The organism is Rhodoferax sp., from assembly GCF_013297935.1.
Classification (GTDB): Bacteria; Pseudomonadota; Gammaproteobacteria; order Burkholderiales; family Burkholderiaceae_C; genus Allorhodoferax.
In genome coordinates this window covers 336,222-392,783 of sequence record NZ_JAAFIX010000001.1, presented here as the reverse complement: position 1 = coordinate 392,783, position 56,562 = coordinate 336,222, and the positions used below count along the sequence as shown (strand labels likewise).

Below are 56,562 nucleotides of genomic sequence, written 5' to 3'. Positions count from 1 at the left end.
GCCCTGAAAGAAGGTTCGCTGGTGGTGAACAGCAGCCAGGGCGGCGGCACCAAAGACACCTGGATTCTGGAAGAAGACGTGCCTGCAGCACCCCCCGCAACAGCCGCCACCCAGTCACAAACACAGTCAGCCTAAAGACGAGGAATCTTTTGTATGTTGTCACGCACCGCTGACCACCTGTTCTGGATGTCCCGCTACACCGAGCGGGCCGAAAACACCGCACGCATGCTGGATGTGAACTACCAGACATCGCTGCTCCCCCAATCCCAAGCCGTGGCCCAGCTTGGCTGGCAGGGCCTGCTGTCCATCAGCGAGCTGCTGTATTCCTACAAAGAACGGCATGGCGACATCCAGGCCCGCGAGGTCATGGACTTCATGGTCAAAGACGAGAGCAATCCGTCTTCCATCATGTCGTGCCTGAGCGCGGCCCGCGAGAACGCCCGCGCCGTGCGCGGGGCGCTGACCACCGAGGTGTGGGAAACGCAAAACACCACCTGGCTGGAGGTCAAACGCATCATCAAAAGCGGGGACTTTGAAAAAGACCCCTCGCAGTTTTTTGAGTGGGTGAAGTTCCGCTCCCACCTCTCGCGCGGGGTGACCGTGGGCACCATGCTGATGGACGAGTCCTTGCACTTCATGCGCCTGGGCACTTTCCTGGAGCGCTCAGACAACACCGCGCGTTTGGTGGATGTGAAGTTCCACGCCGTGCAGAGCGACTTTTTTGGTGCCGCCAGCGAGAAGGACCAAGAGTACGACTTCTACCACTGGAGCGCGATTTTGCGCAGCGTGTCGGCGTTCGAGATTTACCGCAAGGTCTACCGCGACGTCATCAAGCCTGAGCGCGTGGCGGAGCTGCTGATTCTCAAGTCTGATATGCCGCGCTCGTTGCATGCCAGTTTGAATGAAGTGGTCAGCAATCTGACCTTGGTCGCCAGCAACCCCGACAGCGAAACCCTGCGCCGCGCCGGCAAACTGCGCTCGGAGTTGCAATACGGTCGCATTGACGAAATTCTGGCCACCGGCCTGCACGCTTACCTGACCCAGTTCCTGGACCGGGTCAACGACCTCGGCGCGCACATCAGCCGCGAGTTTTTGGTGCCGGTGACCTGAAGCGCTGGCGACAAGCGATAGAAGAAACGGCCCGCGAGGGCCGTTTTTATTGTGGAGTCAGTCTGCCACCAACACGGGTGAGGGCGTTTTGGCGGTCGCTGAAACACGCCTTTGCCGTCAGAACTCAGCTTGTTGTCGGTGCCTGTCAGGATATTGGCATCGTCGTTACCAAAGCCAATCAACTGCCTGTCGCGCCTGCTCAGCGCATTGCCGCTACCGTTGTTAGCACGGTTGCAAGCCGTGAGGGTTTTGAAGGTGGTGTCGCCTGTCTCCATGTATTGGATGTTCAGCACACGGTCCAGCGCAAAGCTGGCATCACCCACGATGGGGGTGGGCGCAGTGATGTCGAGCTGGTTGCGCTTGGTGATGGCTTGGAGCAGGGTTGCGCGGTCGGTGTACCAGTTGTCGCTGTAGCCAGTTGTCCAGCTTGTGGCCAGGGACTTGGTGGGCAGGGTGAGGGTGAGCTTGCCGGCCAGTGCCTTCAAGATGCCGCGGGGTTCGGCGAAGAGGTCGGTGAGCCACCAGCGGCTACGCTGCTGTCGTCGCGATATTGATTCAGGACTTTGTAGCGGTTGGTGAAATCGGTGGCCTGGCCTTCAGAGAAGGCGCCCTTGGGGGATGCTTGGAGTACATCTCTAGTTTTCTTAAAGTCGCCGCTATCAGCGTACACAGCTGCTAAATTCAATTCCGCCTAGGCCGCCTGCGCAAGTTGTGCAAATTCTTTGAGTTCGGTCGTGGTCTTCATGTTCATCCTCTTGTGCTATTTCAAGATGAGTTTTACTAACTGATCGGTCGCCGATTCAGGGTAGTGCCACTGCTCTTTCGGTGCATTTGGCAAATCCTTCGGAGGACTGAGCTTTCGTTCTGGGCAACGCCATGTAGGTACAGCGTCCGGGTACCGAATGCCTGCCCACCAATGAACGATCTCCGAGTACTTGGCGTAGACCTTCCCTTGTTTTGAAAGAAGGGTCTCGGTCACAGTGCTTCGGTATGGCGTGTGAACTTCGTGAACGCTAATCTCGTACACAAGCGGGTCTAAATGTTCAATCACCCGTGCTTCCGAAACTACGAATTCCGGTTCCTTCCAAGGCGGGTGGGGCAACTTCTCGCCAGCACGAGGATTAGGGACAGATGAGTATTCGACATAGGGTTGCCCCCGCCCATCAGTGCCATCGTATTTGCCAGCAAGCGCCTCAACGGCTTGTAGGCGAGGATAAAAATCGGATTGCAGGCTTCTGCTCGCGTCTCGAAGTTGGACACCCAACAGCCGAATCCGATCCACCTTCTCCGGCTGAATCAGCACCTTGAGCCCGCCCTCTGCAGCACACATCTGCGCATGCTCGTTCTTGATGGCGTAGTAGTCCCAGCAATACCAAATGGCGGGCAGTGGCAACAAGGCCCACAACATGAAGCGCAGTTTCCACGTGTTGCACGTCCATGCAATCGCCACAAACGCCACGGGGTGCAGCGCAGCCAGCAAGTAGAAAAGTACCCAGCTCATGCTTCCGCCCTCCACTTGGAGTCTCTCATCGCTTGCGGTTTGATGCGAAACTGGCCACTAGCGCTCATGGAATATGCGCTAGCGGCTATAGTTTTTGTAGTATTCATCGTTCGTTCTTTCATAGATGTATGCATGGCATTCACTGCCATCACCGCTCCCTCAAACTCTCACTACCTATCTTCTGCACCGGAGACAGCAAGAACTCAATAATCCGCCGCTTCCCCGTCTTGATTTCGGCCGTCACATTCATCCCCGTGCCGATAGGTATCTGTTTCCCATCGATCAACATGTCCTTCTTGTTGAGCGCCAGGATGGCCGGGTAGAAGGCGCCTTTCTTCTCATCCGCTGCGATGGACATGACAGCGTCGGCCGATACGCAGTCCAGTTTGGTACTCATATCGTTCCCCGGTCCTTGAAATGAATGCACAAGATGCTTCTCTTTTGATAGCGGTCGACTTTACTTTTTTCATCTAGTAAGCGCATCCCCTATTCGGGTGAAATGAGTGTCCTGAATCTTTGCATAATGAGCACATCAAGGAGCCCGCATGCGCACTGCCGACATTGACCGCGAAATCGAAACGGCCCGGACGGAGGGGCCGCTCAAAGACATCGTTATTCAGCCTTGTCCGGCCTTGCTGTCTGATTTGCGTGTGGAGGTGAACCGCGAAGACCCCGAGCCCGCCACGATTGCCCGCATTGCCTCGCGCGATGTCGCAATGGCTGCCGCGCTCATCAAGGTGGCCAACAGCCCGATCTATGCCCGCTCCAGGCCTGCGGCTACAGTGGCCGAAGCCGTGGCGCTGCTGGGGATCTCGCAGACCGTGTCTATCCTGACCGGCTTTTTGTTGCGCGAGACGATTCGGGTCAAGTCGCCTCTGCTGGAGCATTTCTGGGAGACCTCGACCCGCCGCGCCTACGCCATGGGCTATATCGCCCGCCAGATGTATGGGGTGAACGCCGATATTGCCCACACCTGCGGCCTGTTTTGCAACGTGGGTATTCCGGTCATGCTGCAAGGTTTGAAGGGCTATGAGGCCACGCTGACCGACGCTTTGGCGCAGAGTGAAAAAACGGTGACTGAGATGGAAAATGCGGCCCACCGCACCGACCATGCGGTGGTCGGTGCCATTGTGGCCAAAACGTGGCGCCTGTCCCCCGATGTGGCCCACGCGGTGCGCCTCCACCACGACTTCACCGTCCTTAAAGATGACAACATTCCGGCCAAGGTTCGCACCCTCGTCGCAATGGCCTTGTTGGCGGAGCACTTAGTGGCTCAGCATGAGGGCGCTCCGGTGCAGCGGGAGTGGGAGCTGCACGGTACCGAGTGCTTGGCGCATCTGCATGTGAGCGAAGAAGAAATCGAGCACTGGCTCGACGCGCTGCACGAGCAGTTCATCGGCCCTGCCGGTTTTTAAGAACTCCGGGCCGTGGGCCCGGACCCGAGCTCAGGGAACCGGGGCAACACGCGCTTCGAGTTCGAGTGCCCGCACCTTGTCGGCAGCAGCGTCGGCTTCGGCCAAGGTGTCAAACGGGCCGACCTGCAGACGGGTGCGGTTGCCTCTGGGGAAGCGGATTTCTTTGCTCACCACAGGCAGCTCAGCGTCCATCAGCTTGACCATGGCGTTTCGGGCATTGTTGCTGTCGGCAAACAGCCCCACATTCACGACAAAGCGGCCGATCAAGGCTGCGGGCTCCGGTGCGGCAGCGCTGACCGGTGTCGCTGCCGGCACGGTCTGCCCCAAGGCCTGGGCAGCTGCGCGGGCTGCCGCAATGGCCGCCTCAGACCGCAGTGCCACGGGCGCCGGTCCGGCTGTCGGGGTGGGTTTGGCGACGGGTTTGCTGGCAGGCGGTGTAGGGGCAGCCGGTACAGGTGCGGGCGCTGGTATCGGTGCGGGCGCCGAGGCGGGTGATCGCGCAGCGGATGCGCTGGCCTTTGGCAGCACCGCCGCTGGTGCAGGTCCTGGCAGGGGCGCGGGTGCCGATGCTGCGGGAAGTGCCTTGGGGGGAGCCGCCGAGGCCGCTACTTGGGGCACTGGTGCTGAAGACGCTGCAGAAACCGCTGACGCGGCAGAGGCCGGGGCAGCTGCTGCGGAAGACGCCGCCGATGCGGCGGGCTTGGCTGCCGACGCGGCTTGCGCGGGGGCGGGTTGGGCAAGCGTGGCATCCACAGCACGGCCGCTGGCCACATTACGGGGCTCCTGCGGTGGGGTCACCGCAATGGGTGTACCCGCTGGCAGGGGCTCAAAGCCGGTAAACATGGCATACGACTGCGCGCAGATGGCGAGTGCCACGCCATTGCCCGCTGCAATCATGAGCATGCCCTTGCGGGTGCTGGCTTCGCGACTGAGCTGGGCGCAAGCGTCGGTGACCGTTTGATTTTTGACCAGGGCGTTTTGCACGCGCTGCCGGGTTGCCAGGTAATACAGTGCGTTGCCGCCCAGACCCGGCACCACAAATGCCAGGCCCACCAGCGCGGCCACTATGCCCCACTGGGTGCCTTCTGAAAACTGGAACACCAATTTGCCGAGCCCAAGCACCACAACGGCGAGCGCCACGATGCTCCCCACGTACACCAGTGCGGCGTGCCACAGCTGGCGGAACATCAACCAGTTGAGCGTGTTAGCGGCGGCTGCCCAGTTCCAGCTCAGGCCGGGGCGGTCGGCGGTGTCAAACCGTGTGAAGCGCGGCAGGTAATAGCCGTTGCTGATGTCCCCGATAGCGGCGCGGTACAGCGCGGTGGTCGAGTGTTCGTCCGTGTTGTCCAGTTCGGTGGTCGGGGCAGTGGCCATGGCTTATTTTGGCACGCTTGTTTGCGCTTGAATGGCTTGGGCCACCGCCTGGCCCAGGTCTATGACCGCCATGGCGTAGTAGCTGCTCCAGTTGTAGCGGGTGATGGCGTAGAAGTTTTCGGTGCCCGCCACATAGGTGGGCGCTTCGGCTCCGTTTTGCAGCTCCACAAGCGCCAGCGGCCCGGCGTGATTCAGGGCGGTGGGGTCGAGGATGACGCCTTTGTCTTGCATGGCCGCCGGGCTGAAGGTGGGCAGGATGTCGGGTGCCATGAGGGTGGGCATGTCCAAGCGCGCCATGTCGAATTGCACCGGATAGTGGGTCGCCATGCCGGGCTTCCATTTGAAGGCCTGGAAGTAGTTGGCCACGGAGCCAATGACATCTGCCTGGCTGTGGAAGAGGTCGACCCGGCTGTCGTTGTCAAAGTCGATACCGTATTTGACCCAGCTCGACGGCATGAACTGCGGCCAACCCATGGCACCGGCATAGCTGCCGCGCAAGGCCATGGGGTCGGTGCCGGTGCGGTGGGTGAGGCTGAGGTAGGACTCCAGCTCCGTCAAAAAATAGGCCTGCCGGTCGACTTTGCGCGGGTGTGCATCGGGGAAGTCGAGTGCCAATGTGGTCAGCGCATCCATCACCCGGTAGTTGCCGAGTTGTTGCCCGTAAATGGTCTCCACCCCGATGATGCCCACAATGATGCTGGCGGGTACGCCGGTTTGTGCTTCGACCCGTGCCAGGGTCTCCTGGTTCGCCAGCCAGAACTTCACCCCTGCGCGAATGCGAATAGGTTCCACAAAACGGCTGCGGTAAAGCGCCCAGTTTTTGGGGGTACCCACCGCGGGCGGAGTGATGGCACGAACCACCGAGGGCAGCATGCGGGCTTTGGCGAGGGTGGCGCGCACCCAGGCAGGGTCCAGATTGCGGCGCTGCGCGATGTCGTCTGCCAAGCGCATGAGGTCCGCGCGCTCTCCGTAGGGTGTGCCTTCGGTCGCTGCAGCAGCGGGCTTGGCCTTCGCTTTGGATTTAGCGTGTTTTTTGCTGGTAGCCCCGATAGAACTTGCGCAGGCTGCTATCAAAATGAGAGTAACAATGGTTTTGTGAAAAGGCACAGCAGAATCTTGCAATAGGTTTGGGCGGGTCAGCCGGCGCGTGCCGGTCGCATGCTGGCAGTGTAGCCAGTGCCAATGGGCGTGCAGGCACAATTCGGCCCTGTTGTGTTCTTGGGTGAGCTTTTGTGATGCGTCTTTCTTCTCGCGTGCGCTATGCCGTGGCCGGGCTCGCGGCGGCCCTGACGGTAGGGGCTTTGGCCGTCCCGTGGTACAGCTCCCGCCTCTTGAGCAGGGGCATGCAGGCATGGGCGGCTGAGCATGCGAAGGGCGAGCTGCGGGTGCGCAACCTGGCCCATGAGGCGGGGTGGCTCACTTCCACAGGTTCGCTGGATGTGGAGTGGCATAGCCCCTGTGCCGACGATGGCGCTGCCGGCCCGGTGGTGCACCTCACCTACCGGGCGCGCCATGTGCCGGATCTGCAAGGTTGGACCCGCCTGGACTGGTCCGCTTCGCCCGAAGGCGCGACTGCTGAGCGCCTGTTGCCCGGGCTCGCGGGTGGCAAGCTCACGGGCACCGGTTATGTGGGTTTTGAGGGCAACTTCAGCGCCGATATGCAGTTGCCCGAGTTGGCGCTGGTCGCGCACGGGCGGCGCGTGCAGGTGTCTCCCTCTTCGGGGCGCTTGGAGCTGGGGGCCACGTCGCTGCGCCTGGACTGGCTGTTTGAGCGCATGGCCTTGCGTGGGGCGGGCAGTCCCCTAGAGGCCCAACAAGTTTCGGTGGTGCTCGACCTGAAAAACCGAACGCAGGGTACCGGCAAGGCGACAGTAGATATAGAGAAGCTAAGCACTGCCGATGTGGCGCTGGAAGGACTGCGGGTCCGTAGCGAAACGATGGAACGCGCAGAGCGGCTGGACTCGCGGCTGACCCAGTCCCTGCGCCGGGTGCAGTTCCTGGGGCAACAACTCGACGATCTGGTGCTGGAGGCCGAAGTCAAGGGCCTGCACCTGGCCAGTGTTCAGGCGCTGGGCGCGTTGGCAGGCGATAGCTGCGGGCCGCAGCGCGCCAGTGCGTACAGGGATGTGCAGCTGCGTGCAGCGGTCAAGCAACTGTTGTTGGCCGGGTTCAGCGTGGGGATTCCCAAGCTGCAGGGACGCGGGCTGGAAGGCGCGCTGGACGGCCATGTGGTGCTGACCTTGGCACCCGCCACGGGCGACGCAGTCACGCTGGCCAGCCAGCTGTCAACCCAAGGGCAGATTCACCTCAAGGGCAATTTGATGCTCCCTGATCAAAAGGCGTTTGCACTGTCTACCGGTTACGTGAACGAGGTGCCGGGTGGCCTGGAGTCTGGCTTCGAATACGGTGGCGGTGCCCTCAAGGTGGGTGGCAAATCGCTCGATGGCTCCATGGTGCTTTTGGGCTTGCAAAAGCTCGATGGCTGGATCAACGCGTTTCTGGCGGGCGAGCGTTTTGAGTTGCCCGAGGAAGAGGTGCCTGCGGTGCCTCCGTCGGAGGCGCCACCGGGCGCTAGCGCTGCTACTGCGTCTTGAAGGCTCAGGGCCGCAGCCACTGCAGGCTAGTGAGCTCTTTGCGCAGAGTGCGCAGGTCGTGGGCGCTGCCTGTTTGCCGGGCGTAGCGCCAGCCCTCCAGGCGCAGCAGCCAGGCGGTGGCGTGGGCCGCGGCTTGGGGATTGGTTTGTAGCAAGGCCACGAGTGCCCGGGGTGTGCTGTCGTCGTGGACGGTAAAGCCTTGGGCGCGCATGCGCTGCCGGGCGTCCTGCAACAGACGCAGCCAGGGGTCTTGCCGGTGGCGTTGCCACCAGTTCCAACCGGCACCGGTCAGGCTGGCACTCACGATGAGGCCGATCAACACTGTGCTCAGGTCCTGCCAGTCGGGGGCGCTGAAGCCGATGTTGCGCAGCAGGTCCATTTGTTTAGCTTGGGTGTAGTTCAGTACCCACTGGTTCCACCGGTTGTTGGTGGCTTCCCACAAGGCGCGCAAATTGAGGCTGAACTGGGGGCTCACCGTGTTGAGTGCCTGGGCAAAGACGCTAGGCTCGGGCACAAGCCGCTGGAACGAGCCGGTGCGCCCCGGTGACACGGCAGAGGTGGGGTCCACCCGCACCCAGCCGCGTCCGGCCATCCAGACTTCTGCCCAGGCATGGGCATCACTCTGGCGCACAGTCCAGAAGCCATCGACCGGGTTGATCTGACCACCTTGGTAGCCGGTGACCACACGGGCCGGAACATCCAGTGCCCGCATGAGCAAGACAAAGCTGGAGGCTATGTGCTCACAAAAACCGGCCTTGCGGTCGAACCAGAATTCATCAGCAGTGTGGGTGCCGTAGACCCCGGGATCGAGGGTGTATTCGTAGCCACCGGTGCGCAGCTTGTCCATTACGGCGTTCACCAGCGCTTGGGCGCCGGCCGTGGCCAGACCGGGCTGGCGGCGCAAGTCGGCCGCAAGCTGCAAGGTGCGGGGGTTGAAGCCGGGCGGCAGGTCCACATAGTCCTGCAAACCCACGGCCAGACGGGCGGGGCCGTGGCGGAAGTCGGGGTAGCTGGTGGCCCGGTAGCGCACGAGGTCGGGCATGGGCTGATCCGTTTGCCACTGCAGGTCGGGGCCCATGCTGGGGCGGTAGCCTGCGATCTCAGGGGCTTGTGGCGTGGCATCCAGCACCATGAGCCAGGGCCGGTTGTTGGCGGCCAGGGTGACTTGGTAGCTATAGGCAGGGCCCTGCACCGCGACGTCGGCCTGCAGTTGCATGCGCTGGGGAAATGCGGAGCGCAAGGGGCGCCATTCCCGGCCGTCGAAGCTGGAGAACACCGGCCCGCGGAAATACATGTCGTTTTGTCGTGGGGGCGTGCCCTCGAACCGGATGCGCATGGCAATGCTGTCGTCCAGCGCGAGGCTGGCAATGGTGCCGACCTGCATTTGCCCGGACAGGCCGCTGCGCCCGCTCATGGCGTCGCCGGGTAAGCCCCAGAGGGGCGCGATGCGCGGAAACAGCATAAACAGGGCCGCCATGATGGGGGCCCCGGCCAACACCATCCAACCCGCAGTGCGCGCGGCTTGCAGCAAGGGGGGGCGGCCCACCGGCATGTGGCTGTTGACCAGCGCTGTCAGCAAGCCGAGCAAGGCCACCACCATGGCCGCAGCTGTCAGCAGGCTTTGTGAAAAGAAGAAGTTGCTGAGCATGGTGAAAAAGCCGAGGAAGAAGATGACGAAGGCGTCTCTCCGTGCCCGCATTTCCAGGGTTTTCAAGGCCAACAGCACCACGATGAAGGTGACGCCTGCATCCCGCCCCAGCAAGGTGCGGTAGCTCATCCAGGTGCCGGCGGTGGCCAGTGCCAGCAGCCCCAGCAGCCACCAGCGGGAGGGGAGCGGCCGGCTGCCCCAGGCCAGCACCCCGCGCCAGAGCAGCACGGCGCCGGCCATCAGGCTGCACCACCAGGGCAGCCGGTCGACTTGGGGCAGGATGACCCATGCGATCACCCCCAATAAAAACAAGGTGTCGCGGGTGTCGCGGGGGAGGTGGTTCAGGCGTTGGAGCATGGCGGGTGTCAGGCCAGGGCCAGTGCTTGCAAACAGTTTTTTTGATGGGCCGGGCCGCTGTCCGGCGGGATTTCGCGACCGGCCAGGCGCAGCCCGTAACGCAGCCCCCGGCTCTCGGCTTGCAGCACCCAGGCACAGAGCCTAGAGAGGGCCTGTTCGCGCGTGGCACTTGTTGCGCGCGCAGGCAGGGTCTGCTCGGTGGCGGCCAGGTCCAGCCACAGCTCCAGGCGCTGCGCTTGCTGTGCGTCGCGGCTGACCAGCTCGTCGCTTTTGGCGGCCTTTTTCCAAACCACGAGTTTCAGAGGGTCTCCGCGCCGGTAGGCCCGTACCCCGTCAAACTCACCGGTGGTGTGGCGTTGCGCAGTTTGCGCGCCACCGGAACGCGGCTCGCCCGGCGGCAGCGGCGGTGGCTGGAGCTCCGGTGCCGGGTAAATGAGCACCTGCGCGGCAGGCCGCCACACGCTCCAGACACGGAAGGTGCCCAGTGGAAAGCGTGTTTCAGCAGTCAGCGTGGGCAGGGGGTGCAGACCGCGGGTGCGGGCTACAAAACTGATGTGCACCTTGGCGCTGCCCAAGGGGTCGACGTTGGTCCAGCTCCAGCTCTCGCTGCCCAGGACGGCCAGACCGATGCCGTAGCGGGTGCGCTGGGAGGGATTGTTGAGTTGTATGCCAATAGGGGTATTAGCCCCCGCAAATTGTGCGTCAGGCGCTATCAAATGCATAGTGAGGCCGGTCAGTGTGCCGTGGCACACATGGATACCGATGATGGCCGCACCGGTCAGCATAAAGGTCAGCAGGTAGCCCAGGTTGAGCTGGTAGTTGATGCTGGCCACCAACAACACCAACAGGGTGAGCCCCAGCATCAGGCCGGGGCGGGTGGGCAGGATGTAGACGTTGCGCTGAGTCAGCTCGGCACTGTCTCTGCGCGGCATGCGCGACTCGAACCACGCCTGAAAGCGCCGCCGCACCCGCGCGACCGGATTCCAGTGCAAGGCCATCAGGGCAGCGGCACAGCCTGCAGCATGGCGCGCACCTGTTCCTCGGCGCCCCGACCGGCATCCCCCACCGGAATCAGCCGGTGTGCAATGGTTTGGGGCAGCACCGCCTGCACATCGTCCGGGGCCACATAGTCGCGCCCGCTGAGGAGCGCCTGGGCTTTGGCTGCGCGCACAAGGGCAATGCCGGCACGGGGCGATAAGCCCTGGAGAAACCAGCGCCCGCTGCGGGTGGCCGTGATCAGGTCCTGCACATAGTCCAGCAAGGGGTCTGCTGCATGCACGGCGAGTACGGCCTGTTGCAAGCGGTCCAGCTCGTCGCCGGTGAGCAAACTGGGCAGTTGGTCCACCATGTTGCGGCGGTCTTCACCCGCCAGCAAGGCCCGCTCTGCCGCCCGGTCCGGGTAACCCAGCGAGATGCGCATGAGGAAACGGTCCAGCTGGGACTCCGGCAGGGCGTAGGTGCCGAGTTGGTCCAGGGGGTTCTGGGTCGCGATAACAAAGAACGGCCGGGGCAGGGCACGGGTCTGGCCTTCGATAGTGACCTGTTTCTCCTCCATGGCCTCCAGCAGCGCGCTTTGGGTCTTGGGGCTGGCGCGGTTGATTTCATCGGCCAGCAGAACTTGGGCAAAGAGGGGGCCGGGGTGAAACACAAAGGCTTCTTTGCCGCGCTCGTACACCGACACGCCGCTCAGGTCGCTGGGCATCAGGTCGGAGGTGAATTGCACCCGCGAGAATTGCAAGCCGAAGGTGCGCGACAAGGCATGGGCAAGGGTGGTTTTGCCGACACCCGGCACATCGTCGATGAGCAGGTGACCACCCGCGAGCAGGCATGCCACGCAAGCGCTGATCTGATCGGGTTTGCCCACAATCACCGTGTTAAGCTGGTTCAGCAGGGATCTGAGTTTGTCTTGGATGTCCATGCCGAGACGTTACCCGAAAACCAAAAGACCAGAGACTGCAGGTGAAGAAGACCGGATACTTTACGCACCCCGATTGCCATTTGCACGACATGGGTGCAGGCCACCCTGAATGCCCCGAGCGCTTGGTGGCGATTCATGACCACTTGCTGGATACCGGTCTGGTGAATGACCTCGATGCGCGGCAAGCGCCGCTAGCCAGTGCCGCGGAGCTGTCTTTGGCGCACACCCCGCGCTACGTTGCCAAGGTGCAAGCACTGGCCGAGGGCTTGCGCCGTAGCGCGGAGGAGGGGCGGAGCGAACACGCTTGGTTGGACCCGGATACGGCCATGAATGCGCACACCTGGAATGCTGCTCTGCGCGCCACCGGCGCGGCGAGGGCGGCCACCGACGCGGTGATGGCCGGCGAGTTAGTGAACGCGTTTTGTGCGGTGCGCCCGCCCGGACACCATGCCTGTCACAGCGAGGGCATGGGGTTTTGTTTTTTTAACAGCGTGGTCGTGGCGGCCCGGCATGCCCTGGAGCACCATGGCTTGCGCCGGGTGGCCATTGTGGATTTCGATGTGCACCACGGCAATGGCACCGAAAACATCATTGAGGGAGACCAGCGCATTCTCATGCTGGGCTTCTACCAGCACCCTTTTTATCCCCAGGGCGGTGCGCGCTCGAACGCCAGCAATCTGCTCAACCTGCCGGTACCGGCTTGTACCGGCGGGGCTGCTGTGCGCGAGTTGGTGACACAGCACTGGCTGCCGCGCTTGCATGCTTATCAGCCGGAGATGGTGTTTATCAGCGCGGGGTTTGACGCCCACCGCGACGATGAGCTCGGGCAAATGGGCTTGCTGGAGGAGGACTACCACTGGATGACCGCGCAAATCCGTGGGGTGGCGGAGCAGTATGCACAAGGCCGCATCGTCTCCTGTCTGGAGGGCGGCTACCACCTCGGCGCCTTGGCCCGCAGTGTGGAAGCCCATATCCGGGCGCTCGCTGATTTGTAGTCTTTTTTCGGTATCCTCCGCAGCCCGGTCCCTTGCCGGACACTTCTTTTTTGAGATGGTTGACCACTATGAAACAAACCCCGGCACCCCAGCCGATTGATGACTTTGCCGGCTGGCTGAACGCATTCACCCAGACTTCCGTTCTGCTGGAGCTTGCGGCCTTGGGCTTGAGTGTTGCTGTCGCGTGGGGCTTGGTGGCTGCACTGCGCAAGGCCTTGGGCGATAACGATGGCAAGTCGATCTGGTTCGGCCGCCGGGTGGTGGACGGGGTCTTGTTCCCCTTGGTGTTGCTGTTTCTCGGTTATGCCGCACTAGAAATGCTGAGCCAGTTCGTCAATATCGCGGTGTTCCGCGTGGTGATTCCGGTGCTCATGTCTTTGGTGGTGATCCGGGTCGGTGTGAAGGTTTTGCAGGCGACCTTCTCCGATGCGCGGTGGATCAAGCCCTTGGAGCAAACCATTTCCTGGGTGGCCTGGCTGGCCATGGTTTTGTGGGTCAGTGGCTTATTGCCGGTGATTCTGAATGAGCTGGACCAGATTACCTGGAAGGTAGGCGGCACCACCCTGTCGGTGCGCAACATGATTGAGGGCATGGTGACAGCGGGTGCCGTGCTGATCATCACCCTCTGGATTTCGGCGGGTATTGAGTCGCGGCTCCTGCGTTCCGCGACCGGCGGCGAGCTTTCGCTGCGCAAAGCGGCCAGCAATGCGGTCCGCGCGGTTTTGATGTTCGTTGGTCTGCTCATGGCACTGTCGGCGGTGGGGATCGACTTGACGGCCTTGTCGGTGCTGGGGGGCGCGGTGGGCGTGGGTATCGGACTGGGCTTGCAGAAGCTGGCGGCCAACTATGTCTCCGGATTTGTGATCCTCACCGAGCGCAGCATGCGCATCGGCGATGTGGTGCGGGTGGACGGTTTTGAGGGGCAGATCACCCAGATCAATGCGCGCTACACGGTGGTGCGGAGCTTGTCGGGGCGGGAGTCGATTGTTCCGAACGAAATGCTGATTACCCAGCGCGTGGAAAACTTGTCCCTGGCCGACCCCCGAATCAATCAGACCCTGACGGTTTCTGTGGGCTACGACAGTGATGTCGACGAGGTCATGCGTCTTTTGACCGAGGCGGCGCTCAGTCAGCCGCGTGTTCTGCAAGACCCCGGCCCGGCGGCGCAGCTTGCCAACTTTGGCGCGGATGGCCTGGAATTCACCGTGACCTACTGGATCAATGACTTGGAAAACGGGCAGGGCAACTTGCGCTCGGAAATCAATCTGGCAATCCTGAAAACCCTTCGGGCCCATGGTGTGGACATTCCCTACCCCCAGCGTGTGGTCCACAACCGGTGATCGGCACCGCTTTTTCCGAGTCCTCGCACTAAAAGAAGCAGCGGCCCAAGCGTTGTGTCAGCCGGCAGGCCGCTATAATTCAAAAAAAGCACGGTCGTTCTATTTTGTGTTAATCTCCGCTCAATTCCTCTGGCTTGTCTCGGGGATGGTGGTACGGCATAGAATCGGATGATTGACGTGCACGTCAACTAAAACGACCAAATTTCTAACTATCTGGAGTCGCAGCAATGAAAGTCCTGGTACCCGTCAAACGTGTGGTGGACTACAACGTGAAGGTTCGCGTCAAGTCGGACAACACCGGTGTAGATATCGCCAATGTCAAGATGAGCATGAACCCCTTTGACGAGATCGCCGTGGAAGAAGCCGTGCGTCTCAAGGAAAAGGGCGTGGTCACTGAAGTGATTGCCGTGTCCTGCGGCGTGGCCCAGTGCCAGGAAACCTTGCGTACCGCCATGGCGATCGGTGCCGACCGCGGTATCTTGGTGGAAACCACCGAAGAGCTGCAGCCACTGGCCGTTGCCAAATTGCTCAAGGCGCTGGTCGACAAAGAGCAGCCCGGCCTCGTGATTCTGGGCAAGCAAGCGATTGATGACGATTGCAACCAGACCGGCCAAATGCTGGCAGCCTTGGCGGACCTGCCCCAAGCAACTTTCGCCTCCAAGGTGGAAGCGGTGGACGGCAAGGCCCACGTGACCCGTGAAGTGGACGGCGGGCTGGAAACCCTGGCCGTGACACTGCCCGCCATCATCACCACCGACCTGCGCCTGAACGAGCCCCGCTACGTGACCTTGCCCAACATCATGAAGGCCAAGAAGAAGCAGCTCGACACCTTCAAGCCTGAAGATCTGGGTGTGAATGTGGCTCCCCGCATCAAGACCCTGAGCGTGGCTGAACCGGCCAAGCGCAGCGCCGGTATCAAGGTGCCCGACGTGGCTACCCTGGTCGCCAAACTCAAGAACGACGCCAAAGTCATCTAAGGATTCACACCATGACCGCTCTTGCTTTATCTCTCGTTGTGGCCGAACACGACAACGCATCCATCAAGGGTGCCACCCTGAACACCGTGACTGCTGCCGCCCAAGCGGGTGGTGATGTGCATGTGCTGGTGGCTGGCAGCAATGCTGCCGCTGCCGCGGCCGCTGCTGCGCAGATTGCTGGTGTGTCTAAAGTGATTCACGCCGACAGCGCTGCTTTCGAGCACGGCTTGGCCGAAAACGTGGCAGCCCAAGTGCTCGCTATCGCCGGTGCTTACAGCCACATCGTGTTCCCGGCCACCGCCTCCGGCAAAAACATCGCACCCCGCGTGGCTGCCAAGCTGGACGTAGGCCAGGTATCCGACATCACCAAAGTGGTGAGCGCCGACACCTTCGAGCGCCCCATTTATGCCGGCAATGCCATTGCCACGGTGCAAGCCACTGACGCTGTGAAAGTGTTGACTGTGCGCACCACCGGTTTCGATCCTGCAGCTGCCACCGGTGGTAGCGCAGCGGTGGAAGCTGTGGCCGCTGTAGCGACTAGCGCCGCCGTGACCTTTGTGGGTTCCGAGATCGCCAAGAACGACCGCCCTGAGCTGACTGCTGCCAAGATCATCGTTTCCGGTGGTCGTGCTTTGGGCTCGTCTGAGAAGTTCACTGAAGTCATGACGCCCCTGGCTGACAAGCTGGGCGCGGCACTGGGCGCTTCCCGCGCCGCGGTGGACGCTGGCTACGCCCCCAACGACTGGCAAGTGGGCCAGACCGGCAAGATCGTGGCACCCCAGCTGTATGTGGCTTGCGGTATCAGCGGCGCGATCCAGCACTTGGCCGGCATGAAGGACTCCAAGGTCATTGTCGCCATCAACAAGGACCCCGAAGCCCCTATTTTCAGCGTGGCGGACTTCGGCTTGGAAGCCGACCTGTTCACCGCTGTGCCGGAACTGATCGCGGCACTCTGATGCCGGTTTGAAAATGGGGCATCGCTTGCGGTGCCCTTTTTTTTGGCCTACCCCGTTACCTACCTCGCTTGTACCCACAAATTCAGGAGACTCACCATGAGTTACGTCGCCCCCGTAAAAGACATGCTGTTCAATATTCAGCACCTTGCCAACATTGAGCAAATTGCCCAGCTCCCCGGCTTTGAAGATGCCGGTTTGGATACGGCGCAGGCCGTGTTGGAAGAGTCTGCCAAGTTCACTGAAGGCGTGCTCTCCCCGTTGAACTGGGAAGGCGACAAGAACCCCTCCAGCTGGAAAGATGGCGTGGTGACGTCTACCCCGGGTTTCAAGGAGGCTTTCAAACAGTTCACCGATGGTGGCTGGCAAGGCCTGCAGCACCCTACCGACTTCGGCGGCCAGGGCCTGCCCAAGACGATCGGTGCCGCCTGCGGTGAGATGGTGAACAGTGCCAACATGAGTTTTGCGCTGTGCCCCTTGTTGAGCGACGGCGCGATTGAAGCCCTGCTAACGGCCGGTTCCGACGAACTCAAGGCCACTTACCTCGAAAATCTAGTGAGCGGTAAGTGGACCGGGACCATGAACCTGACCGAGCCACAAGCCGGTAGCGACCTTGCCGCAGTGCGCAGCCGCGCTGAACCGCAGGCGGATGGTAGCTACAAGGTGTTTGGCACCAAAATCTACATCACCTGGGGTGAGCACGATATGGCCGAGAACATCGTCCATCTGGTACTCGCCCGTGTGACCGGTGCGCCCGAAGGTGTGAAGGGCATCAGCCTGTTTGTGGTGCCCAAATTCATGGTGAACCCGGATGGTTCTCTGGGTGCTCGCAACGACGTGCATTGTGTTTCGATCGAACACAAAATGGGAATCAAGGCCAGCCCCACCGCCGTGTTGCAGTACGGCGACCATGGCGGTGCCATCGGTTACCTGGTGGGCCAAGAGAACCGCGGCTTGGAGTACATGTTCATCATGATGAACGCCGCCCGCTACGGCGTCGGTGTGCAGGGCATTGCCATTGCGGAGCGCGCTTACCAAAAGGCGGTGCAGTTCTCCAAAGACCGCGTGCAGAGCCGTCCTGTGGATGGCTCCATGCCGGCTGCAGCCCCGATCATTCACCATCCTGATGTGCGCCGCATGCTGATGACCATGCGTGCCTACACCGAGGGTTGCCGTGCCTTGGCCAGCACAGCGGCCAGCGCCTACGACGCGGCCCACCACCACACCGACCCCGAAGCTCGCAAGCAAAACCAGGCGTTCTATGAATTCATGGTACCGCTGGTCAAGGGCTACAGCACCGAGATGAGTTTGGAAGTTACCTCCCTCGGCGTGCAAGTGCACGGTGGCATGGGCTTTATCGAAGAAACCGGTGCAGCCCAGTACTACCGCGACGCCAAGATCCTGACGATTTACGAAGGCACCACCGCCATTCAGGCCAATGACCTGGTGGGGCGCAAGACCTCGCGGGACGGTGGTCAGATCGCCAAAGCGATTGCCGCCCAAGTGGAAGCTACGGAAGCCGAGTTGATGGCCAGTGGATCAACCCATGCGCTGGCCGTTGCAAGCCGCTTGAAGTCGGCCCGCTTGGCGTTTGTCGATGTGGTGGAGTTCGTGGCGGGCAATACCAAAGCCAACCCGAACGCGGTGTTCGCCGGCAGCGTGCCGTACCTGATGCTCGCCGGCAACCTGATGGCGGGTTGGCAGTTGGGGCGCTCGCTGTTGGTGGCGCAACAAGAGATTGCGCAGGGCCATGACGTGCAGTTCATGGAAGCCAAGATCACGACTACGCGCTTTTACGCAGACCACATTCTGAGCAAGGCCTCGGGGCTGCGTGACAGCATTGTGGAAGGTGCAGAGAGCGTGACAGCGCTGCCACTCGACGCCTTTTAAATTCAGTCGCACCCGGTACGGGTGCTATTGAATTAGGAGCTACTCGCACAGATAGCGCGGGGGCTAAAGCCTGTTTTTGTCTTGAATGATAAAGGACGACTGATGTCTCGTTTACCTAGCCCTTTGGATAAGCTTCCATTCCCAGTGATTGGGTCGCCGCTCTTTATCATCAGCAACCCTAAATTGGTGATCGCCCAGTGCGTTGCGGGTGTGGTGGGGTCTATGCCCGCACTGAACGCCCGTCCTGCGGAACTGCTGGAAGAGTGGCTTCAAGAAATAACCGGTGCTTTGGCTGCGCACAATGCGGCCCACCCGGAGCGCCCCGCCGCGCCGTTTGCGATCAACCAGATCGTGCACAAAAGCAATGACCGCCTGGAGCACGACATGGCGCTTTGCGTCAAATACAAGGTGCCCATCATCATCACGTCTTTAGGCGCACGGGAAGATATCAATGCGGCGGCCCACAGCTATGGTGGAGTGGTGCTGCACGATGTGATCAATAACAAACACGCCCGCAAGGCCATTGAGAAAGGCGCTGATGGCCTGATTGCCGTGGCTGCGGGAGCGGGTGGCCACGCCGGGGTGAAAAGCCCCTTTGCATTGGTGCAGGAAATCCGGCAGTGGTTTGACGGGCCGTTGGCTTTGTCGGGCTCGATTGCCAATGGTGCTTCGGTTCTGGCTGCCCAAGCCATGGGGGCCGACTTCGCCTACATCGGTTCCGCCTTTATCGCGACCGAAGAGGCCCGTGCCGCGCAGGAATACAAGCAGGCCATTGTGGACAACAACTCCGACGACATTGTGTACAGCAATTTGTTCACAGGAGTGCATGGCAACTACCTCGCGCCGAGTATCCGCAGCGCTGGCCTGGACCCTGAAAACCTGCCGGAAAGCGACCCCAGCAAAATGAACTTTGGCGGTGCATCGGCCAAGGCCTGGAAAGACATTTGGGGTTGCGGTCAGGGCATCGGTGCTATCGATCAAATTCAACCCGCCGGAGCCTTCATCGCACGACTCAAACAGGAGTACGTCGACGCAAGAAATGCGCTGTTGACCCGCAATTACGCTTGAAGTTGCAGGTCGGGCGCGTTGTCTGCCATGAGCCGGTTGAGCGCGCGCTCCACAATCGGCGCCTGATCCAGCATTTGCAGTTCACCGTCACGTAGCATCTGGGCCACCTCGCGCTCGGAGAGTACAAAAGCGTCGAAGCCTTCACGGTTGGTGAACAAAAACCGGGTCCGCATCGGGCTGACCCAGCTGAGGCGGCAGCGGAAGGGCGCCAATTCAGGCTGCACTTTTTCGAACCACACGCCCCGGGTCAGTAACTGAGCGTTGGCATCAAAATCGTCCATCGCTTTGGGGTCTTGCTCGGCAAGGTTGCTGGCCCGTCGCTCATCGAGTGCTTGCATAGCCTGGTCGCCTGCAGTCTCTTCCAAGGCGGCTCCTTGCGTGTCCATGGGAATTGCGGCCTTCATCCGGATGGCCAGCATGTGGGTCGCAATCAGGCGACGCGTGAAGTTTCCGCGTTCTTCACCGTCCCACTCAATACCGTCCAGTTCGGCGTTAAGAGTGCGAACCAGGTCCGGCAAGATCCCCACCAATTCTTGCCGCTCTTGGGGCGTGGTTTTGGGCTGCGTACTCCAGATGAGCTGATCCATCGTGCTGACTACGCTGTTCCAATGGCCTGCGTGGGTGTCTTCTGTCATCCAGGCCAAGGCGATGACTTCACGCCATTGATGGGCCAGAAAAGGCTTGAGAAACGGGGCGAGCGGCAGGTGGGCCGGCAAGTTACTGATGCGGGCGTGGACCACCTCATCCGCATGGGCCAAGGCCGCGAATAACTGCTCCTGGTTGTTTTCACGCGCGGCAACCGGCTCGATGTGTTTGTCGGCCTGTTGTTCGCACTCGAACAGGAATTCTGTGAACTCAGCCAGAAGCAAAGTAAACAGCGTGAGGTCGTCATTGAACTCGTGCAGCACTCTTTGCACGGTTGACTCAATCCGGACATAGAGAGGATCGTGCTCGCCTTTTTCCGGCGTCCAGGTCACCGAGGCGGAGGCCAAGGTGTCGATCAGTTTCCGGGCGGGATGTTCTGCGCTGAGGAAAAAGTCGCGGTCCATCATGGCGGCCCGGAGTACCGGAATCTGGAGCTTGCCGATCACCACCTTCAGCTCGGCCGGAATGGCCATATCTGCAAAAACATAGTCGAACACTTCGGCCAAAGCATCTACGGTTCCACGGTCCAGTTCCTGGGCGTCCTGGAAAGCGGGCTGGTCCCGCAGGTGGCGCAAGACATTGGAGTGAACGCCCTCAGAGGCCTGGGCATCATCCGGCACCAGAGACTGAAAACTAGAGCCACGTCCGGCACCGGCCTGCATGGCGCCAAGGTACTGCAACAAGGCGGGATCGGCAGGAATCGACAGGCCCGCCTGGGAGCCCGACATGTCGTGACTTCCATCGGAAAATTCAAAGGTGTCCGCCTGCTCGTCTGAAGAGCGGCCCACCCCTAAACGCTGCAAAAATTGCCTAACCTGTTGAACCAACTGGGGTGCGGAGCCGGCCCACTGGGGCCAGGCCGCACGGCCGGCTGCTTGCGGTGGCTGCAGCTCCATGGTTCTACTGGCTGGGCCGCCGTTTTGTGTTGGCGCTGTCAGAGGCGCGGCAGCACTGTGGGGCTGGATGCTGGCCGGTCCGCTCAGGGGGGCGAAGTTGGAGCTGCCTTCGGGGGACTTCCGGATGCGGTGCACGGTCGTTGCGTGCACGCCAGCTTGCGTGAGTACACCCAGCAGATCCTTGTACAAGCCCTCTAGATTGACAAAATGTGCGGGCTCCAGGGCATCGATCAAGGATTCTGTGACTTGCGGATCCAGCTCGCTCTTTTCCCAGCCCAGCATGAAACCTTTGAGTAGCACCAGGGGCCGGAACGGATTCTGGGACAGTGACACAGACTCGTCGCCCACCAGTGCCGCCAGTTTGGTGGACAAGGGGGTCAGCAAAGGTTCAAACTGCAAATTAAAGCGCTGGGCAACCCGGTCCAGCAGCAGGATGCGGTGAACCTCATCGACGTCAATCAGGCTGAACGACATGCCTTCGAGGGTATCCATGTCACTGGCTTGCGGTGCCGACAGCTGAGACATGTGAGGCCAGACGGTGGTGACCTCTTCCTGCAGAGCAACTTGGAGTTGCTGACGGTAAGACTTTAGAAACCGGTCGGGCTGTCGGTCCAGCAGCATGGACGCCGCCCGTAAGTTCTGGCCTTGAAGCATCGGCACCTTCCCGTCGGCAAGATCCAACAAATGACCACGCAGGTGTTTGATGCAGGCGGTATCGCGCTCTTCAAAAAAGCCGAGTGTCTTTCCTATCATGGCGCGCACCAGGCGTTGAGCACGGGCCCGTGATTCGGGGGTGCTGTTGCCGGCAGTTAATGACTGAAAAGCGCTCATGGGCCAACGGGTTGAACAACCGGAAACTTGCGTTCCGTGTTGCGTAAAGATTGGGTTGCAGATGACCCTTAATGATCTCACGGCCCCGAGAAAACTGGCAGCGGCTAAAGACGCCTAGCTGACTGTAAACAGGCTTGCGAGCGGGGTTTCTGGTAACGAGTTGTAAGCCCGTGTCGCGTGGCGAAAATCGGTTACTGAATCGGAAAGATGAGGGGGGCATCGCCCTCCAGCCACGGGGCGTGGGCCTCCATGCAGTGGGTGAATGTTTCAGAGCTTTCGAAGGCCTGCAGCCACTGTGCCAGTGCAGGCCAGTTTTGGGCCGTAAACCATGCCTTATCCGTATGCGCGAATTGCCTGACAAAAGGTGCCAATGCGGTATCTGCCATGCCCCAATGGAGGCCATGCAGGAAGGGGCTATCGTTCAAGTGCTGGTCCAGCTGCGTGAGAAATACGGCCCCATGTGCCTGGTGGACCAAGCCGTCAGCAAGACCGAAGCGGTTCGGGTACTTGTACCGGTCCAGGAGCGGTTTGAAGTCCACATCACACTGGTGGATGAGCGCCGCAGTCTTTTGTTCAGCTTGCGGTGTGGTGGGCAGCCACCCCCATGGGTCTTGGCTGCGCAAGGCCCAATGCATGATGTCCAGGCTTTGCTCGATAACTTCACCATCCGGTAGCACTAACACCGGCACGGTGGCCTTGGGCGATGCCTCGATCAGCGCCGCAGGCTTGTTGCGCAAGACCACCTCACGCAACTGGACCCGTGTGCCACTGGCCAGAATAGCCAAGCGGGCGCGCATGGCATAAGGGCACCGGCGGAAGGTGTAGAGGACCGGAAGACTCAAGGTGCTCACTCCGGACCTGTCAGGTGGATTGCGGCTTGGCGAGGGTTGCGCCTATGTGCACTTGCTGGCGCTGCTTTGCGAGTTCCCACTGCCGTTGGCGCTCTCTTGCGTTGGCTTTTTGCTCGTCGCTGGTGTGTGCATGGCAGCGGGGGCAGCTCACGCCGGCTTCAAACAGAGGGGATTCGGTAGCCCCTGCTTGCAGAGGGTGGCGGCACGAGCGACAGAGCGTGTGTGGGCCGGGGGCGAGGCCATGGCCTACGGAAACGCGCTCATCGAACACAAAGCACTCGCCTTGCCAGAGGCTTTGGTCCTGTGGAATGGTTTCCAAGTATTTGAGAATGCCCCCCTCCAGGTGGTAAACCTCCTCAAAGCCTTGCTCACGCATGTAGGCGGTCGATTTTTCGCAGCGTATGCCGCCGGTGCAGAACATGGCGACCTTGGGCTTTTTGTCTGGCGAACCCGTAAGTCCTGACTGAGCCACCCATGCCGGTAGCTCCGCAAAACTTTTGATACGGGGGTCAATGGCGCCCTTGAAAGTGCCAAGCTCTACCTCGTAGTTATTGCGGGTATCGACCACAACGACATCCGGGTCCGAGATGAGTGCGTTCCAGTCTTGGGGTTTGACATAAATACCGGCCATTTTGGTGGGGCTGATGCCTGGCACCTGCAAGGTCACAATCTCTTTCTTCAACCTGACTTTCATGCGGTAGAACGGCGCCTTCTCGGAAAAAGACTCCTTGTGTTGCAGGTCGGCCAGCAGCGGGTCCGCACGAAGGTAAGCCAGGACGGCATGCACGTCCTCAGGCCGGCCTGCAATGGTGCTGTTAATGCCCTCTTCGGCTAGCAAAATCATGCCCTTGACCTGGCGGCTTTCACAAAACTCCAGAAGTGGTGCCTTGCGCGCGGCATAGTCAGGGAGGTCAACAAACTTGTAAAAGGCTGCGGTCAGGTAAACAGTATTCGGCATACCCCCCATTGTGCCCGTTGACACCGGTGCCGCAGGCTACGCGGGCCACGTGGAGCCGTGTTCGGGGACCACAGTCCGCCAGTGAAGCTCCCGGTCGATGCGGATGCGCAGCGCATCGGCAGCACTCGCCTCGCCGTGTACTACGTACACCTGGTCAGGGGCTTGGGGCGCTTGCCTCAGCCAATCCAGCAGTTGGCCGGAGTCCGCGTGGGCGGAAGCGGACTGCAGTTGCACGACCTCCGCTTGCACTTCAACATCTCTACCGTGAATCCGGACGGAGCGTGCGCCGGATGCCAAAGTTGCACCCCGTGTGCCGGGTGATTGGAAGCCTGTGAGCAGGATCATGTTGCGGTGGTTACCGGCATGATGCGCCAAGTGATGAAGTACTCTGCCGCCGGTTGCCATGCCGCTGGCGGACAGTATGACCATAGGCCCGTGGCGTGAAGCCAGGGCCTTCGATTCGTCGGTACTGCTGATCAAAGTGGCACTGTGAGTCAATGATTGAACTTCGTGCGGGCTGAGACGGTGGGCTCCAGGATGTTGCTGAAAAAGTTGAGTGGTGTGCACCGCCATCGGGCTGTCGAGGAATACCGGTAGCGCATGAGGAACGACACCACGCTCTTTGAGTTGCGCGATCGCCAACAAAAAGGCTTGGGCACGGCCCACGGCGAATACCGGTACCACCGCCACGCCACCGCGGGCGGCCAAGCGCTGCAGCGCAGGACCCAATTCGGACAGCAGGTTGTCTCTGGGGTGTTGCCGGTCGCCATAAGTGGACTCGATGAGGATGGTGTCCGCTCTGGAGGGCGCGTCCGGTGGGTTCATCAGGGTGTCGTCCGGCCTTCCGAGATCGCCGGAAAACAAGATCCTTCGGCCGCCGACTTCGAGCAGGATGCTGGACGCACCCAAAATGTGTCCTGCAGGTTGGAGCGTCGCTTTCCACCCCGGGAGTGGTGAGAACGTCTGTCTTTGCGGAACAGCTTTGAGAAGGGCCAGGCTGTCCAAGGCATTTTGACGTGTGTACAGGGGTAGGGCAGGTGTGTGCTTTGAGAATCCATGCCGGTTGGCAAACAAGGCGTCTTCTTCCTGGATGTGTCCGCTGTCCGGCAGCAAGATTTTGCAAAGATCTTTCGTGCCCGCTGAGCAGAACACAGGCCCTCGGAATCCATCCCTCGCCAGCAAAGGGAGGTAGCCACTGTGATCCAGGTGGGCGTGGGTCAGCAGAATGGCCTCCAGGTCGTCCGGCTGCAGGGGGCTCGCGGCCCAATTGCGCAGTCGCAAAGGTTTGTAACCCTGGAACAGTCCGCAATCGACCAGCAAGCTCTGCGTGCCGGCACGCACCCAATATTTGGATCCGGTAACTGTGCCTGCTCCGCCGAGAAAAGAAATGGTGACGGACATGACGCTCACTCCCCGGCGAGCCCAAGGTGTGCACCACCAAGCAAAAAAAGCCGCCGGGTCCTTTATAGACCCGAGCGGCTTTTAGTGGTGTTCAGGGCGAGCCCTGAGTTTGACTTGGATCAGCTAAAAAAGCTTTTCAACCGGTCGGTCCAGCTGTCACCGGTGGGTGAGTGTTTGCTGCCGCCTTTTTTAAACGACTCATCCAATTCCTTGAGCAGCTTGCGCTGGTGCTCGGTGAGTTTGACCGGCGTCTCTACCGTGATGTGGCAATACAGGTCACCGGGGTAGCTGGAGCGCACGCCTTTGATGCCTTTGCCGCGCAGTCGGAACTGCTTGCCGGTCTGGGTACCTTCGGGGATGTCGATCGCCGCCTTGCCGGCGAGTGTCGGCACGTCGATTTCGCCGCCCAGCGCAGCAGTCACAAAGCTGATGGGCACAGAGCAATGCAGATCATCGCCGTCGCGCTCAAAGATATCGTGCTTCTTCAGCCGGATTTCGATATACAGATCTCCGGGTGGCCCGCCGTTGGTACCGGGCTCACCATTGCCCGCGCTGCGGATGCGCATGCCGCCGTCGATACCCGCCGGAATTTTGACTTCCAGCGTTTTCTGACGCTTGATCTTGCCTTGACCGCTGCAGGCATTGCAGGGCTCGGGGATGACTTTGCCAGTACCGCGGCAAGTCGGGCAGGTCTGCTGAACACTGAAAAAGCCTTGCCGCATCTGCACGGTACCCGCGCCATTGCAGGTGCCGCAGGTTTTGACCTGGGTGCCCGGTTTAGCACCGGTGCCTTTGCAGGTGTCGCAGTTGTCCCAGCTGGGAATACGGATCTGCGCGTCTTTGCCGCGAGCCGCTTCTTCGAGGGTCACTTCCATCGCGTAGCTCAAGTCGCTGCCGCGGTAGACCTGACGTCCGCCGCGTGCGCCACCGCGCTGCTGGCCGAACATATCGCCAAAAATATCGCCGAAAGCTTCAGCAAAACCGCCATACCCCTCACCGCCGCCGCCACCCCGGTTAGGGTCAACGCCTGCGTGCCCGTACTGGTCGTAGGCGGCACGTTTCTGGGCGTCCGAGAGCATTTCGTAGGCTTCTTTGCCTTCTTTGAACTTCTCTTCGGCAGCTTTGGCGGCATCACCCTGATTGCGGTCAGGGTGGTGCTTCATCGCCAGTTTGCGATAGGCCTTTTTAATTTCTTCTTCTGAGGCGGTCTTGCTGACGCCCAGAATTTCGTAATAGTCACGTTTGGCCATGTGTGTCTCTGTGCCTGGTTACAACAGAAAAGCCGCGTTGAACCCCTACTGGTGTTCAACGCGGCATCGTGGTGCTGCGCTCGTCAGCCGGCTCAGCCTTTTTTGACTTCCTTGACTTCCGCGTCGACCACATTGTCGTCGTGGGCTGGCTTGGAAGAAGCCTGGGCTGCTTCTGCCTCCGGCTGGGCTCCGCCTTCTGCAGCCTGCTGGGCTTGCATGTCAGCGTACATTTTTTCGCCCAGTTTCTGGCTGGCGGCCATCAGCGCATCGCTCTTGGCTTTGATGGCGTCCTTGTCGTCAGACTTCAGGGTGTCTTCGAGGTCCTTGATGGCCGCCTCGATCTTTTCTTTTTCGCCGGCTTCGAGCTTGTCGCCGTATTCGGTCAAGCTCTTTTTCACGCTGTGGACGTTGGCGTCCGCTTCGTTTTTAGCTTGCACCAATTCGAGCTTTTTCTTGTCGTCAGCGGCATTCAGTTCAGCATCTTTCACCATTTGCTGGATCTCGTCTTCCGACAGGCCGGAGTTGGCTTTGATGGTGATCTTGTTTTCCTTGCCGGTACCCTTGTCTTTGGCGCCCACGTGCAAAATGCCGTTGGCGTCAATGTCGAAGGACACTTCGATCTGGGGTGTGCCGCGCGCTGCTGGCGGGATGCCTTCGAGGTTGAATTCGCCCAACATCTTGTTCACTGCAGCGATTTCACGCTCACCCTGGAACACCTTGATGGTCACGGCAGGCTGGTTGTCTTCTGCGGTTGAGAAGGTTTGCGCAAACTTGGTCGGGATCGTGGTGTTTTTGGTGATCATTTTGGTCATCACGCCGCCCAGGGTTTCAATACCCAAGGACAGAGGCGTCACGTCCAACAACAGCACGTCTTTGCGGTCACCAGAGAGAACTTGACCCTGGATCGCGGCACCCACGGCCACGGCTTCGTCGGGGTTCACGTCCTTGCGGGGTTCCTTGCCGAACAATTCCTTGACCTTTTCTTGCACTTTGGGCATGCGGGTCATGCCGCCGACCAGAATCACATCGTGAATTTCAGATGCGGAAACGCCTGCGTCTTTCAGCGCCGTGCGGATCGGCGCAATCGTGCGCTCGATCAGCTCTTCCACCAAAGACTCCAGCTTGGCGCGGGTCAGCTTGATGTTCAGGTGCTTGGGGCCGGACGCATCTGCAGTGATGTAGGGCAGGTTGATGTCGGTCTGGGAGCTGCTGGAGAGTTCGATCTTGGCCTTTTCGGCGGCTTCCTTCAAACGCTGCAAAGCCAAAACGTCTTTGGACAGGTCAACGCCTTGTTCTTTCTTGAACTCGGAGATGATGAAGTCAATCACGCGCTGGTCGAAATCCTCACCGCCCAGGAAGGTGTCGCCGTTGGTCGACAGCACTTCGAATTGCTTTTCACCGTCCACATCGGCGATTTCGATGATGGATACGTCGAAGGTGCCGCCGCCCAAGTCATACACGGCGATCTTGCGGTCGCCCTTTTCGTTCTTGTCCATACCGAAGGCCAAGGCAGCTGCGGTAGGTTCGTTGATGATGCGCTTGACATCGAGACCGGCAATACGGCCGGCGTCTTTGGTCGCTTGGCGCTGGGCGTCGTTAAAGTATGCGGGCACCGTAATCACGGCCTCTGTGACTTCTTCACCGAGGTAGTCTTCCGCAGTCTTCTTCATCTTGCGGAGAATGTCAGCGCTGACCTGCTGCGGTGCCATGCGGTTGCCGCGCACTTCTACCCAGGCGTCGCCGTTGTCGGCCGCTGCAATGGTGTAGGGCATCAGGTCGATGTCTTTTTGCACTTCCTTTTCAGTGAACTTGCGGCCGATCAGGCGCTTCACTGCGTACAGGGTGTTTTTGGGGTTGGTGACCGATTGGCGCTTGGCCGATGCACCGACCAACACTTCGCCGTCTTCCTGGTAAGCAATGATGGAGGGCGTGGTACGTGCACCTTCGGCGTTCTCGATCACTTTGGGCGTGTTGCCCTCCATGATGGCGACGCAGCTGTTGGTGGTGCCCAAGTCAATTCCAATGATTCTTCCCATGGTGTGCTCCTGATAACTTAAAAATTCAGATGTGAATAAGGTGTGGGCTACTAAGATGGTTTCAAGCGCCCGACACCCAAAAAATGGTGAGTTTCAGCCGGCTCCGGCCTTACTTGGGGGCTGACACCGTAACGAGAGCAGGGCGCAAGACACGGTCTGCAATCGAGTAACCCTTTTGCAGCACGCTGACTACCGTGTTGGCCTCATGCTCAGAGGGCACCACGCTGATGGCCTGGTGCTGGTGTGGATCGAACTTGGTGCCGGCGGTAGGGGCGATGGCGATAACTTTGTTGCGCTCCAGTGCGGCGACCAGTTGGCGCAGCGTGGCCGTTGCGCCTTCGCGGATTTGCTCCGGGGTCGCGTCCTTGATCACCAGGCCGGCTTCCAAGCTGTCTGCCACAGGCAGCATGCTTTCCGCAAAGCTCTCCACAGCGAACTTGCGCGCTTTGGAAATTTCGTCTTCGGCCCGGCGGCGCGCGTTTTCTGCTTCTGCCTTGGCGCGCAGAAACTGGTCTGCGAGTTCGCTGCTCTTGGCTTTCAGCGTTGCCAGTTCGGCTTGGGCTTGGGTCAAAGCGTCCACTTCATGGGCTGCGGCAGCGGCCAGAATTTCTTCGGGGCTTTGCGCTGCGTCGGCGGCCGGGGATGGACTGGAGGGGCTTGGAGTATCAGACATACGGTTCTATCCGGTTGAATGCGATTGCGCCATACATGGCGACGCATAACCTTGTTTCAAGGGGGAGTTTTCCGGATGTCGACGGGACACCCGGAGCGTCGGGTAATTCCGACGGTTTTCTTAGCCGCGTACAGCCAAGAGCTCTACATCAAACTTCAGGGTTGCGTTCGGTGGAATGACACCGCCCGCGCCACGGGAACCATAGCCCAAAGCGGCTGGAATGATCAAGGTGCGTGCCCCGCCGACCTTCATGCCTGCCACACCCTCATCCCAACCGCGGATCACCATGCCGGCGCCAAGGTGGAACACGAAAGGATCGTTGCGGTCTTTGCTGGAGTCAAACTTGGCGCCTTGCACGCCGTCGTTGTACAGCCAGCCGGTGTAATGCACAGTGACGCTTTGGCCTTTTTTGGCCTCGTCGCCGCTGCCTTCGATCGTGTCTTCAAACTGGAGTCCGCTGGCGGTAGTTGGCATTTTCAAATCCTTTTGCTATAAAAACAGGAGCTGGCCACGCAAATGCACGGGGCATTGGCGGCCGGAAAAACCCTAAATTATGCCCGACCAAAAAAAAAGACAGGCACAGCCTGTCTGGTGGGGCGTCGGCTGCGGAGCAGCCGGTAGCGCTTATTTGGCTTTTTTGGCCTGGGCGGTCGACCACTTCACGGCAAAAGCCTGCAGGTCACCAAGGCGCTTGAGCAAGTCCGCACCCGCTGCGGTCACGACATAGCCGTCTGTGCCGTGGGTGAGCAGGTTCGCTTCGCGGAGTTCTTTGATTCGGGTATTCAGGGTGTTGGGGGTGATGCCGCCCACGCTGTCCTGGAGTAAACGGAAGGTCTGGGCATGGCCGTCGCGCAAGGCCCACAAAACGCGGATTGCGTAGCGGGATTCCAGCAATTCCAACAGTTGGCCGACTGCGACCGTTTCTTTTGCACTCATTACCTTGCCCTTTGTCTGTGTCTGGATAGGATTGCGACTGCTGGGCCGCATTTCCCGAAATGGAGCGGAAACTATATCGCAGTTTTCAGACTGCTACAAGTTTCATAGCTGTTAAGGTATGTAAATAGGGCGTCGGACCCTTGCGGGCCGTGAAGCCGCTGTGCTTGCCACGCCACACGGGCGGTGCTAAGGTATCCGGCAGTCCTGATCCACAGACAACACGGAGGCATTCCCCGTCATGACCTTTAATTTCGAACAAGTTCACAACTACTACGAGCGCCTGGTCTTTGAAGAAGTCGTGCAGCGGGCTGCGCTTTTCCCGGCCTACAGCAACGACATGCTGGGTGATGTCGCGTGTGTCGCCCTCAACCGCTTACCCGCCCGCTATGTGCGCCACGATGTCGACATGATGTTTTATCTAACGGAGCAGGAGCGCCAAGCGATTGAGTTGTCCCTGGAGGAGGCGATCGCATTCGCGTTCCGTTTTGTCGGCGAGCGCAGCGCCAAAAACGCGAACTGACGCAGCTCTTCACCTTAGGGCATGCGACCGGGGAGGGCGCGCTGCGTGCGGCCCTCATCCAGGGGCGGGTGCGTTAGAACGTCGCGTGAATCTTGGTCAGTAGCTCGGGACCCACAGACGGGAGGACTCCGAACCAAGCCTCAAAGGCAGGGCGCGCCTGGTGCAGCAGCATCCCCAGCCCATTGACTGTTTGATTGCCGCGGGCGGCGGCTGCAGCCAACAGAGGTGTTTGCATCGGGACGTAAACAATATCGGACACCAGTGCAGTGATTGGCAGTGCGTCCAAGCGCAGGTCCAGCGCGGGCTGACCATGCATGCCTTGGTTGGTGGTGTTTACAAGTAATGCGGCACCTTCCAGTGCTGCATGGCGCTCAGACCAGGCGACGGCTTTGACTCTAGGGCCAAACTCTTGCGCCATGTCGTGCGCCTTAGCTTCACTCCGGTTGGTCAGCCGGATTTCGGGCACACCTTCATCCAGCAGACCCACTACGACAGCGCGCGCGGCACCTCCTGCCCCGATCACACAGGCCGGTCCGCTATCGGGGGTCCACGGGCTGCGCGCTTCATACAGGCTTTGGATGAAGCCATAGGCATCGGTGTTGCGGCCGCTCAAAGAGCCGTCCGCGTTCACCACAATGGTGTTGACTGCCCCAATCCGTGCGCCCAACGCATCCACATGGTCGACGATGGTCATGGCGTCGATTTTGTGGGGAATGGTCAGGTTGCAGCCAGCGATTCCCAGAACCGGCAACGCACGCAGTGCTTGTTCCAGTCGGGAGGGTTCCACGGGCAACAGGACATAGGCGCCGCGCAGCTTGTGTTCCTCAATCCAATGGTTGTGGATGACCGGAGAGCGCGAGTGCGCGACGGGCCAGCCCATGACGCCGGCGAGTTGGTAGGGAGTATCGTGAGCCATACGAAGGACAGGGCGATCTTGCAGATCGGGGTGTGGTGTTGGTTGCTATCAAAAAAATAGCGCCCCGCGCACATTGCATGTGGGCTGGGGCGCTAAATGGCTTGAAATGAAGCCGGCGGGCTTTACAGGGTGTCTGTGAAGCTGCGCAGCTTGTCGGAGCGGCTAGGGTGCTTGAGCTTGCGCAAGGCTTTGGCTTCGATCTGACGGATGCGCTCGCGTGTCACATCAAACTGCTTGCCCACTTCTTCCAGGGTGTGGTCGGAGGTCATTTCGATGCCGAAACGCATGCGCAGCACTTTGGCCTCGCGCGGAGTCAAGCTGTCGAGGATGTCTTTCACCACATCGCGCAGGCCGGCTTGCATGGCCGCTTCCATCGGGGCGGTGTTGGCGCCGTCTTCGATGAAGTCGCCCAAGTGGCTGTCGTCGTCGTCGCCGATCGGGGTTTCCATGGAGATGGGCTCTTTGGCGATCTTCATGATCTTGCGGATCTTGTCTTCCGGGATTTCCATCTTCTCAGCCAGGACCGAGGCATCAGGCTCAAAACCGAACTCTTGCAAGTGCTGGCGGCTGATGCGGTTCATCTTGTTGATGGTTTCGATCATGTGCACCGGAATACGGATGGTGCGGGCCTGGTCTGCAATGGAGCGGGTAATGGCCTGACGGATCCACCAGGTGGCGTAGGTCGAGAACTTGTAGCCACGGCGGTATTCGAACTTGTCCACGGCCTTCATCAAGCCGATGTTGCCTTCCTGGATCAAGTCCAGGAACTGCAAGCCGCGGTTGGTGTACTTCTTGGCAATGGAGATCACCAGGCGCAAGTTGGCCTCGATCATTTCCTTCTTGGCGGCGCGGGACGCGTACTCGCCGGCATTCATGCGCTTGTTGATGTCTTTGAGCTGCTCCAAAGGCACGACCACTTGCGATTGCAAGTCGATCAGCTTTTGCTGCAGATCCTGCACCGGCGGAATATTGCGGCCCATCACGGCGGCCCAGGACTTGCCGGAAGTTGCCTGCTTTTCGATCCACTTGAGGTTCAGTAGGTTGGAGGCAACCTTGTTGCCCGCCTTGTCGCGACCGCTGAAGTCCGCAATGAACTGCTCTTGCGGGTAGCCGCACTTGTCCACAATGATGCGGCGCAGCTCGCGCTCTTTCTTGCGCACATCGTCCACCTGCGCGCGCACCATGTCGCACAGCTTTTCAATCGCCTTGGCGGTGAAGCGGATGGTCATCAGCTCTTCGCTGAGTGCCTTTTGTGCTTTCACGTAGGCAGGCGTGCCATAGCCTTCCTTGTCGTACACCTTGTGCACTTTTTCAAACAGCTCGCGCATCTTGTCGAAGCGCTCCAGGGCTTGCTTCTTCAGCTCTTCAAGCTTTTTAGTCAGCGCTTTGGAGCCGCCCTTGCCGTCGTCGTCGTCGGCTTCGTCGAACTCGTCGAAGTCTTCTTCGGCCACATAGTCGTCGGCCTCATTGGGGTTGGAGAAGCCGTCCACGATGGTGGTGATGACCACTTTGCCTTCGCGGATGTCTTCACCCAAGCGCAGGATTTCGGCGATGGTGGCGGGCGATGCGGAGATCGCCTCCATCATGTCCATCAAGCCGCCTTCGATGCGCTTGGCGATTTCAATTTCGCCTTCGCGGGTCAGCAACTCGACCGTACCCATTTCACGCATGTACATGCGCACGGGGTCGGTGGTGCGGCCGAACTCGCTGTCCACGGTGGACAAGGCAGCTTCGGCTTCTTCTTCCGCTTCTTCCACCGTGGCCGCAGTGGACACGTTGTTGTTCAGCAGCAGGGTTTCTGCGTCAGGGGTTTGCTCGTAAACCGCTACGCCCATGTCGTTCAACATGGAGATCACGACTTCGAGGGTTTCCGCATCGACTAGCTTGTCGGGCAAGTGGTCGGAAATTTCGCCGTGGGTCAGGTAGCCGCGGGTCTTGCCCAGGGTGATCAGGGCCTTGAGGCGCGCGCGGCGCTTGGCCATGTCTTCTTCGGACAACACGGTTTCGTCCAGGCCGAATTCCTTCATCAAGGCGCGTTCTTTCGCCTTGCTGATCTTCATGCGCAGGGGCTTGACCTTTTCACCGGTGGGGGTGGTGGTTGCTGCGGCTTCGGGTTCGCCGACCAAGTCTGCTTCAATGTCCGACATGTCCATGTCGTCGCCGCTGGATTCCGCGGCCGCCTTGGGTTTGCGTCCGCGCTTGGCGCCGGTGGCGGCTTTGGCGGGAGCCGAGGCTTCATCAGCCGCTGCTTTGGCCGGGCGACCGGCCTTTTTCTTGGCAGGGGCTTCGGCGGCTGCGAGGAGCGCGTCTGCGGCTTCTTTTAACTGGGCGGCTTTGGATTTGGGTACGGACACTGAGGAGGCTTTCTTTTCGGGTGTGGCGGCGGCCTTGCTGGCAGGCTGAACAGGCTTGGCGGATTTTGAAGCGGGCATGCAGAAACCTCGGGTCAACAAAAAACTAACAAACAACAGAACAGGTGCCGGCTACGCTGCGCAAACACGCGATGTAGTGGCAAGGCAGGGAATCAGATTCCCCATTGGCAAGATGGGAGGGCGATCATTTGGAATGCAGTCCTTGCGGTAAGGTGGCCTGTTGTGATGAACTTTCACGGTGGCCTGACCCGGAGGTGCTGCTGTCGCTCTTGCCGAACTAATCTGTCATTATAGTTCTTATTCAAAAAATCAAGAGTCGTTGGATGATCTTTACCCTCAAGAAAACCTGGGCAGCCCTTGCGGTCTGTGGTGCTGCCTTGCTGGCGGGGTCACCCGCCGTTGCCGCACCCCCGCCCGAGCTGACGGCACTGACCGAGCAGCTCCCGCCCCTCAATATGGAGCTGGAGGGGCGCGTGACCGGCTTCGCCTCCGAACTGCTGGATCTTGTGGCCGCGGAGGCGGGCGTCCCCCTTCGCAAGCTAGTCCTGCCTTGGGCCCGGGCCTATGGCCAGGCCTTGCGCCAGCCCGATACCCTGGTGTACTCCATGGTACGCACGCCCGAACGCGAGGCCCTGTTCCGCTGGATTGGGCCTATCAGCCCCCGCCGGGTGTTGCTGTACCGCTGGGCTGACCGGCCCGACATTGTGATCAAAAGTCTGGAGGACGCAAGGCCCTACCGGATCGGCTCCACCTTGGAGTCGGCGGCTACCAAAATGCTTGAAAAGTCCGGATTCACGGCGGTGTCTGTCAATGAGCCTTCAGGGGGCGGCTTAGAGCTCGGGGTCAATGATGAAACCAATATGCGCAAATTCTTGGCCAAGCGCTTTGATTTGCTGGTGGCCTTGGATTGGGCGGCGGCCTACCATGCCAAAAGCCTGGGCATGGACCCCGCATTGCTGGTACCGGTCTGGGTGCTGGATGAGTCCTCGGCCTACTGGTATGGCGTGAACCCGGGCACCGACCCGGACACCATCAAGCGGCTCGATCAGGCGCTTGCCAAGGTCAAGGCCGACGGCCGCTACCAACAGCTACGCCAACGCTATTTGATGAAGGCTGCGAAATAGCACCACCGGCATGGAGTGGCAGGTTCAGGAGTCAACCGAACTGGCCTGCAGCAATTTGCTGAGCTCTTTTTTGCGGTCCATCAGGACCCGGAGTTCCGGCAGGTTGGCGGGGTCGGTGGCCAGGGCGCGCATGCGGGCGTCGATCTGGTCGAGCAGCATCCGGTTGAGCAAGTCACGCAATTCGGGGCCGGACTCACTCAGCGGCTCACTCGCGAGCACCGGGGCCGAGGTCAGCCGCTGCACCAGGTCCTCTGCGGGGTGGCCCACAATTTCTTCTTTCAGGGTGCCGCGCGAGACCGGGCCGTGCTCATGGAGCTGGCTCTCCAGCCAGGTGAACAGCTCGCCATGGGGGGGCGGCAATTGGCACAAAAGACCGTGGTCCTCGCTGGAGAGAATGTCCCAGAGCTCGCTGTGGTTGAGCAAAATGCGCGCGGCCAGGTCGGGGCGGCTGTCGAGTTTGGCCAGCGGCCCGCTGGGGCGGGGCTCGCGGTTGCCGAATTTGCTGTTTTTACCTTGCCATTTGCCCTCCCACTTGCCATCGCCTTTGGCACGGGGTGTCCAGCCTTCTTTCTTCCACTCGGTTTTCTTTTTCCGTTCTTCTTGCGGTACCCAGGGTTCCGAAAACCCGGCAGGCTCCTCGTCGTCAAAGAATGGAGCGTCCCCCATGCCGTCCTCGAAGCCACTGGCCGCGGCGGGGGCGGCCTCGCGCTTGCGGCGTGGCGCTTCGCCGGCAGGTTTGGCGCTGCTGCCTGACCACAGGCTGCCGAGCTCGGCGGAGGGGAGCTGCACGAGCTGGGCTATTTCACCCAAGAGCTGCAATTTGAGCGCACCGTCGGGCAGCTGGCTCCACAAGGGCTTGGCCTGGCTGGACATGCGGGCACGGCCCTCGGCGGTGCTGAGGTCGCAGCCGTCTTGGGCCGCTTCAATCAAAAAGCGGCTGAGTGGCGTGGCCTTGCTCACGTAGTCGGCAAAGGCGTCTTTGCCGTAGGCGCGGATAAAGCTGTCCGGGTCGTGCTCAGCGGGCAGGAACAAAAACTTGATGCTGCGCACATCGGTGGCAAAGGGCAGGGCGCCGTCCAGCGCTTTGCGGGCGGCGCGGCGGCCGGCACCGTCGCCATCAAAGCTGAAGACCACCGCATCGGTAAAGCGGAATAGCTTTTGCACGTGGTCGTTGGTGCAGGCGGTGCCCAGGGTTGCCACGGCGTTGGGGAAACCCAGTTGGGCCAGTGCCACCACGTCCATATAGCCCTCGGTGACCAGCGCATAGCCATGCTCGCGCAGGGAGCTGCGGGCCTCGAACAGGCCGTAGAGCTCCCGGCCTTTGCTGAACACCGGAGTTTCGGGGGAGTTGAGGTACTTGGGCTTTTCGTCGCCCAGCACGCGGCCGCCAAAGCCGATGCACTCGCCTTTGATATTGCGGATGGGGAACATCACCCGGTCGCGGAAGCGGTCGTAGCGCTTCTCTTCGCCACCGTTTTCGGCCTCGTGCAGGATGACCAGGCCGCTCTCGACCAGCAAGGGGTCGTCGTACTGCGGGAAGATGCTAGCCAGGCTGCGCCAACCTTCGAGCGCGTAACCAAGTCCGAATTGCTTGGCGATTTCGCCAGAGAGGCCACGGCCTTTGAGGTAGTCGATGGCGCGGGGCGACTCTTTCAAGCCGCGTTTGTAGGCCTCGCCGGCTTTTTCCAGCACGCTGGTCAGGGTGTTCTGTTTTTCCCGCTGCGCTTGGGCGCGGGCCTTGTCCTGGGGGCTGCCTTCTTCCTCGGGGATGACCATGCCGTATTGACCGGCCAGGTCTTTCACCGCTTCGATGAAGGTCATGCCGGCATGGTCCATTAAAAAGCTGATGGCATTGCCGTTTTTGCCGCAGCCGAAGCAGTGGTAGAACTGTTTGGCAGGGCTCACCGAGAACGAGGGCGACTTTTCCCCGTGAAACGGACACAGGCCCATGAAGTTAGCGCCGCCCTTTTTGAGCTGCACATAGCGGCCCACGATCTCCACCACATCGGTACGGGCGATGAGTTCCTGGATGAAGCTTTGCGGGATGGCCATGGGGGCGATTGTAGGCAGCCCGCGCCGGGCTCAGGGGCAGGCGAGAAGTGTTGCGAGCGCTACATTGGTATCAAAAATATAGCTATATGCGTATGTTTTGTATGGGCTAGAGACCGATTTGATGCCTAAATAGGCGCTCAGTCGCCGAGCACGATGCCTTCACGCCGGGGGTCCGCCCCGCCGAAAAATCCTGTGGGGGTGCGCTCTATGGCTTGCAACCCACTGGCCATAGGCACCTCCAGCACGGTGTGGCTGCGGTTCTTGAGGGCCTGCACGGTGGCAGGGCTGAAGCGGTTGGCCTCCAGCAGGGTGGGGCCATTCAGCGAGCCGAAGTTGGGCAAGTCAATGGCCTGCTGGGCATTCAGGCCCCAGTGCAGCATGCCGTACAAGGTTTTGGCCGTGAAATGAATGATCAAAGCCCCACCGGGGCTGCCGCCACTGATGAGCAATTCACCGGTGGCTTTGTCAAACACCAGGGTGGGCGACATGCTGGAGCGCGGCCGCTTGCCCGGCTCGACGCGGTTGGCCACCGGGCGTCCGTCGCCCCCGGTGGGGCTGAAGCTGAAGTCGGTGAGCTGGTTGTTGAGCAAAAAGCCACCGGCCAGGCCCACGCCCCGGTTCACCATCTGGCGCGAGCCCCAGGCGTCTTCAATAGTGGTAGTAATGGCCACGGCGTTGCCATAGGCATCTACCACCGAGATATGGGAGGTGCCGTATTCGGTCTGGTCGGGCATGGGAGCGTAGCTCAAGGGGGTGCCGCCGGGTTGGCCGGGCAGGGCCATTTGTATGCTCTTGCCGGTGGGGCTGCTGTCGATTTGCGCGGCGCGGCTGCGCAGGTAGGCCGGTGCCAACAAGCTCGCCCAGTTGCCGGCAGGCGCTTGCACAAAAGCCGGGTCGCCGAGGTACTGGCCCCGGTCTGCAAACGCAAGGCGTGAGGCCTCGGTGTAGAGGTGCAGCCAGTCAGCGGTGGGCAAGCCTTGGGCCAGTGGCAGGGTGCTGGCAGGTGTGCTGTCCAGCATGCGCAAAATCTGGCCTATGGCAATCGCCCCCGAGCTTGGCGGCGGCATGCCGCAAATGCGCACCGGGCGCGCTGCCGCGTCGTAGTCAAAGCACAGCGGTTCGCGCACCAGCGGGCGATAGGTGGCCAGGTCGCGGGTGCTCAGGCTGCCCGGGTTGGTGGGGTGGTTTTGCACTTTACGGGCAATGGCCTCACCCACCTCGCCTTGCAACAGGCCCGAGGGGCCACGCGTAGCAATGCCTTGCAACACCGCGGCTAGCTCCGGGTTGCGCAGCAGGTGGCCGGCCGGCCAGGGCTTGCCGGTGCTGTCGTAAAAATAGGCGGCGGCTACCGGGTCTTTCTTTAGGTGGGGGTCTGCGGCCAGCAGTGCGGCCATGCGGGGGCTGATGGCAAAGCCCTGGGTGGCCAGGCTAATGGCGGGCTGGAACAGCTGCGCCCAGGGCATTTTGCCGTGGCGGGCATGGGCCTGCGCCAACATCGCGACCGCACCGGGCGCGCCCACCGAGCGGCCGCCGACCACCGCATCGGCAAACTTCAGGGGCTGGCCGCTGGCATCCAGAAACAGGCCCGGTGTGGCACCCGCTGGGGCTGTTTCGCGCCCGTCAAAAGCCTGCGTCACCTTGCCGTCAAAGTGCAGCAAAAATGCGCCGCCCCCGATGCCGCTGCTCTGGGGCTCCACCAGAGCGAGCACCATTTGCACGGCAATGGCCGCGTCTATGGCGCTGCCGCCTGCAGCCAACACCTGCCGCCCTGCGTCGGTGGCCAAGGGGTTGGCTGCCGCCACCGCGTAGCGGCGGGTGGCCCAGCCGGGTTTGGCGGTGTTGCCGGTCGCGGCTTCAGGCTGCGCCGGTGGGGCGATGTAGTTCAAGGTGCCCGGCACGGTGCTGCACGCCGACAGCAGGCTGAGCGAGATGGCCACAACGCCGCCAGCCCACCGCTGCCTGGTGGCAGGCGGCGTGGAGGATGCCGTGGGCAGGGCCAGCGGCGCGGTACAGGGCATGGAGGGCGATGTGCGGTGTGGCATAGGGCTCAGGGTGTTGGGGAGGGGGCAGGCTGCGCTGTCTATTTGGCCTTGGGCACGCGCCCCAGCAGGTAAAACTCGGGGTTGGGCAACATGCCGGTCACATTGGCCATGCGGTTGGAGAGGCCGAAAAAGGCGGTGATGCCGGCAATGTCCCAAATGTCTTCATCGTCAAACCCGTGGGCGTGCAGGGCGGTGAAGTCGGCGTCTTCGACGGCGTAGCTCTCGGTGCACACCTTCATGGCGAAGTCGAGCATGGCACGTTGGCGGGGGCTGATGTCGGCCTTGCGGTAGTTCACCGCCACCTGGTCGGCCACCAAAGGCTTCTTCTCGTAAATCCGCAGAATCGCGCCGTGCGCCACCACGCAGTACAAGCACTGGTTGGCGGCACTGGTGGTCGTGATGATCATCTCGCGCTCACCCTTGGTGAGGCTGGAGCCCTCGCGCAGCATCAGGGCGTCGTGGTAGGCAAAAAACGCCCGCCATTCAGCAGGGCGGCGGGCGAAGGCCAGAAAAACATGGGGTACGAAGCCTGACTTTTCCTGCACCTCCAAAATCTTGGCCTTCAGGTCCTCGGGCAGGGTGTTGAGGTCGGGGAGGGGGTAGCGCGGGCTGGGGGTCATGGTGTCTCCGTCGGGTCGGTGGTTCGGGTTGTTTAAAAAAACTATCGGTGTGATTTTGTTAATTGAATTTACACAAACGGTCATCGTTTTTAGTATTCATCCTACTGCGAACAAGCTCGCAGCCCACGTACAGGAGAAGCGCACCATGAAAGAAATCAAAACCAGCATCGGCATCGTGATCAACGGCATGGGCCTGGTGGCACTGCTATCCCAGTTGGGGCAATGGCACGCGGGCTAACATCGGGTTTTCCCCCTCGGAGCCCCGATGACAGACCCTCAAACCCCCTTGCCTGAGTCCGCCGGGCCGGATGCTTATGCGACAGGATTGGCCACCCGCCGGCAGGTGATGGGCGATGCCTTCGTAGACGCCGCGCTGGCCAAGACCACGCCGTTTACCGCCCCCATCCAAGAACACATCAGCCGCGCTGCCTGGGGCGATGTGTGGCAGCGCCCGGGGCTGGACCTGAAAACCCGCAGCCTGATCACCGTGGCCATGCTCACGGCCATGGGCAAACAGATTGAACTCAAGGGCCATGTGCGCGGTGCCTTGAACAACGGTGCGACGGTCGAAGAAATTCAGGAGGTGCTGCTGCACGCCGCGGTGTATTGCGGGGTGCCCACGGCGGTGGAAGCGTTTCGCAGTGCGAACGAGGTGGTGGGCGCAAGTCTTTAAGGCCTACACGCAGTACTCCATTGTCAGCAGAGACCGCATGCGGGTCGAGCTCGCTAGTATCCGCCAGCAAGGGTGGGCGGTATCCGAGCAACAGCTGGAGCTGAATTACTGGGGTGTTGCGGTGCCGCTGATCGACTGGCACGGCGGCGTGATGGGGCACTCAATGTGACCATGCTCATGGGGAACGAGGGTACCGAAGACGCCGTGCGCCGTGTCCTGCCGGTGCTGCAGGAAACCGCGCGGGCCATGCGCAACCAGATTTAGCCTTGGTTGGCTTGGAGCTCCGACAGCGTTTCAGGCACATATTGGGTGCTGAGCCACTCGGAGATCACTTGCTTGGTCATGCTGTCACTGTGGCCGGCTTCTTCGCTCACGCGGGCGACCTCTTCGGCAGACGTCACCACGCTGATGAACATCTGCAGCACAGCGGGCAAACCGCCTTGTGCCACTGCAGCGTCGCCCAGCTGTTTGAGGGCTTGCCAAGCATCGGTTTCAAAAGCGGCGGTGGTGGGGGTGTCGGTCATATCGGGTCTTTCAAATTCTGCGGAGTCTAGCCTCAGTACACTGCAGGAGCATTTCGACCCGCTGTGTTTTTTTTCATGACTCAACCCCACCTTTTGCCCTGCGCTGACAACGCCAACCCCCGCACGGCGGCCGCTTTGGCCCGCTTGCGCGCTGCCATGGCCGACATTGAGGCTGATATTGCGGCCCACCAAGGGGTCTACCCCTACAACCACGGGCGTGTCACCCAGTCCGAACTCTGCCGCCGGGCCGATGTCAAAAAAGCCACCCTGCAAACCCCCTTGCACAAAGACACCACGCGGGTGCAAGTTTTGGCTTGGTTGGACCAGTTGGCGACTCAGCTCGCCGGCACCCGTGTAGCAACTCGTGAGCGGGTCACCGTGGTGGCCGACTCGCTGGCAGAAGAGGTGGAGCGCCTGACCGCCGAATTGCAGGCCGCACTGCTGCAGCTCGCTGTGAGCGGGCAACGCATGGCGGTGCTGGAGCAGGAAAACGCCGAACTGCGCATCCGACTACAGGGCGCTTGATGCGGCGGGACCGCGGGTGGCTCAGGCGAGGTTTTCCAGTTGCAAGTGGCCTCCGCCCCCGGCGCCGCCGCGGGTCCTGAACGCGGCTACGCTCTGCACCAGTTGCTGCGCCCGTGCTTTCAAGCTGGCTGCGGCAGCCGACATTTCTTCCACCAAGGCGGCGTTTTGCTGGGTGGTCTGGTCCATATGACCCACGGCCTCGCCGATCTGGGAGACGCCAGAGGCTTGTTCCGCGCTGGCAGAGCGAATGGTGTCCATCAGCTCGCTGACCTGGCGGATGGACTCCACGATGCTGTGCATCGTGAGACCGGCCTGCTGCACTTGCTGGCTGCCGGCTCCCACGTGCTGCACATTGCCCGCAATCAGGAGTTTGATTTCCTTGGCGGCCTCGGCGCTCCTGCCGGCGAGTGACCTGACTTCACTGGCAACTACCGCGAAACCCCGGCCCTGCTCGCCCGCACGCGCGGCCTCAACCGCAGCATTCAGTGCCAGGATGTTGGTTTGAAACGCAATGCCGTCGATCACGCCGAGAATGGCCGCCATGCGGCGGGATGCCTCGTCAATTTTTTGCATGGTCGACACCACTTCGCTGACGACCTGCCCGCCGTCCGATGCCAGACCTGCGGCGTGGTGTGCCAGTTGGTAGGCTTCCTGCGCGCTGTCTGCGTTTTGCCGGACGGTTGCGCTCAGTTGCTCCATGGAGGCTGCGGTTTGCTCCAAAGCGCTCGCCTGGCGTTCGGTGCGCGAGGACAGGTCGCCACTGCCGCTGGCGATCTGGCTGCTCCCCGAGGCCACGCTCTCAGACCCTTCGCGCACTGTGCCCACCATGGTTTGCAGTGCCAGTTGCATCCGTTCCATGCCGGCCATCACGCTTTCCGGGGCGTCGGGAGGTACCTGGATGTGGCTGGTGAGGTCCCCGCGTGCAACGGCACTGGTGATGCTCAGAACCTCGGAGGGCTCGGCTCCCAATTGCCGGTGCAGTGTGCGGACCATGTACCAGCCCAGCAGAGTGGCCGCTGCCAGCCCGCCGGCAATCGCCCAGAGGCAAATCCATCGCATTGTTTCGTAGCTGTCGAGTGCACTTTCGTACTCTTCTTTGGACACGCGGTACTGAATCTGGTCCAACTGCGCCAGCACCGCCATGGCCGCAGGCATCAGGGGCTTGACCTTCTCCTGGTACAAGCGCGCTCCGGTGTCCAGGTCCCCGCGACCCAGGGCATCCCGCACGGCTTGCAGTCCTTCTACCCGCAAGCTGTTGTAGACCGGCAAAAAGCCGCGGGCCAAGGTTTGCTCTTCAGGTGTGAGGTAGGTGGCTTGGTACGCCTGCCAGGTTTCCATGAGCTGAAGGAGGTTGGCATCAAACTCGGCCAGTCGTTCTTGCCGGTCCGTAATGCCCGGGGGGACAAAAAAGTCTGCCAGTAAGTTGCGGTTGCGCTGCAACAGGCGGGCGACCTCGCCCAACTGCCCGAGTGCAATGACCCGGTCTTCATACACGGTCTTTAGTGAAGCGTTGGAGGCCGACAGGCCCGTCAGCCCCAGCGCGCCTATTGCAAGCAACAAGCCGCCGAGCATGCCAATGATCCATTGCAACCGGCGCGCGATAGTGGGGGATTTCATAAGCGTGACCTCTCCTGTAATTAGGACAAGGGGTCCACGCCCGTACATCTATGCTCTGCGGGTGCGCTGACTCCCTGTCTGCCAAATTGCATTGCTCCGCCCTTGGGGTCTGTGAGCTCTGTGCGTACTATTTTGGTGCGTTTTCCAAATGTTTGCACCAATATGATGCAAGTATTTAGATGTTTTCAGGTTTTTAACGCGTGGCCAGCTTGTGCACCAGGTCGCCAGTGGTGGACGCCTTGTACTTGCGCATCAGCCGGGCGCGGTAAATCTCCACCGTGCGGTGGCTGATTTCCAGGGTTTTGCCGATCTGCTTGGAGGTTTGGCCCTGCAGCAGGTAGGCCGCGACTTCGCGCTCGCGGGGGGTGAGTTCGGCGCTGACCGGTCGGCGCGCACTCAGGTCTTCAAAGGTCCAGATACCGGCCTCGTGCGGGGTGCTCGGGTTGAGCGCCCGGCCGGTCACATGACACCAGAAGGTTTCGCCTTTAAAACGACCGTCCAGGCGCTTCATGATCCGCTCATCGGCATAGGTTCCGTTGCGGTTGAGCAGCGGCGCCATGCGGGCGCCCAGGCGCTCGAACTCGTCGGCACTGGGGTAGAGCACTTGAAACGACTGCCCCACCAGCTGGTCTTTGCTCGCGCCGAACATTTCGCACAGGTGCTGGTTGCAGTCCATCATGGTGCGGTTGCGCGAGAGCGCCAGGCCCACCGGGGCGAGGTCAAAGGCTTGGCGGTAGTCCAGGTCCATGGGAAAGCGGGAGCAGGTGCGGATGCGGGAAAAGCTTTACGAGAAACTACGTATGTGGTTACGTAGTATCGTAGCGGTCATGTTGTTTCTATCTACATAGGAGATACGCGCAGTGAACAAAATCTATCCCAGTGCCGCCAAGGCACTTGAAGGCATCGTAGAGGACGGCCAGTTGCTGGCGGTAGGCGGTTTCGGCCTGTGCGGCATTCCCGAGGCGCTGATTGAAGCGCTCAAGGACAGTGGCGCCAAGAACCTCACGGCTATCTCCAACAACGCGGGTGTGGACGGCTTTGGCCTCGGCAAATTGCTCGAAACCCGGCAGATCAAAAAAATGATTTCCAGCTATGTGGGCGAGAACAAAGAGTTCGAGCGCCAGTACCTGGCAGGCGAGCTGGAGCTGGAGTTCACCCCCCAAGGCACATTGGCCGAAAAGCTGCGTGCCGGGGGCGCCGGCATACCGGCCTTCTTTACCAAAACCGGCGTGGGCACCATCGTGGCGGACGGCAAAGAGCTGCGCGAGTTTGATGGCGAGACCTATGTCATGGAGCGCGCCCTGGTGCCCGATGTGGCGCTGGTGAAAGCACACCGTGCCGACAAGTCCGGCAACCTGCAGTTCCGCTTTACCGCGCGCAACTTCAACCCGGCGGTGGCCATGGCCGGCAAGATCACGGTGGTCGAGGTCGAAGAGATCGTGGAAACCGGCGACATCGCACCCGACCAGGTGCACTTGCCCGGCATTTATGTGCACCGCATCGTGCTCAATGCCAAGCCTGAAAAGCGCATCGAAAAACGCACCATCACTGAAAAAGCAGGAGTCTGACCATGAGCTGGAACCAAGACCAAATGGCTGCCCGCGCAGCCCACGAGCTGGAAGACGGGTTTTATGTGAACCTGGGAATCGGCATTCCCACGCTGGTAGCTAACCATGTGCCCGCCGACAAAGAGGTGTGGCTGCAGAGCGAAAACGGCATGCTGGGCATCGGCCCCTTTCCGACCGAAGACGAAGTGGATGCCGACCTCATCAATGCGGGCAAGCAAACGGTCACCACCATCAAGGGCAGCAGTATTTTCGGCAGCCATGAGAGCTTTGCCATGATCCGCGGCGGCAAGATCAACCTGTCCATCCTGGGCGCCATGCAGGTCAGTGCCAAGGGCGACCTGGCCAACTGGATGATTCCGGGCAAGATGGTCAAGGGCATGGGCGGCGCTATGGACCTGGTGGCCGGCGTGAAGCGCGTAATCGTGCTCATGGAGCACGTGGCCAAAAAGAAAGACGGCACCGAGGACCTGAAGATATTGCCCAGCTGCACCTTGCCCCTGACGGGTGTGGGTGTGGTGGACCGCATCATCACTGATCTTGCGGTGATGGATGTCACCCCGGAAGGCCTGAAGCTCGTGGAGCTGGCACCGGGTGTCACCCGCGAGGCGGTGCAGGCGAAAACCGGCGTCCCGCTGCTCTGAGCCGCTGGTTCTTGCGGGTAAGATGACGCGCAGTATTGGCCCAGCATCTAACCCCGGGGAAAACATGTCCAGAGCACTTAAATTTTTGATGTTCATTTACGCCGTGATCTTCTTGGTCACGGGGGTGTTCATGGTGTTTATCGTGAACGCGGACGAGGGGTCCCAGCCCTGGGTGACTCTGCTGGTGCGCAACCACGCCATTGTTTACGCATGGCACCTGGGTTGCTGGATGGTGCTGGGCATGTTTACCAACTACTACTGGGACCTGTTCAACCTCGGCAAGGGGCTGGAGTCTATGCAAGCTTTGCGCATCGGCCTGCCTTTGCTGGTGTCGCCCTTTGTGTTCATGCCGGTCTACAACCTCTGGTTGGCTTCCAGCTCGCAAAGCTACATGCTGTTTGCCGTGATCGCGATCCAAAGCGGCTTTTTCTGGCAGGCGTTGTTGACCAAAGTGGCGCCCTTGGACCGGGCTGCTTCTATCCCTTGGTCGGTGAACAACGGTGTAAACCGCAACACCCGCACTGCCACAGCGCAGGGCCCGGAACTGAGCTGACACGCTGCAAACACCAAAGAAAAACGGGGCCTCGGCCCCGTTTTTTTTATGCCTGCGGCCACCGCCGCGCAGGTAGCTGGGCTCAGTGGGCACCGGCCGCTGCGCCTGACGCACCGGCACCAGCCTTGGCAGGGCGCGAGAGCCACACCAGCGGGATGAGAGCTATAAAGATCAAGGCCGAGGCGTAGAACACATCGTTGGCCGCCAGCGTGGCGGCCTGCTGGTCAATCATGCGGTTGATCTGACTCAGGGCCTGCTCGGTGCTCAGACCGGCGGCATTCAAGCCCGACAGCGCACTGTTGGAGGCGGTGCTGCCACGGTTGATCATCTCGGTGAGCTGGGCGTGGTGCAAGGTGGTGCGGTCTTGCCACACGGTCACCGAGATCGAGGTGCCGAAGGAGCCGAACAACACCCGGCAGAAGCTGCTTAAACCCGAGGCTGAAGCTATTTTGTCGCCCGGCAAGCCACCCAGAATGATGCTGGTCAGCGGAATGAAAAACAGCGCCAGTGCAATGCCTTGAATCAGCGTCGGAATCATCATGGTGTTGAAGTCTGACAGTGTGCTGAAGTGCGATCGCATCCACAGCACCAGCGCAAACACCAGAAAGGCGAGGGTGGCCAGGCGGCGGGTGTCGAACTTGGCGATGTTTTTGCCGATGATGGGCGACAAAATAATGGCAAAAATCCCCACCGGCGCCATCAGCATGCCCGCCTGGGTGGCGGTGTAGCCCATGAAACTTTGCAGCCACAGCGGCAGCAGCACGATGTTGCCCATAAACAGGCCGTAGGCAATCGACATGGCCACGGTGCCCGTCAAAAAGTTGCGCCCCTTGAAGAGCTTCAAATCCACCACCGGGTGCTTGTCCGTGAGCTCCCAGGCAATCAGGAAGGCAAAAGCCACTACCGAGAGCACCGTGAGCGCAATGATCTCGTTGGAGTGAAACCAATCCAGCTCTTTGCCCAAGTCCAGCATCATTTGAATAGCGGTTACCGCAATCACCAGCAGTGCCAGGCCGACGGTATCGATTGGCAGCTTGCGGGTTTGCGTCTCACGCTTGTGGAAGATGCTCCAGGTGATGAACCCGGCCACGATGCCGATGGGCACGTTGATGAAGAAGATCCATCCCCAGTGCGCGTTGTCGGTGATCCAGCCGCCCAGGAGCGGCCCCATCACCGGCGCGACCAGCGTGGTCATGGCCCAGAGCGCCATGGCCAGGCCCGCAAGGGCGGGAGGGTAGCTGGACAGCAGCAGCGTTTGGGCCAGCGGCATCATGGGGCCGGCCACAAAGCCTTGTAGCGCGCGGGCACCAATTAGAAACGGCATGTTGGGCGCAATGCCGCACAACCAGCTGGAGAGCACAAAGAGCAACACGCTGGTCACGAACAGACGCACTTGCCCGAAGCGCTGTGACAACCAGCCGGTGAGCGGCAAAGCAATCGCGTTGGCCACGCCAAAGCTGGTGATGACCCAGGTGCCCTGGCTGGAGCTGACCCCGAGGTCACCGGCAATGGCGGGCAAGGACACGTTGGCAATCGAGGAGTCCAGCACGTTCATGAACGTGGCGGCGGACAATGCGATGGTGCCCCACAGGCGCGCCGATCCCTCCAGGGGCGCGGGCGCAGAGTAAGCAGCGGGTGAGCTCATGGGGTCTTACACACCATTGCCGGTTTTGGCGGCGGCATGGACGTTGGTTTTGGCGCCGCGGCCCAGGTTGGCAGCAATCACTTTGCGCACTTCGTCGTTGGCTTGCTGGTCCAGCACGGTGTACACATCGGTCTGGGTGACGGAGGCGGTGCGCGGCGCATCGGCCAGCGATTTGCCGCTCTGGTCGGTCACGTCGACCGTGGCTTCCATGGACAAGCCCACGCGCAACGGGTTCTGGGCCAATTGCTCGGCATCCAGCGCCACGCGCACCGGCACACGCTGCACCACCTTGATCCAGTTGCCGGTGGCGTTTTGCGCCGGCAGCAAGGAGAAGGCGGCACCGGTGCCCACGCCCAGGCCGGAGACGGTGCCCTTGTATTCCATTTTCTTGCCGTACAGGTCGGCAGTGAGCTTGACCGGCTGGCCGATGCGGATGTTGCGCAGCTGCACTTCCTTGAAGTTGGCATCTACCCACAGCTGGTTGAGCGGGATGATGGCCATCAGCGGCGCACCGGCGGCTACGCGTTGGCCGAGTTGCACGGTGCGCTTGGCCACATAGCCGTCCACGGGGGCTGGCAGCTCGGCGCGGTGCAGGGCCAGAAAGGCCTCGCGCACTTTGGCAGACGCGGCCACCACGCTAGGGTGGCTGTCGATGCTGGTGCCTTCGGTGAGGGTCTGGTTGCTGGAGAGCTGTTCGCGTGCTGCGGCCACACCGGCTTGGGCGGCTGCCAACGCGTTTTGGGCGCTGGTCAGTTGTGACTTGGCGTGGTTGAGTTCTTCTTTGGACACGGCTCCGTTGCCGGCCAGTGCCTGGCGGCGGTTCAGGTCGTCGGTGGCGCGGGCAATATCGGTCTGGGCGCGGGCAATGTCGGACTCGCGCACGGTGACCTGAGCCGACAAGGTGCCGTTGTTGGCATACAGGGTGCGCACCTGGCGCACGGCTTGGGCGAGGTTGGCCTCGGCCTGGTCGAGTGCGACCTTGGCATCAGCGGGGTCGAGTTTCACCACCGGCTGGCCGGCTTTCACAAAGTCGGTGTCGTCCGCCAGGATGGCGGTGACGGTGCCGCCCACTTGGGGCGTGATCTGGATCACATTGCCTTGCACATAGGCGTTGTCGGTTTCTTCAGAGTGGCGCGCTCCGAAATATTCAAAGCCGCCGTAGGCCAGGCCCAACAGCACAACGATGGTCAGCGCGGTCAGCGCCTTTTTGCGGGCTGGGTTGCCAGCGGGAGTGGCGGCTGGATTGGCGGCGATAGGGGCAGTAGCGGGTGTGCTCATGGTGTGTCTTTCAATCAGGTTCGGTCAGTGTTTGGTCAGTGTTCGGGGTGGGGCTTAACGGGCCGCCGTGGCCTTCACAGCGTTGTTGGCAACATCGATGTCGGCATCGCTGAAGCCGCCTCCCAGGGCGCGGATCAGCTGGATCTGGGTGTCCACCTTTCGGCCGGCCAGGTCGACGCCGAGCTTGCGCTGGGCGAGCACGGCGGTTTCGGCGTTGAGCACATTCAGGTAGTTGCCTAGCCCGGCCTCGTAGCGCTGCACGGCAATGGCGTAGGCCGCTTCGGCAGATTGCTGGGCCGCTTGCTGCTCGGTTTGCTGGCGCGCAATCGCTTGGGTGGAGGTGAGTTGGTCGGCCACGTCGCGCACCGCATCGGCCACGGTGGCGTTGTAGGTTTCGATAGCGGCGTCGAGGTCGGCTGCCTTGCCTTTGAGGTTGGCGCGCAGGCGGCCGCCTTCAAACAAGGGCAGGCGGATGGCCGGGCCCACGCCCCATTGGGCGCTGCTGCTTTGCACCAGCTTGTCAAAGCCGATGCTCGAAAAGCCGGCAAACGCGGTCAGGTTGATGTTGGGGTAGAACAAGGTCTTGGCGTTGTCCATGTCGCGGGTGGCGGCCTCGGCGCGCCAGCGTGCGGCCACCACATCGGCGCGGCGGCCCAGCAGGTCCAGCGGTACGGCCTGCACACCGGTTTGCGCATTTGCTATCGAATTGATAGCTGCTTGCGCAGGTTTGGCGAGGGCTAGAGACTTATTTTGTTGTGAAGTGAGGGCGGCCAGGCTGTTGAGCAGCAGGGCCTCTTGCTCCTTCAAGGCTTCGATCTGGAAGCGTGCATCGGGCAGGGCGCCTTCGCTGGTTTGCAGCTCCAACTGGGTGTCCAGGCCGGCTTGCAGCCGGTCTTTCACCAGCTGGCGGGTTTGCTCGCGCTGCGCCAGGGTGCGCTGGGCCACGTCGAGCTGGCCTTGCACTTTCATCCACTGAAAGTAGCTGCGTGCCACGTTGCTGGCCAGCAGCATGCGGGCGGCCTGAGCGTCGGCCTGGGCGGCGCGGCTTTGGCCGATGGCGGAGTCTAGCGCGGCACGGTTTTTGCCAAACAGGTCCAGCTCCCAGCTGCCGGTGGCTTGCAGGGTGGCAATGTCGCGCTCGCTGCCGGCAATCGGGGCGGGCACCAGGCCGTTGCGGGTGTAGAGCTGGCGGGTGGCGTCCAGCCCGGCAGTGAGTTGGGGCGCACCGGCGGCATTGGCGTTGTCAATGCCCGCCATGACCCGTTGCACCCGGGCCTGGGCCACGCGCAGGCTGGGGTTGTTGTGTAGGGCTTGGTCGATCAGGCTGTTTAGTTGCGGGTCGCCATAGGCCCTCCACCATTGGCTGTCTAGGGCCACGCTGTCGGCGGGAATGACCTGCGCCGAGAGGCCTGCGTTCTGGGCAGCCACCGGCTGCGCGCTGGAGAAAATGCCCGAGAAATTGGCGCAAGCGCTCAGGGACGCAATGGCCACGGCACTCAGGGCAAAGCGGCTCCAGCGCAGGGTGCGGGGGGAGAGTTGGGTGGCGTTAAGCATGGGGAGTTTCGGTTGGGGTGTCGGGGGTATCAGGGGTATTGGGGCCGGCTTGGTGGGCGGCCTTGATGCGTTGGGCGTTGTCCAGAATGCGGCGCAGGTAGCCCTGCAGAGCTTCAAACTCAGCGGGGCTAAAGCCCTCTAAGTGTGCGTTTTGCACATCGCTCAGGATGCGGGGGATGTCGCTGGCAGCCGCTTTGCCGGTGGGGGTGAGCTCCAGGTTGACCACGCGGCGGTCCTGCTCAGAGCGCACCCGTTGGCACAGGCCTTTGGCTTCCATGCGGTCCAGTAGGCGGGTGGTGGCGCCGGTGTCGGTTTCACAGGCGCGGGCCAGTTCGGCCACCGTAGAGGCTTTGCCGGTGTAGAGCTTGAAGAGTGGAATCCACTGCGCGTTGGTCAGGTCGGTGTGGGCCAACTCCCGGTCCACCGCCTGGGCGACGTGGTTGAGGATGCTGCGCATCAAATACCCCACGCTGGCTTCCGGCTGGTAGTTGGCAGGGCTGTAAAACGGAGTCTTTGGTTTGGACATGCAGTAAATATTAATTGCCTAAGCAAATATTGTCAAGGCTGTAATTGCATAGGCTATGTTTGTTGCGGCAAATGAATAGGCGTAAAAAAGCCCGCCGGAGCGGGCTTGTGGGCCAAGCGGGGGCCGAGTACGTCAATTACTTCTGGATGTCGCCCAGGCAGAGGTACTTGACCTCGATGTAGTCGTCCATGCCGAAGTGCGAACCTTCGCGGCCCAGGCCGGACTGCTTCACGCCGCCGAAGGGCACGTGTTCGGTGGCCAGAATGCCCACGTTCACGCCCACCATGCCGTACTCCAGCGCTTCGCCCACGCGGTAGATGCGGCCGATGTCGCGGCTGTAGAAGTAGCTGGCCAGGCCGAACTCGGTGTTGTTGGCCGCGTCAATAGCTTCTTGCTCGGTGTGGAACTTGAACACCGGGGCGAAGGGGCCGAAGGTTTCTTCGCGGGCGCACAGCATGTCGGCCGTCGCACCAGACACCACGGTGGGCTCGAAGAACTGGCCTTGCAGGGCATTGCCACCGGTTTCCACTTTGCCGCCCTTGGCCACAGCATCGGCCACATGGCGTTTGACCTTCTCTACCGCCGCGTCTTCGATCAGCGGGCCTTGCAGCACGCCGTCTTCAAAGCCGTTGCCGACCTTCATGGCTTTCACCCGGGCGGCGAACTTGGCCACAAACTGGTCGTACACACCGGCCTGCACATAGAAGCGGTTGGCGCAAACGCAGGTCTGGCCCGCGTTGCGGTACTTGCTTGCCAGGGCGCCTTCCACGGCGGAGTCGATATCGGCGTCGTCGAACACGATGAAGGGCGCGTTGCCGCCCAGCTCCAGGGAGAGCTTTTTGACGGTGGGTGCGCTTTGCGCCATCAAGATGCGGCCCACTTCGGTGGAGCCGGTGAAGCTAAGGTGGCGCACCACGTCACTGGCGCAAATGACCTTGCCCACGGCAATGGACTGCTCGCTGTCGGCGGTGATCATGTTGAGCACACCGGCCGGAATGCCGGCGCGGATGGCCAGCTCGGCGGCTGCCAGCGCGGTCAAAGGCGTCAGCTCTGCGGGCTTGATGATGACCGGGCAACCGGCGGCCAGGGCAGGTGCCACCTTGCGGGTGATCATGGCCAGCGGGAAGTTCCAGGGCGTGATCGCCGCGCACACGCCGATGGGCTGCTTGATGACCATGAGGCGGCGGTTGTTGTCGAACTGGGGCAGGGTCTCGCCGTTGACGCGCTTGGCTTCTTCGGCAAACCACTCCACAAAGCTCGCGCCATAGGCAATTTCGCCTTTGGCTTCGGTAAAAGGCTTACCTTGCTCGGCGGTCATGATGCGGGCCAAGTCTTCCTGGTTGGCCATGAGCAGGTCGAACCATTTGCGCAGGATGATGCTGCGTTCTTTGGCGGTCTTGCTTTTCCAGGCGGGCCAAGCGGCGTTGGCAGCAGTAATGGCGGCCTCCGCGTCTGCGGCACCGAGGTTGGCCACATCAGCCAAGTGCTGGCCGTTAGACGGGTCGGTAGCTGCAAAGCGGCTGGCGCCCGCGACCCACTGGCCGTTGATGAGCGCGTCGGTCTTGAGCAGGCTGGAGTCTTTCAAAAGGGAAAGCGGCGATGTAGACATGGTGTCTCCTCAATACATAAAAAAAATTGGTTTCCAGCGCCCGTGGAATATGCGCAGGCAGCTATGAAAGAAATAGCATGTCACCTAGCCAGTCAAACAGACGCAGCGAAGCTGTCGGCCAGAATGGCCAGACCTTCTTCGAGCAGTGCGTCGGAGGCGGTGAGCGGTACCAGAATGCGGATCACGTTGCCGTAGGTGCCGCAAGACAGCAGGATCAAGCCGCGGCGTGCTGCCTCGGCCACCACCTTCTTGGTCAAGGCCGCGTCGGGGCGGTGCACATCACCGGCTTCAAACAGCTCAATCGCCACCATGGCACCCAGGCCGCGCACATCGCCGATGGCCGGAATGTTGTGGGCCATGTCTTTGAGTGCGCGCACCAGCAAGGCACCCATGTCTTGGCTGCGGGCCAGCAGGTTTTCTTTGACAAAAGCGTCCATGACCGCAATGGCCGCGGCACAGGCCACGGGGCTGCCGGCATAGGTGCCACCCAGGCCGCCAGCGGCGGGGGCGTCGATCACGTCGGCACGGCCCACCACACCGGATAGGGGAAAGCCGCCTGCCAGTGACTTGGCGGTGGTGATCAAGTCAGGGGCCACAGGCCACTGTTCGCAGGCGAACCAGGTGCCGGTGCGGCCGGCGCCGGTTTGCACTTCGTCGGCAATCAGCAAAATGCCGTATTGGTCCGCCAGGGCCTTGAGGCCGGCAATGAACTCGGGTGGCGCGACATAGAAGCCGCCTTCGCCTTGCACCGGCTCCACAATGAAAGCCGCCACGCGCTCGGGTTCCACATCGTTCTTGAAGATGAGTTCCACCGAATGCAGGGCGTCGGCCACGCTCACACCGTGCAGTTCGTTGGGGAACAGGGCGTGAAAGACTTCGCCCGGGAAGGGGCCGAAGCCGATTTTGTAGGGCGCAACTTTGCCGGTCAGGCCCAGGGTGAAGTTGGTGCGGCCGTGGTAGCCGCCGGTGAAGGCAATCACGCCGGGGCGCTTGGTGTGGGCGCGGGCGATCTTGATGGCGTTTTCCACGGCCTCGGCGCCGGTGGTCAAGAGCAAGCTCTTTTTGGCAAAGTTGCCGGGGGCCATGGCGTTCAAGCGCTCGCACACTTCGACGTAGGGTTCGTAGGCAATCACCTGAAAGCAGGTGTGGGTGTACAGGTCGAGCTGGGCTTTCACTGCTGCAATCACCTCAGGGTGCAGGTGGCCGGTGTTGAGCACGGCAATGCCGCCGGCAAAGTCGATAAAGCGGCGGCCTTCCACGTCCCAGAACTCGGCGTTTTTGGCGTTCTTGATGAAAATCTCATGGGCCTGGCCGACGCCGCGGGCAACGGCAGTTTGGCGGCGGGCATACAGGGCAGCGTTGAGTAGTTTGCGATCGGCTTGCATACAGAGTTCCGGTGTTGTTGAACAAGTGGCCGAACTATAGAAACGCTTTAGCTAAACAACCATGTACACCCAGATGAAAGTTTCGAGACACTGTGCAGGTCTAAAATCCTGTACAGAGTTTCCCTAAATTGGTGCGTTTTTCAGCGCCTGCCGCCTGCATTACGATCACCCCATGCTCACACTCAGCCCCGACATCGCCACCCCCCTGGTCAGCCAGATCGTGGATGGACTGCGCGGGTTGATCGCTGGGCAGGTGCTCAAGCCCGGCAGCAAGCTGCCTTCTATCCGCGCCTTTGCGGTGGGGCACAACGTGAGCGTGTTCACGGTGGTCGAGGCTTATGACCGGCTGGTGGCCCAAGGCTGGTTGGTGTCGCGGGCCCACTCCGGGTTTTTCGTCAAGCGGCGGGAAGAGAGCCCGAGTCCGGGATCCACGGTTCGGGAAGTCGAAACGCCCCGTTTTGATGCGAGCTGGTACCTCAAACAGATTTTCGAGAATCGCAACCTGCCGCTTAAGCCCGGTTGCGGGTGGCTGCCGCACGATTGGCTGTTTGGCGATGCCGTGCGCCGCAGCATGCGCCAGCTCTCCAGCGACGGCTCTGAACTCGATGGCTATGGCCTGCCCTACGGCCACATGGCCCTGCGCATGATCATTGCGGAATCTCTGGCCGAGCACCAGATCACAGCAGATGCCGGGCAGGTGCTGCTCACCCATGGCTCCAGCCAAGGCCTGGATCTCGTGGCCCGCTGCCTGCTCAAGCCCGGTGACACGGTGCTGGTGGACGACCCCGGCTACCCCAACTTGCTGTTCATGTTGCGGTTTGCCGGCCTGGAGGTCATTGGCGTGCCCCGCACCGGCGTCGGCTATGACCTTGCAGCGCTTGAAAACATTTTGCTCACGCGCAAACCCAAGGTGTTTTTCACCCAGCCGCGTTTGCAGAGCCCCACGTGTTCGGTGGCCTCGGTAGCCCAGTTGCACCGCTTGCTGCAATTGGCAGAAATGCACGATTTCGTGCTGGTGGAGAACGACATCTACGCCGACATGGACGCTACATCGCGCACCACATTGGCGAGCCTGGACCAGCTGCGCCGCGTGGTGTACGTGGGGAGCTATTCCAAAACCATTTCGCCGAACCTGCGGGTGGGCTATTTGCTGGCGCGGCCGGAGCTCTCCGACCGCTTTGTGCAGCTCAAGATGATTGCGGGGCTCACGTCTTCTGACATTGCAGAGCGCATTACCTTCGGTGCCATTACCGATGGCCGTTGGCGCAAACACCTCAAGTCGTTGCGCGACCGCCTGGGCGAGGCGCACCGGCAGGTGAGCCGCCGTTTGCTGGGGCTGGGGTTCGAGATTTTTCATGAGCCCGAGGCCGGCATGTACTTGTGGGCCCGGCATCCGGATATTGCGGACAGTGCGGTGCTGTCTCAGGCGGGCACCCAAGAAGGCATCATGTTAGGGCCCGGCCAGTTGTTTCTGGTAGAGCCCCGGCCCACCGGTTGGATGCGATTCAACGTGGCGTTTTGCGCCGACGAGCGCTTGTGGCGCTTTCTGGATCAGCGGATTCTGGTGGGTCAGAGCGCTGAGCACCTGTAAGCACGGACTGGGCGCCTTATTGCCCGGACGGTGCGGCGATAATAGCGGGTTCTATTGACCCACCACTCGAAGAAACTCCGTCATGACCCAGCCCGTAATGAGTGTTGCCGACATTCGCAAATCCTTCCTCGACTTCTTTGCTTCCAAAGGGCACACCGTCGTGGCGTCCAGTCCGCTGGTACCGGGCAACGACCCCACGCTGATGTTCACCAACTCCGGCATGGTGCAGTTCAAGGACGTGTTTCTGGGCTCCGACAAGCGCTCCTATGTGCGCGCGGCCTCCGTGCAGGCCTGTCTGCGCGCCGGTGGCAAGCACAACGACCTGGAAAACGTGGGCTACACCGCCCGCCACCACACCTTCTTCGAGATGCTGGGCAACTGGAGCTTTGGCGACTACTTCAAGAAAGAAAGCTTGAACTGGGCCTGGGAGTTGTTGACTCAGGTCTACAAGCTGCCGGCCGACAAGTTGTATGCCACCGTATACCAGGAAGACGACGAGGCCCATGCCATTTGGGAAGACATTTTCGTGAAGGCCGGCTGGACGCCTGAGCGCGTCAAGGAAGAGGGGCGCATCATCCGCATCGGCGACAACAAGGGTGGCCGCTACAAGTCTGACAATTTCTGGATGATGGCCGACACCGGCCCTTGTGGCCCGTGCAGCGAAATCTTTTACGACCACGGCGCCCACATCCCCGGCGGCCCCCCGGGCAGCCCCGATGAAGACGGCGACCGCTTCATCGAAATCTGGAACAACGTGTTCATGCAGTTCAACATGGATGAAACCGGTGCCGTCACGCCGCTGCCCGCGCCCTGCGTGGACACCGGCATGGGCCTGGAGCGCCTGGCTGCCATCTTGCAGCACGTGCACAGCAACTACGAGATTGACCTGTTTGATGCACTCATCAAGGCGGCATCCCGCGAAACCGGCTGTACCGACCTGAATAACAAGAGCCTGCGCGTGATTGCCGACCACATTCGTGCCACTGCCTTCTTGGTGAGCGACGGCGTGATCCCGAGCAACGAAGGCCGCGGCTACGTGCAGCGCCGCATCGTGCGCCGCGCCATCCGCCACGGCTACAAGCTGGGCCAGAAGACCCCGTTTTTCCACAAGTTGGTCAAAGACCTGGTGCAGGTCATGGGTGCGGCTTACCCCCACATGGCATCGCAAGAGGCGCGCATCACCGAAGTGCTGCGCGTGGAAGAAGAGCGCTTCTTCGAAACCTTGGCCACCGGCATGCAAATTCTGGATGAAGCCTTGGCGGGTGGCGTGAAGCTGCTGCCGGGTGAAGTGGCTTTCAAGCTGCACGACACCTATGGCTTCCCGCTCGATCTTTCGGCCGACGTTTGCCGCGAGAACGGGGTGGACGTGGACGAAGCCGGTTTCAAGGCCGCCATGGAAAAACAAAAGGCGGCAGGCCGTGCGGCCGGCAAGTTCAAGATGGACAAGGCGCTGGACTACACCGGTGCGGCCAACATCTTTGTGGGCTACGAACATCTGACACAAGCTGCAAAAATCGTAGCACTCTACGCAGACGGTACGCCGGTGAACGAGCTAATTGCTGGCCAAGAAGGCGTGTTGGTGCTGGACACCACCCCGTTTTACTCGGAGA

General features: G+C 61.1%; 50 protein-coding genes and 1 pseudogene (2 of these 51 running past the window's edge). 20 read left to right on the top strand and 31 right to left on the bottom strand.

Going from position 1 to position 56,562, the window contains the following annotated elements:
• Together QZW03_RS01920 and QZW03_RS01915 are read left to right on the top strand one after the other, a co-directional pair.
• Positions 1-135, top strand: the final stretch of a protein-coding gene (locus QZW03_RS01920; protein ID WP_296507804.1) for a circularly permuted type 2 ATP-grasp protein. 1,380 nt of this gene lie to the left of the window's left edge; 135 of the gene's 1,515 nt are visible here — the last part of the coding sequence; the start codon falls outside the window, past its left edge; the stop codon is at positions 133-135.
• Between the two features lie 18 nt (positions 136-153).
• Entirely contained in the window at positions 154-1,110 is a 957-nt protein-coding gene (locus QZW03_RS01915; RefSeq protein ID WP_296507802.1) for an alpha-E domain-containing protein, read from the top strand.
• Here the strand turns inward: QZW03_RS01915 and QZW03_RS01910 are convergent.
• The 3 genes from QZW03_RS01910 to QZW03_RS01900 all read right to left on the bottom strand — a co-directional run bounded on the left by QZW03_RS01910 (position 1,032) and on the right by QZW03_RS01900 (position 3,008).
• Positions 1,032-1,595, bottom strand: a complete 564-nt coding sequence (locus QZW03_RS01910) for a hypothetical protein (protein WP_296507801.1) — start codon at positions 1,593-1,595, stop codon at positions 1,032-1,034. The two genes, QZW03_RS01915 and QZW03_RS01910, sit on opposite strands and share 79 nt — an antisense overlap.
• A gap of 275 nt (positions 1,596-1,870) precedes the next feature.
• On the bottom strand, positions 1,871-2,611 hold the full coding sequence (locus tag QZW03_RS01905) for a hypothetical protein (protein ID WP_296507800.1): 741 nt from the start codon (positions 2,609-2,611) through the stop codon (positions 1,871-1,873).
• A gap of 148 nt (positions 2,612-2,759) precedes the next feature.
• Positions 2,760-3,008, bottom strand: coding sequence for a hypothetical protein (locus QZW03_RS01900; protein WP_296507798.1), 249 nt, complete (start codon positions 3,006-3,008; stop codon positions 2,760-2,762).
• A 148-nt stretch (positions 3,009-3,156) separates the two neighbouring features.
• Between QZW03_RS01900 and QZW03_RS01895 the strand changes: the two genes are divergently transcribed.
• Positions 3,157-4,026, top strand: a complete 870-nt coding sequence (locus QZW03_RS01895) for an HDOD domain-containing protein (RefSeq protein ID WP_296507796.1) — start codon at positions 3,157-3,159, stop codon at positions 4,024-4,026.
• Between the two features lie 30 nt (positions 4,027-4,056).
• Here QZW03_RS01895 and QZW03_RS01890 read toward each other — a convergent pair whose 3' ends face one another.
• Positions 4,057-5,400, bottom strand: a complete 1,344-nt coding sequence (locus QZW03_RS01890) for a DUF2628 domain-containing protein (RefSeq protein ID WP_296507794.1) — start codon at positions 5,398-5,400, stop codon at positions 4,057-4,059.
• A 3-nt stretch (positions 5,401-5,403) separates the two neighbouring features.
• Positions 5,404-6,507 carry a lytic murein transglycosylase B gene (gene mltB / locus QZW03_RS01885; RefSeq protein WP_296507792.1) on the bottom strand — a complete coding sequence of 368 codons (1,104 nt, stop codon included), beginning with the start codon at positions 6,505-6,507 and terminating at the stop codon, positions 5,404-5,406.
• Between the two features lie 128 nt (positions 6,508-6,635).
• On the opposite strand from mltB, the gene QZW03_RS01880 reads away from it, so the two are divergent.
• Positions 6,636-7,994 carry a DUF945 family protein gene (locus QZW03_RS01880; protein WP_296507789.1) on the top strand — a complete coding sequence of 453 codons (1,359 nt, stop codon included), beginning with the start codon at positions 6,636-6,638 and terminating at the stop codon, positions 7,992-7,994.
• A 4-nt stretch (positions 7,995-7,998) separates the two neighbouring features.
• Here QZW03_RS01880 and QZW03_RS01875 read toward each other — a convergent pair whose 3' ends face one another.
• Genes QZW03_RS01875 through QZW03_RS01865 form a run of 3 tightly spaced genes read right to left on the bottom strand, consistent with a single transcriptional unit; the run spans position 7,999 to position 11,917 of the window.
• Positions 7,999-9,999, bottom strand: coding sequence for a DUF3488 and transglutaminase-like domain-containing protein (locus QZW03_RS01875; RefSeq protein WP_296507788.1), 2,001 nt, complete (start codon positions 9,997-9,999; stop codon positions 7,999-8,001).
• An 8-nt stretch (positions 10,000-10,007) separates the two neighbouring features.
• Entirely contained in the window at positions 10,008-10,997 is a 990-nt protein-coding gene (locus QZW03_RS01870; RefSeq protein ID WP_296507787.1) for a DUF58 domain-containing protein, read from the bottom strand.
• Entirely contained in the window at positions 10,997-11,917 is a 921-nt protein-coding gene (locus QZW03_RS01865) for a MoxR family ATPase (RefSeq protein ID WP_296507785.1), read from the bottom strand. Before QZW03_RS01865 ends, QZW03_RS01870 begins: the two co-directional genes overlap by 1 nt.
• Before the next feature lie 41 nt (positions 11,918-11,958).
• Between QZW03_RS01865 and QZW03_RS01860 the strand changes: the two genes are divergently transcribed.
• From QZW03_RS01860 to QZW03_RS01835, 6 genes are all read left to right on the top strand, one after another.
• On the top strand, positions 11,959-12,912 hold the full coding sequence (locus tag QZW03_RS01860; RefSeq protein ID WP_296507783.1) for a histone deacetylase family protein: 954 nt from the start codon (positions 11,959-11,961) through the stop codon (positions 12,910-12,912).
• A gap of 68 nt (positions 12,913-12,980) precedes the next feature.
• A complete protein-coding gene (locus QZW03_RS01855; RefSeq protein WP_296507781.1) occupies positions 12,981-14,252 on the top strand; it encodes a mechanosensitive ion channel domain-containing protein in 1,272 nt (423 codons plus the stop codon).
• 227 nt (positions 14,253-14,479) lie between these two features.
• Positions 14,480-15,229, top strand: coding sequence for an electron transfer flavoprotein subunit beta/FixA family protein (locus QZW03_RS01850; protein WP_296507779.1), 750 nt, complete (start codon positions 14,480-14,482; stop codon positions 15,227-15,229).
• Positions 15,230-15,240: 11 nt separating this feature from the next.
• Positions 15,241-16,185, top strand: coding sequence for an electron transfer flavoprotein subunit alpha/FixB family protein (locus tag QZW03_RS01845; RefSeq protein ID WP_296507778.1), 945 nt, complete (start codon positions 15,241-15,243; stop codon positions 16,183-16,185).
• Positions 16,186-16,281: 96 nt separating this feature from the next.
• Positions 16,282-18,072, top strand: a complete 1,791-nt coding sequence (locus tag QZW03_RS01840; protein WP_296507777.1) for an acyl-CoA dehydrogenase — start codon at positions 16,282-16,284, stop codon at positions 18,070-18,072.
• A 102-nt stretch (positions 18,073-18,174) separates the two neighbouring features.
• Positions 18,175-19,140: a nitronate monooxygenase family protein gene (locus tag QZW03_RS01835; RefSeq protein ID WP_296507776.1), complete on the top strand. Its 966-nt coding sequence runs from the start codon at positions 18,175-18,177 to the stop codon at positions 19,138-19,140.
• Here QZW03_RS01835 and QZW03_RS01830 read toward each other — a convergent pair.
• The 9 genes from QZW03_RS01830 to QZW03_RS01790 form a co-directional block, all read right to left on the bottom strand.
• The gene (locus QZW03_RS01830) at positions 19,131-21,512 is read right to left on the bottom strand and encodes a DUF1631 family protein (RefSeq protein ID WP_296507774.1); all 2,382 of its coding nucleotides are present in this window, start codon (positions 21,510-21,512) and stop codon (positions 19,131-19,133) included. The two genes, QZW03_RS01835 and QZW03_RS01830, sit on opposite strands and share 10 nt — an antisense overlap.
• A 191-nt stretch (positions 21,513-21,703) precedes the next feature.
• Positions 21,704-22,363, bottom strand: coding sequence for a glutathione S-transferase (locus tag QZW03_RS01825; protein ID WP_296507772.1), 660 nt, complete (start codon positions 22,361-22,363; stop codon positions 21,704-21,706).
• A 10-nt stretch (positions 22,364-22,373) separates the two neighbouring features.
• Positions 22,374-23,321: a rhodanese-related sulfurtransferase gene (locus QZW03_RS01820; RefSeq protein ID WP_296507771.1), complete on the bottom strand. Its 948-nt coding sequence runs from the start codon at positions 23,319-23,321 to the stop codon at positions 22,374-22,376.
• Positions 23,322-23,357: 36 nt separating this feature from the next.
• A complete protein-coding gene (locus QZW03_RS01815) occupies positions 23,358-24,722 on the bottom strand; it encodes an MBL fold metallo-hydrolase (protein WP_296507770.1) in 1,365 nt (454 codons plus the stop codon).
• 119 nt (positions 24,723-24,841) lie between these two features.
• Positions 24,842-25,972, bottom strand: a complete 1,131-nt coding sequence (gene dnaJ, locus QZW03_RS01810; protein WP_296507769.1) for a molecular chaperone DnaJ — start codon at positions 25,970-25,972, stop codon at positions 24,842-24,844.
• A gap of 92 nt (positions 25,973-26,064) precedes the next feature.
• Complete coding sequence (dnaK, locus tag QZW03_RS01805; RefSeq protein ID WP_296508304.1) at positions 26,065-28,065, bottom strand: molecular chaperone DnaK; 2,001 nt, start codon at positions 28,063-28,065, stop codon at positions 26,065-26,067.
• Positions 28,066-28,117: 52 nt separating this feature from the next.
• Entirely contained in the window at positions 28,118-28,681 is a 564-nt protein-coding gene (gene grpE / locus QZW03_RS01800) for a nucleotide exchange factor GrpE (protein ID WP_296507768.1), read from the bottom strand.
• A gap of 120 nt (positions 28,682-28,801) precedes the next feature.
• Positions 28,802-29,161, bottom strand: a complete 360-nt coding sequence (locus QZW03_RS01795; RefSeq protein ID WP_296507766.1) for an FKBP-type peptidyl-prolyl cis-trans isomerase — start codon at positions 29,159-29,161, stop codon at positions 28,802-28,804.
• Between the two features lie 144 nt (positions 29,162-29,305).
• Positions 29,306-29,617 (bottom strand): winged helix-turn-helix transcriptional regulator, encoded by a 312-nt coding sequence (locus tag QZW03_RS01790; protein WP_296507765.1) that lies wholly within the window; start codon positions 29,615-29,617, stop codon positions 29,306-29,308.
• Positions 29,618-29,855: 238 nt separating this feature from the next.
• Here QZW03_RS01790 and QZW03_RS01785 point away from each other — a divergent pair, with 238 nt between their 5' ends.
• Entirely contained in the window at positions 29,856-30,137 is a 282-nt protein-coding gene (locus QZW03_RS01785) for a late competence development ComFB family protein (RefSeq protein WP_296507763.1), read from the top strand.
• 73 nt (positions 30,138-30,210) lie between these two features.
• Here the strand turns inward: QZW03_RS01785 and QZW03_RS01780 are convergent, their stop codons facing one another.
• Entirely contained in the window at positions 30,211-31,053 is an 843-nt protein-coding gene (locus QZW03_RS01780; protein ID WP_296507761.1) for a shikimate dehydrogenase, read from the bottom strand.
• 122 nt (positions 31,054-31,175) lie between these two features.
• A complete protein-coding gene (rpoD, locus tag QZW03_RS01775) occupies positions 31,176-33,485 on the bottom strand; it encodes an RNA polymerase sigma factor RpoD (protein WP_296507760.1) in 2,310 nt (769 codons plus the stop codon).
• Between the two features lie 263 nt (positions 33,486-33,748).
• On the opposite strand from rpoD, the gene QZW03_RS01770 reads away from it, so the two are divergent.
• Positions 33,749-34,549: a transporter substrate-binding domain-containing protein gene (locus QZW03_RS01770; RefSeq protein WP_296507757.1), complete on the top strand. Its 801-nt coding sequence runs from the start codon at positions 33,749-33,751 to the stop codon at positions 34,547-34,549.
• Positions 34,550-34,573: 24 nt separating this feature from the next.
• On the opposite strand, the gene dnaG is transcribed toward QZW03_RS01770, so the two are convergent.
• The 3 genes from dnaG to QZW03_RS01755 form a co-directional block, all read right to left on the bottom strand.
• Positions 34,574-36,601: a DNA primase gene (gene dnaG / locus QZW03_RS01765; RefSeq protein WP_296507755.1), complete on the bottom strand. Its 2,028-nt coding sequence runs from the start codon at positions 36,599-36,601 to the stop codon at positions 34,574-34,576.
• A 137-nt stretch (positions 36,602-36,738) separates the two neighbouring features.
• A complete protein-coding gene (locus tag QZW03_RS01760) occupies positions 36,739-38,643 on the bottom strand; it encodes a gamma-glutamyltransferase family protein (protein ID WP_296507754.1) in 1,905 nt (634 codons plus the stop codon).
• Positions 38,644-38,681: 38 nt separating this feature from the next.
• Positions 38,682-39,263 (bottom strand): peroxidase-related enzyme, encoded by a 582-nt coding sequence (locus QZW03_RS01755; RefSeq protein WP_296507752.1) that lies wholly within the window; start codon positions 39,261-39,263, stop codon positions 38,682-38,684.
• Positions 39,264-39,528: 265 nt separating this feature from the next.
• Here QZW03_RS01755 and QZW03_RS01750 point away from each other — a divergent pair, with 265 nt between their 5' ends.
• Entirely contained in the window at positions 39,529-39,936 is a 408-nt protein-coding gene (locus QZW03_RS01750) for a carboxymuconolactone decarboxylase family protein (protein ID WP_296507750.1), read from the top strand.
• A 4-nt stretch (positions 39,937-39,940) separates the two neighbouring features.
• Positions 39,941-40,200: pseudogene (locus QZW03_RS01745) on the top strand (IclR family transcriptional regulator C-terminal domain-containing protein); the annotation flags it as partial.
• On the opposite strand, the gene QZW03_RS01740 reads toward QZW03_RS01745, so the two are convergent.
• Positions 40,197-40,460: a hypothetical protein gene (locus QZW03_RS01740; protein ID WP_296507748.1), complete on the bottom strand. Its 264-nt coding sequence runs from the start codon at positions 40,458-40,460 to the stop codon at positions 40,197-40,199. The pseudogene QZW03_RS01745 and the gene QZW03_RS01740 sit on opposite strands and share 4 nt — an antisense overlap.
• A 75-nt stretch (positions 40,461-40,535) precedes the next feature.
• Between QZW03_RS01740 and QZW03_RS01735 the strand changes: the two genes are divergently transcribed.
• A complete protein-coding gene (locus QZW03_RS01735; RefSeq protein WP_296507747.1) occupies positions 40,536-40,985 on the top strand; it encodes a hypothetical protein in 450 nt (149 codons plus the stop codon).
• 21 nt (positions 40,986-41,006) lie between these two features.
• On the opposite strand, the gene QZW03_RS01730 is transcribed toward QZW03_RS01735, so the two are convergent.
• Both QZW03_RS01730 and QZW03_RS01725 read right to left on the bottom strand, forming a co-directional pair.
• Positions 41,007-42,602 carry a methyl-accepting chemotaxis protein gene (locus tag QZW03_RS01730; RefSeq protein ID WP_296507744.1) on the bottom strand — a complete coding sequence of 532 codons (1,596 nt, stop codon included), beginning with the start codon at positions 42,600-42,602 and terminating at the stop codon, positions 41,007-41,009.
• A gap of 193 nt (positions 42,603-42,795) precedes the next feature.
• Positions 42,796-43,350 carry a PAS and helix-turn-helix domain-containing protein gene (locus tag QZW03_RS01725; RefSeq protein WP_296507742.1) on the bottom strand — a complete coding sequence of 185 codons (555 nt, stop codon included), beginning with the start codon at positions 43,348-43,350 and terminating at the stop codon, positions 42,796-42,798.
• A gap of 112 nt (positions 43,351-43,462) precedes the next feature.
• Here QZW03_RS01725 and QZW03_RS01720 point away from each other — a divergent pair, with 112 nt between their 5' ends.
• The 3 genes from QZW03_RS01720 (at position 43,463) to QZW03_RS01710 (ending at position 45,364) form a co-directional block, all read left to right on the top strand.
• Positions 43,463-44,170, top strand: coding sequence for a CoA transferase subunit A (locus tag QZW03_RS01720; protein ID WP_296507741.1), 708 nt, complete (start codon positions 43,463-43,465; stop codon positions 44,168-44,170).
• A gap of 2 nt (positions 44,171-44,172) precedes the next feature.
• The gene (locus QZW03_RS01715) at positions 44,173-44,811 is read left to right on the top strand and encodes a 3-oxoacid CoA-transferase subunit B (protein WP_296507740.1); all 639 of its coding nucleotides are present in this window, start codon (positions 44,173-44,175) and stop codon (positions 44,809-44,811) included.
• A gap of 64 nt (positions 44,812-44,875) precedes the next feature.
• Positions 44,876-45,364 (top strand): hypothetical protein, encoded by a 489-nt coding sequence (locus QZW03_RS01710; RefSeq protein WP_296507739.1) that lies wholly within the window; start codon positions 44,876-44,878, stop codon positions 45,362-45,364.
• A gap of 82 nt (positions 45,365-45,446) precedes the next feature.
• Here QZW03_RS01710 and QZW03_RS01705 read toward each other — a convergent pair whose 3' ends face one another.
• From QZW03_RS01705 to gabT, 6 genes are all read right to left on the bottom strand, one after another.
• The gene (locus QZW03_RS01705; protein ID WP_296507738.1) at positions 45,447-47,009 is read right to left on the bottom strand and encodes a DHA2 family efflux MFS transporter permease subunit; all 1,563 of its coding nucleotides are present in this window, start codon (positions 47,007-47,009) and stop codon (positions 45,447-45,449) included.
• A gap of 6 nt (positions 47,010-47,015) precedes the next feature.
• A complete protein-coding gene (locus QZW03_RS01700; protein ID WP_296507736.1) occupies positions 47,016-48,287 on the bottom strand; it encodes an HlyD family efflux transporter periplasmic adaptor subunit in 1,272 nt (423 codons plus the stop codon).
• 54 nt (positions 48,288-48,341) lie between these two features.
• A complete protein-coding gene (locus tag QZW03_RS01695) occupies positions 48,342-49,841 on the bottom strand; it encodes an efflux transporter outer membrane subunit (protein WP_296507735.1) in 1,500 nt (499 codons plus the stop codon).
• Positions 49,834-50,367 (bottom strand): MarR family winged helix-turn-helix transcriptional regulator, encoded by a 534-nt coding sequence (locus QZW03_RS01690; RefSeq protein WP_296507734.1) that lies wholly within the window; start codon positions 50,365-50,367, stop codon positions 49,834-49,836. The genes QZW03_RS01695 and QZW03_RS01690 overlap by 8 nt, the downstream gene beginning before the upstream one ends.
• 136 nt (positions 50,368-50,503) lie before the next feature.
• Positions 50,504-51,976, bottom strand: coding sequence for an NAD-dependent succinate-semialdehyde dehydrogenase (locus tag QZW03_RS01685; protein ID WP_296507732.1), 1,473 nt, complete (start codon positions 51,974-51,976; stop codon positions 50,504-50,506).
• A 92-nt stretch (positions 51,977-52,068) separates the two neighbouring features.
• Complete coding sequence (gabT, locus tag QZW03_RS01680) at positions 52,069-53,361, bottom strand: 4-aminobutyrate--2-oxoglutarate transaminase (RefSeq protein WP_296507730.1); 1,293 nt, start codon at positions 53,359-53,361, stop codon at positions 52,069-52,071.
• Positions 53,362-53,533: 172 nt separating this feature from the next.
• Here gabT and QZW03_RS01675 point away from each other — a divergent pair, with 172 nt between their 5' ends.
• Positions 53,534-54,952, top strand: a complete 1,419-nt coding sequence (locus QZW03_RS01675; RefSeq protein WP_296507728.1) for a PLP-dependent aminotransferase family protein — start codon at positions 53,534-53,536, stop codon at positions 54,950-54,952.
• 82 nt (positions 54,953-55,034) lie between these two features.
• On the top strand, positions 55,035-56,562 hold the 5' portion of the coding sequence (alaS, locus tag QZW03_RS01670; protein WP_296507726.1) for an alanine--tRNA ligase. Its footprint extends 1,124 nt past the window's final position; 1,528 of the gene's 2,652 nt are visible here — the first part of the coding sequence; it begins with the start codon at positions 55,035-55,037; its stop codon lies off the right edge, out of view.

What these genes read in the sequence shown, in the direction of transcription:
- QZW03_RS01915 (WP_296507802.1), top strand. Translation starts at nt 154, where the DNA reads ATGTTGTCACGCACCGCTGACCACCTGTTCTGGATGTCCCGCTACACC.
- QZW03_RS01905 (WP_296507800.1), bottom strand. Translation starts at nt 2,611, where the DNA reads ATGAGCTGGGTACTTTTCTACTTGCTGGCTGCGCTGCACCCCGTGGCG.
- QZW03_RS01900 (WP_296507798.1), bottom strand. Translation starts at nt 3,008, where the DNA reads ATGAGTACCAAACTGGACTGCGTATCGGCCGACGCTGTCATGTCCATC.
- QZW03_RS01895 (WP_296507796.1), top strand. Translation starts at nt 3,157, where the DNA reads ATGCGCACTGCCGACATTGACCGCGAAATCGAAACGGCCCGGACGGAG.
- QZW03_RS01890 (WP_296507794.1), bottom strand. Translation starts at nt 5,400, where the DNA reads ATGGCCACTGCCCCGACCACCGAACTGGACAACACGGACGAACACTCG.
- QZW03_RS01880 (WP_296507789.1), top strand. Translation starts at nt 6,636, where the DNA reads ATGCGTCTTTCTTCTCGCGTGCGCTATGCCGTGGCCGGGCTCGCGGCG.
- QZW03_RS01875 (WP_296507788.1), bottom strand. Translation starts at nt 9,999, where the DNA reads ATGCTCCAACGCCTGAACCACCTCCCCCGCGACACCCGCGACACCTTG.
- QZW03_RS01870 (WP_296507787.1), bottom strand. Translation starts at nt 10,997, where the DNA reads ATGGCCTTGCACTGGAATCCGGTCGCGCGGGTGCGGCGGCGCTTTCAG.
- QZW03_RS01865 (WP_296507785.1), bottom strand. Translation starts at nt 11,917, where the DNA reads ATGGACATCCAAGACAAACTCAGATCCCTGCTGAACCAGCTTAACACG.
- QZW03_RS01855 (WP_296507781.1), top strand. Translation starts at nt 12,981, where the DNA reads ATGAAACAAACCCCGGCACCCCAGCCGATTGATGACTTTGCCGGCTGG.
- QZW03_RS01850 (WP_296507779.1), top strand. Translation starts at nt 14,480, where the DNA reads ATGAAAGTCCTGGTACCCGTCAAACGTGTGGTGGACTACAACGTGAAG.
- QZW03_RS01845 (WP_296507778.1), top strand. Translation starts at nt 15,241, where the DNA reads ATGACCGCTCTTGCTTTATCTCTCGTTGTGGCCGAACACGACAACGCA.
- QZW03_RS01840 (WP_296507777.1), top strand. Translation starts at nt 16,282, where the DNA reads ATGAGTTACGTCGCCCCCGTAAAAGACATGCTGTTCAATATTCAGCAC.
- QZW03_RS01835 (WP_296507776.1), top strand. Translation starts at nt 18,175, where the DNA reads ATGTCTCGTTTACCTAGCCCTTTGGATAAGCTTCCATTCCCAGTGATT.
- QZW03_RS01830 (WP_296507774.1), bottom strand. Translation starts at nt 21,512, where the DNA reads ATGAGCGCTTTTCAGTCATTAACTGCCGGCAACAGCACCCCCGAATCA.
- QZW03_RS01820 (WP_296507771.1), bottom strand. Translation starts at nt 23,321, where the DNA reads ATGCCGAATACTGTTTACCTGACCGCAGCCTTTTACAAGTTTGTTGAC.
- QZW03_RS01815 (WP_296507770.1), bottom strand. Translation starts at nt 24,722, where the DNA reads ATGTCCGTCACCATTTCTTTTCTCGGCGGAGCAGGCACAGTTACCGGA.
- dnaJ (WP_296507769.1), bottom strand. Translation starts at nt 25,972, where the DNA reads ATGGCCAAACGTGACTATTACGAAATTCTGGGCGTCAGCAAGACCGCC.
- grpE (WP_296507768.1), bottom strand. Translation starts at nt 28,681, where the DNA reads ATGTCTGATACTCCAAGCCCCTCCAGTCCATCCCCGGCCGCCGACGCA.
- QZW03_RS01790 (WP_296507765.1), bottom strand. Translation starts at nt 29,617, where the DNA reads ATGAGTGCAAAAGAAACGGTCGCAGTCGGCCAACTGTTGGAATTGCTG.
- QZW03_RS01785 (WP_296507763.1), top strand. Translation starts at nt 29,856, where the DNA reads ATGACCTTTAATTTCGAACAAGTTCACAACTACTACGAGCGCCTGGTC.
- QZW03_RS01780 (WP_296507761.1), bottom strand. Translation starts at nt 31,053, where the DNA reads ATGGCTCACGATACTCCCTACCAACTCGCCGGCGTCATGGGCTGGCCC.
- rpoD (WP_296507760.1), bottom strand. Translation starts at nt 33,485, where the DNA reads ATGCCCGCTTCAAAATCCGCCAAGCCTGTTCAGCCTGCCAGCAAGGCC.
- QZW03_RS01770 (WP_296507757.1), top strand. Translation starts at nt 33,749, where the DNA reads ATGATCTTTACCCTCAAGAAAACCTGGGCAGCCCTTGCGGTCTGTGGT.
- dnaG (WP_296507755.1), bottom strand. Translation starts at nt 36,601, where the DNA reads ATGGCCATCCCGCAAAGCTTCATCCAGGAACTCATCGCCCGTACCGAT.
- QZW03_RS01760 (WP_296507754.1), bottom strand. Translation starts at nt 38,643, where the DNA reads ATGCCACACCGCACATCGCCCTCCATGCCCTGTACCGCGCCGCTGGCC.
- QZW03_RS01755 (WP_296507752.1), bottom strand. Translation starts at nt 39,263, where the DNA reads ATGACCCCCAGCCCGCGCTACCCCCTCCCCGACCTCAACACCCTGCCC.
- QZW03_RS01750 (WP_296507750.1), top strand. Translation starts at nt 39,529, where the DNA reads ATGACAGACCCTCAAACCCCCTTGCCTGAGTCCGCCGGGCCGGATGCT.
- QZW03_RS01740 (WP_296507748.1), bottom strand. Translation starts at nt 40,460, where the DNA reads ATGACCGACACCCCCACCACCGCCGCTTTTGAAACCGATGCTTGGCAA.
- QZW03_RS01735 (WP_296507747.1), top strand. Translation starts at nt 40,536, where the DNA reads ATGACTCAACCCCACCTTTTGCCCTGCGCTGACAACGCCAACCCCCGC.
- QZW03_RS01730 (WP_296507744.1), bottom strand. Translation starts at nt 42,602, where the DNA reads ATGAAATCCCCCACTATCGCGCGCCGGTTGCAATGGATCATTGGCATG.
- QZW03_RS01725 (WP_296507742.1), bottom strand. Translation starts at nt 43,350, where the DNA reads ATGGACCTGGACTACCGCCAAGCCTTTGACCTCGCCCCGGTGGGCCTG.
- QZW03_RS01715 (WP_296507740.1), top strand. Translation starts at nt 44,173, where the DNA reads ATGAGCTGGAACCAAGACCAAATGGCTGCCCGCGCAGCCCACGAGCTG.
- QZW03_RS01710 (WP_296507739.1), top strand. Translation starts at nt 44,876, where the DNA reads ATGTCCAGAGCACTTAAATTTTTGATGTTCATTTACGCCGTGATCTTC.
- QZW03_RS01705 (WP_296507738.1), bottom strand. Translation starts at nt 47,009, where the DNA reads ATGAGCTCACCCGCTGCTTACTCTGCGCCCGCGCCCCTGGAGGGATCG.
- QZW03_RS01700 (WP_296507736.1), bottom strand. Translation starts at nt 48,287, where the DNA reads ATGAGCACACCCGCTACTGCCCCTATCGCCGCCAATCCAGCCGCCACT.
- QZW03_RS01695 (WP_296507735.1), bottom strand. Translation starts at nt 49,841, where the DNA reads ATGCTTAACGCCACCCAACTCTCCCCCCGCACCCTGCGCTGGAGCCGC.
- QZW03_RS01690 (WP_296507734.1), bottom strand. Translation starts at nt 50,367, where the DNA reads ATGTCCAAACCAAAGACTCCGTTTTACAGCCCTGCCAACTACCAGCCG.
- QZW03_RS01685 (WP_296507732.1), bottom strand. Translation starts at nt 51,976, where the DNA reads ATGTCTACATCGCCGCTTTCCCTTTTGAAAGACTCCAGCCTGCTCAAG.
- gabT (WP_296507730.1), bottom strand. Translation starts at nt 53,361, where the DNA reads ATGCAAGCCGATCGCAAACTACTCAACGCTGCCCTGTATGCCCGCCGC.
- QZW03_RS01675 (WP_296507728.1), top strand. Translation starts at nt 53,534, where the DNA reads ATGCTCACACTCAGCCCCGACATCGCCACCCCCCTGGTCAGCCAGATC.